The organism is Corynebacterium sp. LaCa_70, assembly GCF_058182015.1.
Genome location: NZ_CP190914.1, coordinates 2,014,261 through 2,071,931, shown reverse-complemented (window position 1 = coordinate 2,071,931; position 57,671 = coordinate 2,014,261). Strand labels below are relative to the sequence as shown.

General features: G+C 57.7%; 49 protein-coding genes and 4 tRNA genes (2 of these 53 only partly in view). 41 read left to right on the top strand and 12 right to left on the bottom strand.

Annotation, left to right across the window (positions count from 1 at the left end; all coding sequences use genetic code 11):
• Both ACP8MI_RS09480 and ACP8MI_RS09475 read right to left on the bottom strand, forming a co-directional pair.
• On the bottom strand, positions 1-408 hold the 5' end (the start) of the coding sequence (locus tag ACP8MI_RS09480) for an IS30 family transposase (RefSeq protein WP_049149747.1). The gene continues 996 nt to the left of window position 1, outside the view; the window shows 408 of its 1,404 coding nt (coding positions 1-408); it begins with the start codon at positions 406-408; the stop codon falls past the left edge of the window.
• A gap of 250 nt (positions 409-658) precedes the next feature.
• Positions 659-1,933, bottom strand: a complete 1,275-nt coding sequence (locus ACP8MI_RS09475; RefSeq protein ID WP_239212305.1) for an MFS transporter — start codon at positions 1,931-1,933, stop codon at positions 659-661.
• Between the two features lie 813 nt (positions 1,934-2,746).
• On the opposite strand from ACP8MI_RS09475, the gene mshA reads away from it, so the two are divergent.
• The 4 genes from mshA (at position 2,747) to ACP8MI_RS09455 (ending at position 7,346) form a co-directional block, all read left to right on the top strand.
• Positions 2,747-4,066, top strand: a complete 1,320-nt coding sequence (gene mshA / locus ACP8MI_RS09470; RefSeq protein ID WP_049150257.1) for a D-inositol-3-phosphate glycosyltransferase — start codon at positions 2,747-2,749, stop codon at positions 4,064-4,066.
• Between the two features lie 27 nt (positions 4,067-4,093).
• Entirely contained in the window at positions 4,094-4,930 is an 837-nt protein-coding gene (locus ACP8MI_RS09465) for a phosphoglyceromutase (RefSeq protein WP_049150259.1), read from the top strand.
• Between the two features lie 323 nt (positions 4,931-5,253).
• Positions 5,254-6,456, top strand: a complete 1,203-nt coding sequence (locus ACP8MI_RS09460; protein WP_375544320.1) for a sensor histidine kinase — start codon at positions 5,254-5,256, stop codon at positions 6,454-6,456.
• Positions 6,457-6,644: 188 nt separating this feature from the next.
• Positions 6,645-7,346 carry a response regulator transcription factor gene (locus tag ACP8MI_RS09455; RefSeq protein ID WP_049150261.1) on the top strand — a complete coding sequence of 234 codons (702 nt, stop codon included), beginning with the start codon at positions 6,645-6,647 and terminating at the stop codon, positions 7,344-7,346.
• Between the two features lie 68 nt (positions 7,347-7,414).
• Here the strand turns inward: ACP8MI_RS09455 and ACP8MI_RS09450 are convergent, their stop codons facing one another.
• On the bottom strand, positions 7,415-8,332 hold the full coding sequence (locus ACP8MI_RS09450) for a DUF3109 family protein (protein ID WP_049150262.1): 918 nt from the start codon (positions 8,330-8,332) through the stop codon (positions 7,415-7,417).
• 33 nt (positions 8,333-8,365) lie between these two features.
• Between ACP8MI_RS09450 and ACP8MI_RS09445 the strand changes: the two genes are divergently transcribed.
• The 5 genes from ACP8MI_RS09445 (at position 8,366) to ACP8MI_RS09425 (ending at position 12,651) form a co-directional block, all read left to right on the top strand.
• Entirely contained in the window at positions 8,366-9,295 is a 930-nt protein-coding gene (locus tag ACP8MI_RS09445; protein ID WP_082150594.1) for a Ppx/GppA family phosphatase, read from the top strand.
• Positions 9,296-9,306: 11 nt separating this feature from the next.
• On the top strand, positions 9,307-10,635 hold the full coding sequence (locus tag ACP8MI_RS09440) for an Rv0497 family membrane protein (protein WP_284572256.1): 1,329 nt from the start codon (positions 9,307-9,309) through the stop codon (positions 10,633-10,635).
• Positions 10,636-10,789: 154 nt separating this feature from the next.
• Entirely contained in the window at positions 10,790-11,596 is an 807-nt protein-coding gene (gene proC, locus ACP8MI_RS09435; protein WP_049150268.1) for a pyrroline-5-carboxylate reductase, read from the top strand.
• A 533-nt stretch (positions 11,597-12,129) separates the two neighbouring features.
• Positions 12,130-12,321: a helix-turn-helix domain-containing protein gene (locus ACP8MI_RS09430; RefSeq protein WP_018121373.1), complete on the top strand. Its 192-nt coding sequence runs from the start codon at positions 12,130-12,132 to the stop codon at positions 12,319-12,321.
• A 228-nt stretch (positions 12,322-12,549) separates the two neighbouring features.
• A complete protein-coding gene (locus ACP8MI_RS09425) occupies positions 12,550-12,651 on the top strand; it encodes a 30S ribosomal protein bS22 (RefSeq protein WP_003855542.1) in 102 nt (33 codons plus the stop codon).
• A 300-nt stretch (positions 12,652-12,951) separates the two neighbouring features.
• Here ACP8MI_RS09425 and ACP8MI_RS09420 read toward each other — a convergent pair whose 3' ends face one another.
• Both ACP8MI_RS09420 and ACP8MI_RS09415 read right to left on the bottom strand, forming a co-directional pair.
• Positions 12,952-14,658 carry an HNH endonuclease signature motif containing protein gene (locus ACP8MI_RS09420; protein ID WP_249606067.1) on the bottom strand — a complete coding sequence of 569 codons (1,707 nt, stop codon included), beginning with the start codon at positions 14,656-14,658 and terminating at the stop codon, positions 12,952-12,954.
• Positions 14,659-14,839: 181 nt separating this feature from the next.
• Positions 14,840-15,793, bottom strand: a complete 954-nt coding sequence (locus tag ACP8MI_RS09415) for an HAD-IB family hydrolase (RefSeq protein WP_018121371.1) — start codon at positions 15,791-15,793, stop codon at positions 14,840-14,842.
• A 426-nt stretch (positions 15,794-16,219) separates the two neighbouring features.
• Here ACP8MI_RS09415 and ACP8MI_RS09410 point away from each other — a divergent pair, with 426 nt between their 5' ends.
• The 14 genes from ACP8MI_RS09410 to ccsB all read left to right on the top strand — a co-directional run bounded on the left by ACP8MI_RS09410 (position 16,220) and on the right by ccsB (position 33,419).
• On the top strand, positions 16,220-16,438 hold the full coding sequence (locus tag ACP8MI_RS09410) for a glutaredoxin family protein (protein WP_039734244.1): 219 nt from the start codon (positions 16,220-16,222) through the stop codon (positions 16,436-16,438).
• A 377-nt stretch (positions 16,439-16,815) separates the two neighbouring features.
• A complete protein-coding gene (locus ACP8MI_RS09405) occupies positions 16,816-18,381 on the top strand; it encodes a glutamyl-tRNA reductase (protein ID WP_081604978.1) in 1,566 nt (521 codons plus the stop codon).
• A gap of 58 nt (positions 18,382-18,439) precedes the next feature.
• Positions 18,440-19,333 carry a hydroxymethylbilane synthase gene (hemC, locus tag ACP8MI_RS09400; RefSeq protein WP_049150273.1) on the top strand — a complete coding sequence of 298 codons (894 nt, stop codon included), beginning with the start codon at positions 18,440-18,442 and terminating at the stop codon, positions 19,331-19,333.
• A gap of 216 nt (positions 19,334-19,549) precedes the next feature.
• On the top strand, positions 19,550-21,238 hold the full coding sequence (locus ACP8MI_RS09395) for a uroporphyrinogen-III synthase (RefSeq protein ID WP_018121367.1): 1,689 nt from the start codon (positions 19,550-19,552) through the stop codon (positions 21,236-21,238).
• A 103-nt stretch (positions 21,239-21,341) separates the two neighbouring features.
• The gene (gene hemB, locus ACP8MI_RS09390; RefSeq protein ID WP_049150275.1) at positions 21,342-22,331 is read left to right on the top strand and encodes a porphobilinogen synthase; all 990 of its coding nucleotides are present in this window, start codon (positions 21,342-21,344) and stop codon (positions 22,329-22,331) included.
• Between the two features lie 190 nt (positions 22,332-22,521).
• On the top strand, positions 22,522-23,406 hold the full coding sequence (locus ACP8MI_RS09385; RefSeq protein ID WP_049150276.1) for a hypothetical protein: 885 nt from the start codon (positions 22,522-22,524) through the stop codon (positions 23,404-23,406).
• A gap of 160 nt (positions 23,407-23,566) precedes the next feature.
• Positions 23,567-24,664: a uroporphyrinogen decarboxylase gene (gene hemE, locus ACP8MI_RS09380; RefSeq protein ID WP_049150278.1), complete on the top strand. Its 1,098-nt coding sequence runs from the start codon at positions 23,567-23,569 to the stop codon at positions 24,662-24,664.
• 269 nt (positions 24,665-24,933) lie between these two features.
• The gene (locus ACP8MI_RS09375) at positions 24,934-26,409 is read left to right on the top strand and encodes a protoporphyrinogen oxidase (RefSeq protein WP_147579266.1); all 1,476 of its coding nucleotides are present in this window, start codon (positions 24,934-24,936) and stop codon (positions 26,407-26,409) included.
• Positions 26,410-26,595: 186 nt separating this feature from the next.
• On the top strand, positions 26,596-27,930 hold the full coding sequence (hemL, locus tag ACP8MI_RS09370) for a glutamate-1-semialdehyde 2,1-aminomutase (protein WP_284590024.1): 1,335 nt from the start codon (positions 26,596-26,598) through the stop codon (positions 27,928-27,930).
• Positions 27,931-28,129: 199 nt separating this feature from the next.
• Positions 28,130-28,738: a histidine phosphatase family protein gene (locus ACP8MI_RS09365; protein WP_049150317.1), complete on the top strand. Its 609-nt coding sequence runs from the start codon at positions 28,130-28,132 to the stop codon at positions 28,736-28,738.
• 81 nt (positions 28,739-28,819) lie between these two features.
• The gene (locus ACP8MI_RS09360; protein WP_147579264.1) at positions 28,820-29,446 is read left to right on the top strand and encodes a TlpA disulfide reductase family protein; all 627 of its coding nucleotides are present in this window, start codon (positions 28,820-28,822) and stop codon (positions 29,444-29,446) included.
• A gap of 24 nt (positions 29,447-29,470) precedes the next feature.
• Positions 29,471-30,403 carry a cytochrome c biogenesis CcdA family protein gene (locus tag ACP8MI_RS09355; protein WP_239211973.1) on the top strand — a complete coding sequence of 311 codons (933 nt, stop codon included), beginning with the start codon at positions 29,471-29,473 and terminating at the stop codon, positions 30,401-30,403.
• A 168-nt stretch (positions 30,404-30,571) separates the two neighbouring features.
• Entirely contained in the window at positions 30,572-32,164 is a 1,593-nt protein-coding gene (locus ACP8MI_RS09350) for a cytochrome c biogenesis protein ResB (protein ID WP_249606557.1), read from the top strand.
• A 262-nt stretch (positions 32,165-32,426) separates the two neighbouring features.
• Positions 32,427-33,419 (top strand): c-type cytochrome biogenesis protein CcsB, encoded by a 993-nt coding sequence (gene ccsB, locus ACP8MI_RS09345; protein WP_239211918.1) that lies wholly within the window; start codon positions 32,427-32,429, stop codon positions 33,417-33,419.
• Positions 33,420-33,553: 134 nt separating this feature from the next.
• Here ccsB and ACP8MI_RS09340 read toward each other — a convergent pair whose 3' ends face one another.
• A complete protein-coding gene (locus ACP8MI_RS09340; RefSeq protein WP_284590025.1) occupies positions 33,554-33,979 on the bottom strand; it encodes a hypothetical protein in 426 nt (141 codons plus the stop codon).
• A gap of 45 nt (positions 33,980-34,024) precedes the next feature.
• Between ACP8MI_RS09340 and ACP8MI_RS09335 the strand changes: the two genes are divergently transcribed.
• Positions 34,025-34,456: a DUF4229 domain-containing protein gene (locus ACP8MI_RS09335; RefSeq protein WP_018121354.1), complete on the top strand. Its 432-nt coding sequence runs from the start codon at positions 34,025-34,027 to the stop codon at positions 34,454-34,456.
• Positions 34,457-34,474: 18 nt separating this feature from the next.
• Here ACP8MI_RS09335 and ACP8MI_RS09330 read toward each other — a convergent pair whose 3' ends face one another.
• Positions 34,475-35,404 carry an AEC family transporter gene (locus ACP8MI_RS09330; protein ID WP_018121353.1) on the bottom strand — a complete coding sequence of 310 codons (930 nt, stop codon included), beginning with the start codon at positions 35,402-35,404 and terminating at the stop codon, positions 34,475-34,477.
• A 150-nt stretch (positions 35,405-35,554) separates the two neighbouring features.
• The gene (locus ACP8MI_RS09325; protein WP_147579263.1) at positions 35,555-36,445 is read right to left on the bottom strand and encodes a 1,4-dihydroxy-2-naphthoate polyprenyltransferase; all 891 of its coding nucleotides are present in this window, start codon (positions 36,443-36,445) and stop codon (positions 35,555-35,557) included.
• Positions 36,446-36,671: 226 nt separating this feature from the next.
• Here ACP8MI_RS09325 and ACP8MI_RS09320 point away from each other — a divergent pair, with 226 nt between their 5' ends.
• Complete coding sequence (locus tag ACP8MI_RS09320; protein ID WP_284590026.1) at positions 36,672-37,784, top strand: aldo/keto reductase; 1,113 nt, start codon at positions 36,672-36,674, stop codon at positions 37,782-37,784.
• Positions 37,785-37,801: 17 nt separating this feature from the next.
• Here ACP8MI_RS09320 and menE read toward each other — a convergent pair whose 3' ends face one another.
• Both menE and ACP8MI_RS09310 read right to left on the bottom strand, forming a co-directional pair.
• Positions 37,802-38,995 carry an o-succinylbenzoate--CoA ligase gene (gene menE, locus ACP8MI_RS09315; RefSeq protein WP_049167392.1) on the bottom strand — a complete coding sequence of 398 codons (1,194 nt, stop codon included), beginning with the start codon at positions 38,993-38,995 and terminating at the stop codon, positions 37,802-37,804.
• 85 nt (positions 38,996-39,080) lie between these two features.
• Positions 39,081-40,052: a 1,4-dihydroxy-2-naphthoyl-CoA synthase gene (locus tag ACP8MI_RS09310; RefSeq protein ID WP_239211924.1), complete on the bottom strand. Its 972-nt coding sequence runs from the start codon at positions 40,050-40,052 to the stop codon at positions 39,081-39,083.
• A 27-nt stretch (positions 40,053-40,079) separates the two neighbouring features.
• Between ACP8MI_RS09310 and ACP8MI_RS09305 the strand changes: the two genes are divergently transcribed.
• From ACP8MI_RS09305 to ACP8MI_RS09275, 7 genes are all read left to right on the top strand, one after another.
• Positions 40,080-41,210, top strand: a complete 1,131-nt coding sequence (locus tag ACP8MI_RS09305) for an o-succinylbenzoate synthase (RefSeq protein ID WP_284590027.1) — start codon at positions 40,080-40,082, stop codon at positions 41,208-41,210.
• 48 nt (positions 41,211-41,258) lie between these two features.
• Positions 41,259-43,871 (top strand): ATP-binding cassette domain-containing protein, encoded by a 2,613-nt coding sequence (locus tag ACP8MI_RS09300; protein ID WP_261792560.1) that lies wholly within the window; start codon positions 41,259-41,261, stop codon positions 43,869-43,871.
• A 60-nt stretch (positions 43,872-43,931) separates the two neighbouring features.
• Entirely contained in the window at positions 43,932-44,774 is an 843-nt protein-coding gene (locus ACP8MI_RS09295) for a hypothetical protein (RefSeq protein WP_249606060.1), read from the top strand.
• Positions 44,775-44,891: 117 nt separating this feature from the next.
• Positions 44,892-46,625 carry a 2-succinyl-5-enolpyruvyl-6-hydroxy-3-cyclohexene-1-carboxylic-acid synthase gene (menD, locus tag ACP8MI_RS09290; protein ID WP_249606059.1) on the top strand — a complete coding sequence of 578 codons (1,734 nt, stop codon included), beginning with the start codon at positions 44,892-44,894 and terminating at the stop codon, positions 46,623-46,625.
• 12 nt (positions 46,626-46,637) lie between these two features.
• Entirely contained in the window at positions 46,638-47,174 is a 537-nt protein-coding gene (locus ACP8MI_RS09285) for a DUF3592 domain-containing protein (RefSeq protein ID WP_249606058.1), read from the top strand.
• A gap of 36 nt (positions 47,175-47,210) precedes the next feature.
• Complete coding sequence (locus tag ACP8MI_RS09280) at positions 47,211-48,494, top strand: glycosyltransferase family 4 protein (RefSeq protein WP_249606555.1); 1,284 nt, start codon at positions 47,211-47,213, stop codon at positions 48,492-48,494.
• 117 nt (positions 48,495-48,611) lie between these two features.
• The gene (locus ACP8MI_RS09275) at positions 48,612-49,253 is read left to right on the top strand and encodes a demethylmenaquinone methyltransferase (RefSeq protein WP_049150326.1); all 642 of its coding nucleotides are present in this window, start codon (positions 48,612-48,614) and stop codon (positions 49,251-49,253) included.
• Between the two features lie 736 nt (positions 49,254-49,989).
• Here the strand turns inward: ACP8MI_RS09275 and ACP8MI_RS09270 are convergent.
• Positions 49,990-51,501, bottom strand: a complete 1,512-nt coding sequence (locus ACP8MI_RS09270) for a geranylgeranyl reductase family protein (RefSeq protein ID WP_239211931.1) — start codon at positions 51,499-51,501, stop codon at positions 49,990-49,992.
• Between the two features lie 115 nt (positions 51,502-51,616).
• Between ACP8MI_RS09270 and ACP8MI_RS09265 the strand changes: the two genes are divergently transcribed.
• Both ACP8MI_RS09265 and ACP8MI_RS09260 read left to right on the top strand, forming a co-directional pair.
• Positions 51,617-52,633, top strand: coding sequence for a polyprenyl synthetase family protein (locus ACP8MI_RS09265; protein ID WP_049150305.1), 1,017 nt, complete (start codon positions 51,617-51,619; stop codon positions 52,631-52,633).
• Positions 52,634-52,829: 196 nt separating this feature from the next.
• Positions 52,830-52,911: transfer RNA gene (locus tag ACP8MI_RS09260), tRNA-Tyr, on the top strand.
• A 191-nt stretch (positions 52,912-53,102) separates the two neighbouring features.
• Here ACP8MI_RS09260 and ACP8MI_RS09255 read toward each other — a convergent pair.
• A complete protein-coding gene (locus ACP8MI_RS09255) occupies positions 53,103-54,302 on the bottom strand; it encodes an IS1249 family transposase (protein ID WP_284573195.1) in 1,200 nt (399 codons plus the stop codon).
• Positions 54,303-54,607: 305 nt separating this feature from the next.
• On the opposite strand from ACP8MI_RS09255, the gene ACP8MI_RS09250 reads away from it, so the two are divergent.
• From ACP8MI_RS09250 to rplA, 7 genes are all read left to right on the top strand, one after another.
• Positions 54,608-54,680 (top strand) — tRNA-Thr (locus tag ACP8MI_RS09250).
• A 43-nt stretch (positions 54,681-54,723) separates the two neighbouring features.
• Positions 54,724-54,795, top strand: a tRNA-Met gene (locus ACP8MI_RS09245).
• A 123-nt stretch (positions 54,796-54,918) separates the two neighbouring features.
• Positions 54,919-54,994: transfer RNA gene (locus tag ACP8MI_RS09240), tRNA-Trp, on the top strand.
• A 57-nt stretch (positions 54,995-55,051) separates the two neighbouring features.
• Positions 55,052-55,384, top strand: a complete 333-nt coding sequence (gene secE, locus ACP8MI_RS09235) for a preprotein translocase subunit SecE (protein WP_049150306.1) — start codon at positions 55,052-55,054, stop codon at positions 55,382-55,384.
• Positions 55,385-55,504: 120 nt separating this feature from the next.
• Positions 55,505-56,467, top strand: a complete 963-nt coding sequence (gene nusG / locus ACP8MI_RS09230) for a transcription termination/antitermination protein NusG (RefSeq protein WP_284589928.1) — start codon at positions 55,505-55,507, stop codon at positions 56,465-56,467.
• A 208-nt stretch (positions 56,468-56,675) separates the two neighbouring features.
• Positions 56,676-57,125 (top strand): 50S ribosomal protein L11, encoded by a 450-nt coding sequence (rplK, locus tag ACP8MI_RS09225; RefSeq protein ID WP_018121334.1) that lies wholly within the window; start codon positions 56,676-56,678, stop codon positions 57,123-57,125.
• A 156-nt stretch (positions 57,126-57,281) separates the two neighbouring features.
• On the top strand, positions 57,282-57,671 hold the 5' portion of the coding sequence (gene rplA / locus ACP8MI_RS09220; RefSeq protein WP_049150310.1) for a 50S ribosomal protein L1. The gene runs 321 nt beyond the window's last position; the window shows 390 of its 711 coding nt (coding positions 1-390); it begins with the start codon at positions 57,282-57,284; its stop codon lies off the right edge, out of view.

The window sequence follows — 57,671 nt, the reverse complement described above, 5'->3', positions numbered from 1 at the left end:
GGCCACCCCTGCCCGATAAACCTGCTTGCCACCACGGGTGGCAGCATTACGCCGTAGCTCACGAGAAATCGTCGCCGGATTGCGGCCAATCCGTCGAGCGATCTCACGCACACCCGTCTGTTTCTCCCACAGGATCGCGATTTCCTCTCGTTCAGCAAACGATAGATACCGCCCCGAGGGCTCGTCCAAAGCTAACGGTCTCATTCCACCAGCATGACGGAACCACCTCGTTCCCACCGGTACGGACACCCCCACCTGAAGGGCGGCCTGCGCAGTGGTGATTCCCGTCGCGATCAGACCCCAGAACTGGCGTTGCACTGCCCGTGACGGAACCGGCCTATCCGGGGAACGCATCGCAGGCCGCAACGCCCGATCCGCACGCCACTGACGCCGCACCCCCACCGGCATATCACTGGTCTTCTTACTCCAGTCCTTGGTAGCCACCTTCTCATACCTCCATGCTCAGGGTGTTGCGACAACCAATTGAATCCACCTTGTGAGCCGTGGTCACAATGGTGAATCAAGCCCGTTGTTTCCTTGGCGCACACGATTGCCTGGTTCAACGCCTGCAGCAGCAAAGCCTCGGTCGCATCGAGTTCGGTAGTGCCTCCCCAGCGATCCATCGGGAAGACACGTCAGTGACAAAGGCCCTTGGGACTTACTCGCATACGGGGAGCAAATTGAAATCGGATGCTTTAGGCAGTGTGCGCAGGACTGAACTTGCCGCTATCAAACAGGAGATAACCGAGCACAGAGCGCATAGTGCCATGCTTGCCTGAAAACCAATTGCAGCGAGAAATATACCCGCGCTGGCGGAGGCGATGATTGGTAGCAATCCCATCATCAGACGCGCTCCTGCCGAGCATTTTCCTATTTTTTCGGGAGGCGCTGATAACGCAAGCAGTCCTCCGGAATATGAGTTGCAGGCAATGGAGGGAACTACGATGAAAAATGCTGCAACTGCGATAAACGGCCAATACTGAGAAAATACAAGGAGCAACAAATACCACAGTAGCTCCCAAAACATCGTTGCTCGGATGATGTTTCTTCCTGGCAATTGCTTGATGAGGCGGTCTTGAAGAAGCCCTCCAACAATCATTCCAAGGGCGAACATGGCTGAGGTGAGGCCGATTATCCAACCATCAACTTTGAGGTATGCCAGCCATAGGTCAATGGACGCGATGAGGAAAAAGTTGGCGAAGTTGGAGAAGATATCGATGCTGAAGATTGTTCGAAGCCTCGGATATTTCCAAATCCAAGCCAAAGAATATTTACTATCGGACCAGAACTGTCTAAACGAATACCGTTGCTCACTGTTTTTCTTCCCCAGGTCCGTACTGATGGTTCTTGAAGCATAAAGCGGACCCAACCCACACAACGTTTGTGCAATGAAGGGAATAACCGGGGCTAGGCCGTAGAGAAAGCCTCCTAAAGGGAGTCCGAGCATCCAGATAATGTTGTCTCGAGTTTGGTTACGGCCTTGCGCTTGAACAAGCAAATTCTCAGGAATGATGAATCTCAAAATGGCGTTGGTCAGGCCTCCGAACGTGCCTGTAATCATTCCTGCAAACAGGCTAAAGAAGAACAAAAGTGGGAAATTGAATTTGCCCAAGTAAAGCAGTAGCGAGAAGGTTGACCAGATACCAATTTGGCTCAGCCCGTAGAAGAGAAGTAACTTTTTCTTGTTAAAACGATCGATAATCATCCCGGCTGGGATCGTCATGATCATCGAGCCTGCCGAGCTTGCGGCTCCAATCACTCCCGCTTGACTTAGGCTTCCAGTGAGGTAGTAGCTCGCAAGTGAAATAGGGATAGCCACGAGGGATGCCCCCAAGGCGCTTGCTGTATCAGCGAAGAACCACCGTAGATAGTCAGGATGGTTCTTGCGTACGATGGTCCAAAATTTTTGATCAGAAGTCTTATAATCCTGCATCGTGTCTCTCAATGTTTGACAACCGCGACTGAAAGCCCACGCACGCAGCATGAACCCAGCGTCGGATTTCCGAAATGGGTAATTCTCACGGGTCAACCTCTTGACCCGCCGCAACTTGCGGTGTGTCAAATGAGATCTATTGATGCAGTAATGTGAACATGATGTGCTCCAGGTGCTATGCCATTAATTTTGGATCAGTGCCGATAGACTTCCGCGCAATAAGCTCGCTAATTCTCTTGGGGTAGGAGCTTGCTCTTGAAAGACTGGATGGAGACCATAATAGCTGGTCCCCCGTTCATCACTAATGATTTCGAAATCTATGGCTTTAATCTCTAGTTTGTTGTTGATGAGAATGTTTGAGGGAGATACGTCTATTCACTGTACGCCTGACTTTGCGATGGTGAAGTGTCCTGGGTTTTGTTCCGTTGGGGTAGATGGGAAAATCTGGGCTATCCCAAAAACAGGATGTGAAGGGCAGCGGCGTCCGTTTAGTTGAGGTTCGCATTCTGCGGGCAGCATGTCGATGCACTCAGCAAGCCAGACGGTAGCACCAGAATTGGGCGTCTCGTGAGAACGTGCCAAGTTGTTTGGGCGTGGGGTTGGGATTATAAGTATCTAACGAAACGATTCGGGTGTGGGTATCTACCTCGCGGTGGTCACGGGCATTACCTTGATCGCGGTGTTCTGCATGCGAGAAACCAGGGATATCGACATGCGTGAGGTTTAGCGGTCACGCTGGGATTATTGTTCTAGGTCGCGACCTATATAAGCTCCAGTTCTGCTGCAGCACGCCAGTATCTTTAGGATGCAAGTATGCGCATCGCCATGATCTCTATGCACACCTCACCCATCGAGCAGCCGGGAATCGGCGATGCCGGGGGCATGAACGTCTACGTCTTAAATATCGCCCGCCAGCTCGCGAAACAGGGTATTGGCGTCGATATCTTCACCCGCGCCACCCGATCCTCCCAGCCGGAGGTCATGCACCTTGCCGAAAACCTCCGCGTTATTAACATCATCGCGGGCCCTTATGTCGGGCTAGAAAAAGAATCGTTGCCGACGCAGCTCGTTGCTTTTACCGGGGGCATCGTGCAGTTCGTCAATAAAGAATCCCAGCCGGCGGCCAAGCAGGAGTCCCGTACTGGCTACGCTCCCTGCCACGCGCCGTATGATGCGATCCACTCCCACTATTGGCTCTCCGGCCAGGTTGGCTGGTTGCTGCGCGACCTGTGGGGCATCAGCCTCGTCCACACCGCCCACACGCTTGCGGCGGTGAAAAACGCCTATCGCTCGGCGGATGATACCGCTGAATCCGAGGCCCGCCGTATCTGCGAACAGCAACTCGTCGACAACGCCGACACTCTCGTCGTCAACACCGACGAAGAAGCCCGCGACCTCATTGGCCACTATGATGCCGAACCATCCAAGATCGTGGTGGTTCCGCCAGGTGCTGATCTAGAACTGTTTACCCCGGGCACAGACCGCAACACAGAGCGCTCCCGACGCGAACTCGGCATCCCACTACACACGAAGGTTGTCGCGTTTGTAGGCCGTTTACAGAAATTCAAAGGCCCCGAGGTGCTCATCCGCGCTACCGCCGAGCTGTTCCGCCGCGAGCCTGACCGGTGCCTACGAGTGGTGATCTGCGGCGGCCCGTCGGGAAGCGCAGCCAGCCCGGATTATTACCACAATCTTGCCCGTGAACTGGGCGTCGCCAAGTGTATCCGGTTCATTGATACCCGCCCGCCGGAAGAGCTGGTGGCGGTGTATCAAGCTGCCGACCTGATCGCGGTGCCGAGTTACAACGAATCATTCGGCCTCGTTCCCATGGAGGCGCAGGCGTGCGGCACCCCGGTGGTGGCCGCGCGGGTCGGTGGCCTGCCGATTGCCGTTGCCGATGGACAGACGGGCGTGCTTGTCGACGGGCACGACCCGGCCGATTGGGCCGATGTGCTGGCAGATTTGCTGGACGACGACGAACGCCGCGTCCAGATGGGGCAGGCCGCGGTGGGGCATGCCGCGCAGTTTTCGTGGGCGGCGGCTGCCGACCGGCTAGTGGGGGTATTCCAGGATGCGATTGCGAGTGCTGACGGTGCATCCGGGTTGCGAAACCGGCAAGCCAGCGGCAATTAGCGGGTTGTCCGTGGCATGCTAGAAGCTATGACTGGACCTAATTCTGAACCGAATTCTGCCAACGGCAAGCTCATCTTGCTGCGCCACGGCCAATCCACCTGGAACGAATCCAACCAGTTCACCGGCTGGGTGGATGTGGATCTGACTGCCCGCGGTGAAAACGAGGCGCGCCGGGCCGGTGAGTTGATTGCCACCGCCGGGTTGAAACCAGAAATTGTGTACACCTCGTTGCTGCGCCGCGCGATCCGTTCGGCAAACATCGCCCTGTCTGCGGCTAATCGCCACTGGATCCCGGTTGTGCGGAACTGGCGCATCAACGAGCGCCACTACGGTGCCTTGCAGGGGTTGAACAAGGCAGAAACCCGCGACAAGTACGGCGAGGACCAATTCATGTCCTGGCGTCGTTCCTACGACACCCCGCCACCGGAGCTTGCCGACGACTCCCAGTACTCCCAAGCTGGCGACCCGCGCTATGCGGATGTGGAAAACCCGCCCCGCACCGAGTGCTTGAAAGACGTCGTGGCTCGTGCAATCCCGTACTTCGAATCGGAGATCTTGCCACGCCTGCGGGACGGCCAGACCGTGTTGTTGGCTGCGCACGGAAATTCGCTGCGCGCGTTGGTCAAGCACTTGGATCAGATTTCTGATGAAGACATCGCTGGGCTCAACATCCCGACCGGCATGCCATTGGTGTACGAATTTGCTGCCGACGGCAGCATTGTGAACCCGGGTGGCGATTATCTGGATCCAGAGGCCGCCCAGGCGGGTGCTGCCGCTGTGGCTAACCAGGGACAATTGGGTCAGGGACAACCGGGCCAGGATCAGGCTGGCCAGAAACAGGCTGCCCAGGACCAGGCCAAGTAATCCCCGTGACTACTGCGCACATTGTCCTGCTTACCGTCGCTGTGACGGTGCTAGTTATCGCCGTGATCCTGGTGCTTGGGGTTGCGGCTTTCTGGCGTGCACGACAGTCCAGCTACGTTGGCGCTCGTCTCGTCGAACGCGCGCAGCAGAAGCGTCGCGGGCGCCAGGCGAAGAAGTCGAAATTACCCCGAGTGCACCGGTCTGAGCAGGCGCAGCAGCGTACGGGCGGGGCGCAGTTGTGGGGAGAGGATCAGTACCCGCAGCAGCAGTACCACCAGCAGTATCCGCACCAGCACAAGTACCAGCACCAGTCTTTCCAGGGGATGGACAACGTGGCTGCTACTGCTAGCACTGCTGCGGCGGCTAGTGCGCATGCGGAGACGACGTCGAATGCGGATGCAACACATGCGCCAATGCTGGAATCCAACCAGGTTGTGACCGTCGGCCAGATGCTGCATCTGGTGATCCAAAGTTCGCCGACTGGCATTGTTGTCCTTGACCGTGATGGGGATGTCATGTTGTCGAACGCGCGGGCGCACGACATGGCGTTGGTGCATGCTCGGACCGTCGACAAGCAGGTCTGGCAGGTGGCTGCGAGCGTTTTTGACGACGAGGAAAAAGAAAACCGGCTGCTCGAGCTCGCGATACCGAAGCGTCGTACCGGCAATCGGATTTCGAACGTGCGCGCATTGGTCAAGCCACTCACGCTTGTCGACGACAGGTTTGTGATCGTCTACGGCACAGATGAATCGGAAAACGTGCGTATGGAATCCGCGCGGCGAGATTTCGTCGCCAATGTCTCACATGAACTGAAAACTCCGGTCGGTGGCATGGCGTTGTTGGCGGAGGCGTTATTGGGATCGCCTGATGATCCAGAGCACGTGGAGCATTTTGGAAAGCAGCTGCAGCGCGAGGCCACGCGTATGGCCGATATGGTCAACGAGCTGATTTCTTTGTCCAAGCTGCAGGGGGCAGAAGCCCTGCCGGAGATCGAGCAGGTGTCTGTCGGTGACGTCATCAGTGCTGCGATCGTGCGTAACCAGATGGCCGCGGAGAATCACGGCATCGAATTGCGCACCCCGGAGGGGGAAACATCTGCGGCCGGGGTTTTCGTCGCCGGAAATCGGAACTTGTTGGTCACGGCGGTATCTAACTTGGTCTCGAATGCCATTAACTATTCCCCAGATGCCACCCCAGTCACCATCAGCTGGGAGGAGGCCTCCGCGGATGAAGTGTGTATCCACGTTTCTGACCAGGGGATTGGTATCGCTGCTGCGGATCAGGAACGCGTTTTTGAGCGATTTTTCCGTGTAGACAAGGCGCGTTCGCGGCAGACCGGCGGCACTGGGCTGGGGTTGGCGATCGTGAAACACGTTATTGCGAACCACGGCGGCAAAATTAGTCTGCGTTCTGAGCTGGGTGAAGGCACCACATTTACGTTGGCGTTGCCGAGGTATAAGGGTGAAACAATAGAGACCGACCAGGATTTGGAGACTGGCCGTTCCACAAGTTCAGGACTTGATTAAGCCGTGATATAGGATGAGCGATGTGACAGAAACCATCGTTTAAGTCACATCAGCCTGCGCGACCAGGCATGACCATGCTTGTGGCTGTGTGGCTGTATGGCAGTGTGGCTGCACAATTCAGAGTGGACCAGCAAGCGTAATCGACCGAAGCACATAATCGACCCGAAGTACAAAAAGGACAAGGCCCCATGGCTACTGTTTTGATCGTTGAAGATGAAGAGTCGTTAGCCGACCCCCTGGCATTCCTACTTCGCAAGGAAGGCTTTGACACTCTGACGGCAACCGATGGCCCGAGTGCCTTGTCGACGTTCCAATCCGAGCACGTCGACATCGTGTTGCTGGATCTGATGCTGCCGGGCATGTCGGGCACTGAGGTGTGCAAGAAGATCCGGACTACATCCCAGGTACCGATCATCATGGTGACCGCACGTGATTCCGAAATTGACAAGGTCTTGGGGCTGGAGCTTGGTGCCGACGACTACGTGACCAAACCGTATTCCGCCCGCGAATTAACCGCCCGCATCCGGGCCGTACTGCGCCGCGGGGCTGATGCTAGTACTAGCGAACCGGCAGCCGAGGGGGCGTCTGAAAACATCCTGGAAAGTGGACGCGTGCGCATGGACGTCGACCGCCACATTGTTTATGTCGACGGTGAAGCTGTGCCGATGCCCCTGAAAGAATTCCACCTGCTGGAGTACCTGCTGGAAAACGCGGGCCGTGTGTTGACCCGCGGGCAACTCATTGACCGCATCTGGGGCTCGGACTACATCGGCGACACCAAAACGATCGACGTGCATGTGAAACGTCTGCGCTCCAAGATTGAGCCGGAACCATCCCGCCCATCCCACCTGGTGACTGTGCGCGGGCTGGGCTACAAATTCGACGCCTAATTCTCCGGGCCTAGTTTCCGGGCCCCAATTGCCCCGGTCTCGCTGCCCGGGGTCTATTCGTTTGCCGCCTAATTTTCTGCGCCCCGGTTATTCGCCGCCTCCCGGGTAGCCGGGTGCTGCGGCAGGTCCACACCTGCAGCGCGAGCCTCGTCCCGCAACTGACAATGGCTGGCCAAGATTTCGTAATTGCGCTGGCCCATCACTGCGACCAATTCCTCCCGGTGGGTTTTCCACAACGGATCCGTCGTCGTATGGCACTGCGGCGCTGACGAACACCACCAATCAAACTCTTCGCCGCCATTGCCCCAGGCGCGCCGGTCGTATTCACTGATCACCGTGCGCAAAATTTCCACATCGTCGCTGCGGGTTTCATAATCCTCATGTCGACGAATCGGCACCTGCCAACACACCTCCGGCTTGACGACGGTCAACTCCTCACCTTCGGCCACCGCCCATTGGTGCAGCGCGCAACCTGCGCCAGTTCCCCAGCCGTGACGATTCGCGAAGATACAGCCGCCGTCGACAGTGCGCGTTTTTAACGAAGGCTCCATCTCTCCGTCGTCGTTTTCTTCCTCGTCCCACACCAGCCACGGCTCCAACTCGCCAGCTGGCGCTACTCCCGACAAGTGCTCCTCGGTATTGCTCGGGCGCAGCTGCCAATACTTCGCAGGCATCTCGCGGACGGCGTCGAAAAGCTGATCTTGGTCGGTTTCGTCGGCAAGAAACGCCCCATGGGTGCAACAGGCCACGTCGGTGATGCCTTCGCGGATGCCGAAACAATCCGAGGTGCCGAACTTACAGCTGTAATGGGACTCCACCCAGGTCAGATCGATGGAAAAGACGTGCTCCGGATCATCCGGGTTGGTGAATTCGAACCACTCCCGAGCGAAATCCGGGGCCACCTCCCGGCCAGCACGAATAGACTTGCCGGCCGGCGAGCTTGCAGGAAAACCAAGGAAAACAGAAGAAGACTGAGCGTGATTCACACTTAGACACCGTAGACCGTTTAGGCTAGACGTGTGCGATTAGGTGTAATTGACGTGGGCAGCAACACTGTCCACCTAGTAGCAGTAGATGTCCGCAACGGTGGCCGGCCCACTCCCATGAGTGATTGGAAGACCTCCCTGAAGCTGGTGGAGCAGCTCGATGCTGACGGCAATATCCACGAACGTGGGCTGAAAAAGCTCATCTCGGCTGTTGGGGAAGCCAAAGAACTCGCCAACAAACTCGGCTGCGACGAGTTCATGCCCTTTGCGACGTCTGCGATCCGTTCCGCCACCAATTCCGCTTATGTACTGGACGAGGTAGAAAAACACACCGGCGTGCGTCTGGAGATTTTGTCTGGTGAGGACGAAGGCAGGCTGACGTTCCTGGCGGTACGCCGGTGGTATGGCTGGTCAGCCGGGCGGATCACTAACATCGATATCGGTGGAGGCTCGCTGGAACTGTGTACGGGCACTGATGAGCACCCAGATGTTGCCAGCTCGTTGGACTTGGGTGCTGGCCGGTTGACCTACAACTGGTTTGACACCGACCCGCCGGGCAAGAAAAAGATCAACACCCTGCGTGATTACATCGATGCTGAACTCAAGGAAGTCACCGCAGAGATTCGGGCCTACGGTGATCCCGGGATTGCAGTGGGAACCTCGAAGACAATCCGGTCATTGGCTCGTCTGACAGGTGCCGCGCCTTCGTCGGCAGGACCATATGTACGGCGGAGCCTGACCGCACCGGGTCTGCGCCAGTTGATCGCGTTTATCTCCCGAATGACTGCTTCTGACCGTGCCGAACTCGAGGGCGTGAGCAGTGACCGTTCGCATCAAATTGTTGCCGGTGCTTTGGTTGCAGAGGCTAGTATGCGAGCATTAGGAATCGACGAACTCGAGATCTGCCCTTGGGCACTGCGCGAAGGCGTAATTCTGCGTCGCATTGATAAAGGACTGGAATAGGGAGAAACAGCATGTCTGACGACAAACAATTGACAGTCGCGGAATTGTTGGCTCGCGCCGGGAAAGAAGATAGCGATGCCGACGGCACAAGCGGTGGCCGGGCACGTTCTGGCAAAGAGGGCTCGGAAAAGCCACGTCGACGTCGTCGCCGCAGCATGGAAGACGGCGGTGGTGTCTCTGTTGCGGAGCTGACCGGGTCGTTCCCGAAGGTGAAAGCTAAGCCCAAGGAATCGAAGCATGGTTCGCCTATCGACGAGCCGGACGGGCAGGGTTCGCAGGGTTCGCGGGCCTCGCAGGGGTCGCGAGGCTCGCGGCAGGTTGAGAACGCGGAGAAGGTTGGAAACGCGACGAAGGCTGCGAAAGAAACTGCGTCGAAGGCTGAATCGAAGACTGTGTCGCCAGCTGAGTCGAAGGCTGAACCAAAAGCCCCGCAAAAAGCGGCGCCGAATGTTCAGCACAAAGCCGCGGCGAATGCTCCACAGAGCCCCTCGGGGCAAACCGTCGTTCGGAAGAAATCGAAGACCGTCACCGTTGGTCGGAAGGCAGACGATCAGGCTTCGGGCAACAAGGCCTCCAGCTCGGCCAACAAAGCCGCCGAACCAGCACAAACAAATGCCGGGCAACCGACCGCAAAGCCCGGCACGCCTGCGCCTGAATCGACATCGGTACAGGGCAAACCAGCAAACAAGGCGACCCAGCAAGAACCAAGCGTCGACAAGAGTGCTGCAACTAAATCTGCAACTAAGCGGGGTGCACAGACCAGTCCCGCTGCAGACGAGACCGCTGAGATTTCTCGTGTCACCGATAAGAGCGACTCGAACCAAGCGGCAAGCAGTAAACAGCAGGATGCCGAGTCGACCGGCGAGATTCCGAAAGTCACCGATTCACCATCGAATACGGCAAAACAGGGTGGAACGGCGTCGGCAAGCACACGTGAGCGTCGGCAAGCAGACGACGATACCTCGGAAATCCAGAGCGTTCCTGATAGCGCCGCACAAGATGCAGTAGCCAGGCGCCATGAGCACGCCCCAGTTTATGCAGGCGGTGCTGATCTCGACGACCAGGATGAATCCGTCTCCGAGGGCGAAGGTATGAACCCCGTTGCGGTGATTTTGCTGGCATTGGCAGGGATTGTCCTCGGTGTGGTCGTTTTCAAAGGCTTCGAGATGCTCTGGGATGCGCTCAACAATTACCTGGTTGCGGCGTTGGCGGTGGGGGTTACCGGTGTTATGGCGGGTATCGTTCATGCGCTTCGGACAGAACGAGATGGCTTGTCGATGACCCTGGCTGTCATCGTTGGCTTGTTGCTCACTTTTGGCCCGGCGGTGTTGGTGCTCTAGCGCTTTCGTTGGTTCCGGCAGGGGAGCTCGTGGAGAAGACGACCTCGAATAATCCGACCGACGCGTTCGTGACGATGACCTTGAATAATAGTGAAATCCCTAGTCTGCCCCAGTGCGGTGGCTAGGGGTTTTGCTTTCTGGCATCGTAGATTGCATGACTAACATTGCAGTTTTAGGCGGAGGTCAGATCGGCGAAGCGCTAGTTTCCGGTCTTATTGCCTCTGATTACGACCCAAAGTCCATTACCGTCACTAACCGTAGCGCGGATAAGTCCAAGTATTTCCAAGATAATTACGGTGTGAACACCACTTCGGACAATGACGCTGCTATCAAAGATGCAGATTATGCGTTCTTGTGCGTCAAGCCCTACCACATCATCGACCTTTTGGAAGATGTCTCTGAGACGTTGCAAGCCCGGGGGGATAAGACCGTAGCAGTTTCCATGGCCGCGGGACTGACCCTCGAGGCAATGGAGAAGGCTGCGGGCAACGGCGTGCCAGTGGTGCGAGTTATGCCAAATACCCCGATGCTGGTGGGTAAAGGCACCAACGCTGCAGCACCGGGAACAAGTGTTTCCGACGAGCAGATGTCGGGTGTTTCGGAATTGCTCGAGGCAGTGGGTGAGGTTGTCATCGTCGAAGAATCCAATATGGATGCGGTGACGGCGATGTCGGGATCGTCACCAGCGTATTATTTCTTGGTTACTGAGGCACTCATCGATGCTGGTGTGCAGCTGGGATTGAAGCGTGACGTTGCCGAGAAATTGGCTACCAATGCGGCGCACGGTGCAGGCAAGATGCTGACTGATTCAGGACGCGATCCAGCGACGCTTCGCCAGAACGTTTCATCCCCAGGTGGCACCACCGTGCATGCTCTCCGCGAACTAGAAGAATCCGGCTTGCGGGGGATGTTCTTCCGCGCTGCAGAAGCATGTGCAAACCGGTCGAAGGAACTTGGCTAATTTGGCTGAAAGTTTCACCCAATAAGGCCGCAGCCAATTAATCAGCGGTTGGTTGGCTGCTGGGTTGTTCGTTGCGGACACAACGCCGTCGTACTTACCGTGCACCATAGATAACGTCGTGGTGGCGGTGTAGTACGACGGCTTTCTAATTTCTGGAACGTAGGGCCGGGGGAGAGGGGCTGGGGAGAGAGGTAATAGGCAAAGGGTGAGGGCTAGGCCTGAACGCAGCGGCCGCGAACGGTGCTGGGAACACGCGCGGCGTTAGGATCTGAGCGAGATTCTCCCTTTCGTGCATCCTCGTAATCTGATGGAATCCGCAAGGACCGGCTTTCTGGTTTCAGCTGATAGTCGCAACCACTGAATCTCAGGTTTCAGCTGATATTTGGGGGAGGTTAAGCGAAAGGTGGGAATAATGTGTAGGGGTGAGTCGCAATAGTCACAAGTGACACGCTAGACTGGTTTGAGCACGTGCGTGTGAAGTCCTGCGGGAGGGGAAGCCTGCAGCGCACTACGAGCTGAAGGGTGAGATATATATGGCACATGAAGACAAGGGAACGTTTCTGACCATTGCCGAGGTCGCGGAGATGATGCGCGTCTCAAAGATGACTGTCTACCGCCTCGTGCACGCTGGTGATTTGCCGGCTGTTCGCGTGGGACGTTCTTTCCGCGTTCACGAAGAAGCCGTGAACGAATACCTGAACTCTTCTATCTACGAGGTTGGGTAAGTTTTACACGGCCTTAGCGCGGTAGCGATTGGCGCTTTTCGCAACTGAAAGATTGGCTTTCGCGTGGTCATTTCTGATGATCAAGCGGCTAGTATTCATTGGTTCGGAAAGTGCGTCGGATCTGTACGTCTGTACAGATTTGGGTAAGCTTCTTGACAATCGCTAAAGTGTTGAGCATTAGTGTCGGCAGTTTGTACACATATCAACTAAGAATTGAGGGTACTGACCATGGGTTCAGTCATTAAGAAGCGCCGTAAGCGCATGTCCAAGAAGAAGCACCGCAAGATGCTGCGTCGTACTCGCGTCCAGCGTCGTAAATTGGGTAAGTAAACTAGCCCGAATTATTCAGTTGGAGTCAGGTCGAAAAGCCCTGGCTACCAGCACGCACCCTGTGGAGCCGATGAGGATCCTGCATCTTTGTGAGATGGATGGATCCTAGTTGCCGGTTTGCCACAGGGATTTTGTGTACTCGTAAGTCTTCCTGGAGTCTAAGAACTGAGGGAAACCTCGGGGTAATAGAGGGGTAATAGACAAAACCTCGAGACAAGGACCCTCGAGACAAGGCACCTCTCGACCAAGCCTAGGCCTGACTACGAATTCCTCCGAATGCTTAGGTCTGTATCCGAATGCTTAGGCTGCTCTGTGAGAATGTGCGCTTTCCACAGGCCCATTGTCTTGTGCAATTAGACGTCGCGCCGGGGCTTTACCTGCGGCAATAGTGCGGTTGATTTCAATGCTGCCCGTTTCGGGGTTGTACTTGCCGACGACATGTGTGTCCTCTTGCCGCACCATGTGGCCCATATTTTTCTTGCCATCACGCTGGTCGTTGTTTGCTCGGTGATGATAAGAGCACAGAAGGGTCAGGTTTTCGAAGTCTGTTTTCCCACCCTGGGCATAGGCAGCGATATGGTGACCTTCACAATTCGCCGCGGGTTCTGAGCAATCTGGATGGCTACACACCAGTTGCATCGCAGTCAGAAAAGCTCGTTGGACCTGCGACATGTTTCGTACCGTCCCCGCATCGAGGAGCTGTGCCCGCCGGTTGTCGGTGATTCCGAGGTGACACTCAGAAATCCCCAGTTGCATTATTTCAGCGGGGGTCAGCGTAGCTCCTGTATCCGTCTGGAATTGCGTTTTCGGTCCCATATTTAGGTAATCGTTGATAGTGCCGACGAGTACCAATTGTGCAGAAACGCTTCCCGACGGCTGCGGCCGTGACGTGGTTACAGCCGCCCCGGTGGATACATCTGGTTGTGTATGTGGTTCTGAACTCGATGCACGAACCGGAATCCGGGAAGATGCGGTAGCGTGTGCTTCTGCAAGATTCGGAGTTGGACCAAAGATCGCGTCCATGAAGTAATCATGGATGAACTGCGACTGAGTCCGCGTTTCGGTGATCGTGGCATCTGCCTGTCGTGCTTTCCAGACACGGGTTGCTTTTGCACGAATTGCATCAAAGCGGGCCGAATATGCCGAATCGGTGGTAATCCCGAAGTTCATCATCCCGTTGGGCAGCTCACGGGGTTGCGAGATATAGCGTTTGGAGCGTGCCGACGCACGCGAAGCGCGTTTCTTGGCTGGGCTAGAGTGCGCATCTGGGTGATTGTTAGCATTTCGGATTCGTTCCCTGCACCACTGCGATAGGTCGGCGCAGTCGCGCCCGTTGAGAGCCTCCTGCATAGACTCCAGACGTACGCGATGTTTGCCAGGAACAGCCGTGTCATTCAGATGGCGCAGCTCCCGATCGATGGCATCGACTTTATCCGTCGAAATTTTGCGCGTAAGCCGACGGGCCTCGGACTGCGCGTGTTGTTCCTGACACAACTTATTTTTTGCCCGGCGCATGCGTTTCGAGCGTTGATTGCTCGTTTCTTCGTCGGCGACGTCGTCGTCCGGATCGTATTCTGCGATGTGGATATGCCCATAGGCGGTCTTTGCGCGGGTTCTCATGGTATTGGCGTGAGATGTGGAATATCCCAGCTGCTTGGTATAAAAACCGCGCGAGGTGGTCGTTCCAACCAGCCTGCCCACTTCGCTGCGTTCAGCACACCAGGCAAGCGAGATTTCGCTGGACCGACGCGCGGAGACAGCTTCTGCGAGGTATTCGAGTGCCCGGGCAATAGTGGATCGATGGTCCAAATGCTTGCTTCTGGACTGGGCTAGTTCGTCGGCAAGATCCGCCAGCTCTGAGTCTAACTTTGCGAGGATAGATGCAATATCGGCAATGCGTCGCCAAGCATCCTCTCGTTGTTGATTACGCAGATGTGCGGGGCGGTTGTGTGAGTTTTGTTTTTTCGGCTTTGTTGATGGTCCAAGTAATTTTTGAAGTGGTGACATGGGCATCACGCTAATGGGGTTAAAGCGGTGCCCACAGACAGAAGTGGTGAGAATCGGAAAAAGCTGTGGATAAAAGGAGTTATCCACAGCTTGGGGCAAAGCAGGGTTGCGCTAGCAGGGTTGCGCTAGCACGAATTGTTTGACAGGAGACAGGAGTTGGCCAGGAGGAATTGGTGTGGCGCTACTTCTTCGATGGGCCCCAGATTTTCCAACCGCCGTACGCACCATAAGAAAACAGTGCGGTGACCAAGGCAGGCAGGCCGAACGAGCGGACGGCTTTGCGTAGTGAGCGGTAGTCGTTGACTTGCCACCCACGGGATTCGGCTTCCTTGCGCAGATCGCGATCTGGATTAATAGCGACGGCTGTGCCCACCATCGTCAGCATGGGGATGTCATTAATCGAATCAGAATAGGCTGTGCAGCGCTCCAGGTCGAGTTTTTCCATCGCTGCCAAAGCCGCAACGGCATGTTTTTTACCCGGGCCGTGCAAAATATCGCCTACCAAGCGGCCGGTGAATTTGCCATCCTTCACCTCTGGAACAGTGCCCAGTGCACCCGTGAAACCGAAGCGTTGGGCCAGAATCTGCGCCAGCTGCACCGGGGTTGCTGTTACAAGCCATACCTGCTGACCAGCGGCGAGGTGCTTGTTCGCTAGCTCGCGAGTAGCCGGATAAGCCTTATCTGCTACTCGCGAATCGACGATTTCCTGGCAAATGTCATTGAGTTCTTCAACCGTGCGGCCTTTGATGAATTCCAGCGCCAATTCACGCCCGTCAGCAACATCCGAGATGTTTTCTGAGCCTGTAACGCGGTATTTAATTTGCTTCCAGGCGATGGGCGCGATGTCTCGCAGACGGAAAAAACGTTTCCGCGCCAACCCCATGGCTAAAACCACCAAAGAAGAGCCCTGGATCAGCGTGTTGTCAACATCAAAAAATGCTGCTGCGCCGGTGTCCTGTGGGATATCCGGATCCGGTTGTGTGAGCTTGAAGCTTCCTGCGGCTTCCACCGAACCCGAAACTGAAGCTACGCCCGAGTCGAAGTCGGGGAGTTCGATGCCGAAGGCTTCATTGATTGCATTAGCGGCGGCTGCTTCGCCAGCTTCTTGCTGATGTGCCTCGTCCAACGGCGGCATTACCGTGTTTTCCAAAAAACGTCGAAGGTTTCCGCGACTAGCAGACCATTCTGCGAGGAAATCTTCTGCCGAGTTCAGCCCGCCACCGTCAGGATCAGACAAGAAATTCACGGTTTAAAGACTACCCGTTTATGCAAACCGCCCTACAAGAACTGCCCTACAATACGAGAAAGCCGCCAAACGAGGCCACCATGCGAGGCCAGCATACGAGAAAATCATTGACCGAGGAAGGTGGGTTGAAACATGGAATATCCCGTACGACGTGCAGTGCCCGCAGATGCTAGTACGGATGTGGGGACAACGAATGCAGGGCCAAGGAATGCTGGGACCACTGAGCCTGTGCCAGATTCTTCGTCAAGTGTCGCCGAAGAAAGAACTTTCCGCCAGGTGCGTGATGAAGCCAATTCAGCGCATGCGGTAGAGCTTATGGTCCGCACGAATTGTGGGTCGTGTGTTCGCGTCCGTGATCAGATAGCACCAATTGTTGCTGCCGCTGGAGCGAGTTTCGTGGTCCGCAACGTTGATGATGATGCTGAGTTGGCTATGGAATTCGGCGATCGTGTTCCAGTCGTAGTTCTCGACGACGAGGAATTTTCGTGTTGGGAAGTTGATAATGAGGAATTACAGCAGGCCTTAGCTGAATAACCCTAAGGTCAGGGTTGGCCCAAAGGCTGCGGCTGACCAAAGAGGCTGATGGCTGTGGTTGATCACAGAGGCTGATCCAGAGACTGCGGACAGAGGCATAAAACGTCGATAAGCATCTGACGCAATTTTTAAGCTGCGATAGAAGTAGCGGACAAAAAGGATGGGGCCGGTAAAGCCGCAGTGACACACGATTCTGCTTTCGGTGGCCCCCGGGACTATCCTTTTGGTTGATACGATGGCAAGAATTGGTCGTGAAGTTCTTGAGTGCTTGAGTGCTTGAATGGAAGCCTAATGCTGAAACCTTCAGTCCAGCGTTACGCTAAGCCAAGGGTGCACGGAACTGTAATAGCTGAGTTAACGAGATAGCGGAGGAAAATGTGAGCGTGCTCGTCGTGGGAATGTCCCATCGTTCGGCTCCGGTCGCTTTATTGGAGCGACTGAGCGTGGATGGCATGCAACGCGAGGAGACAGCTGCCGCGCTTGTAGCCACCCCGTCGTTGACTGAGGCGATGATTATTTCGACCTGTAACCGCCTTGAGGTCTATTGCGTCACCAATTCATTCCACTCGGGCGTACAGGATGTGGTGGAGGTGCTGCATCGAGTTTCGGGGATCGATATCGATGAACTCCGCAGCTATCTCTATGTGCGGTATGCGGATGCTGCCGCTGAGCACATGATGGTTGTTGCCTCGGGTCTGGATTCGATGGTGGTTGGTGAGCAACAGATCATCGGCCAAGTGCGCCAGGCCTACCAGCGAGCAGTCGCCGCAAACACTGCCGGGAAAACTCTTCATGCCCTTGCCCAATCTGCGTTACGTGCAGGTAAAAGGGTGCACACTGAAACTGATATCGACGAAGCCGGTGCGTCCATGGTGACGGTGGCATTAAACGAAGCCCTGCAGTACATGGACCTTTCTCTGGAAAAGTCTGTAGGTACAGCTCACCAGTCCACTGCCAACCAATCCACTGACACTATGGCTGACAACACGGCTGACACTGTGGCCTCCCGGACGACATCGAACGTGAATCGTGCCGACGAGCCCCTGTTGATCGGCCGTACCGCTTTGGTATTAGGAGCCGGGGCCATGGCTTCGCTCGCTGCAACGCATTTGGGCCGACTGGGCGTCGACAAGATTATCGTTGCCAACCGGACGCGCGAGCGTGCCGACAACCTTGTAGACCACGCGCATCAGGCCGGAGTACGAGCAGAAGCCGTGGATTTTACAGACCGCTATAGGGCATACGGGGAGGTAGACATCATTGTCTCGGCAACCGGTGCCGATAACTACACTGTCGAGCGGGCATCTTTCCCTGAGGTACGACGCGACCACGTCGTTTTGATTGATCTGTCGTTGCCGCGGGATATCGCTGACGATACGGCAGATCTTCCAGGGGTAGACCTGGTAAATATTGAGCGGTTGCACCAGTCGTTGACGTCGCAAAGCGAAGAAGACACCACAATCGGACACCAGGACGCCAAGCGGATCGTGCGTGAGGAGCTCCAGTCCTTTGCCTCAGAACAGCGCGTGCGTGAGGTGGTGCCGGCAGTTTCGGCTCTGCGTAAACACGCCGCGGGGGTGGTGGAATGCGAAATGGCGCGGCTGCGGCAACGTCGCCCAAACATGTCAGATGATGACTTCGCGCAAGTGCAGGTCGCGATTAGGCGGGCCGTCGACAAGTTGTTGCACGAGCCTACAGTGCGAGCGAAAAAGTTGGCTGCGGAATCCGGCGCTGTCAGCCACGAAACCGCGCTACAAGAGATGTTTGGTTTGGAAATCGACGGTAGCCCGGTTTCGGTAGATGCAAATGAGTTGCCGTCGGTACAAGAAGTCATTGCGATGGGCAGCAATAACAGCAATAGCAGTAATTCAGGAGCTGAGACGTCGGCTGCAAACAAATTTTCCACGTCTACCGGTTTTCACCAGCCGCCTCATCAGAGCTAGCGGGCTAGACCTAGCAAACTATCACTAGAGAGTTCTTGACACATCTAAGGAGTAGAACATGTTGCAGATCGGTACTCGTGGCTCGAAACTGGCCACCACACAGGCTGGGCATGTCCGAGACTGGATTATTGCGGCCGGTGCGCAGGCGGAGCTGAAGATCGTCAAGACTGAAGGCGATGTGAATATGGCGCCAGTCGAGCGGATTGGGGTTGGCGTCTTCACCCAAAAGCTGCGCGAGGCGTTGGCTGCCGGACAGTGTGACGTGGCAGTACATTCGTTTAAGGACTTGCCGACGGCTGCCGACGAACGATTCCACCTGGTGATCCCGAAACGCGCAGACAACCGAGAAGCACTCATTGCGCGTGATGGTATGAACCTAGATCAATTGCCAGAAGGTGCGCGTGTTGGTACCTCGGCACCTCGGAGGATCTCGCAGCTGTTGGCATTGCGTCCGGATCTGGATATTCGGCCGTTGCGTGGCAATATCGAAACCCGCATGGGCAAGATCGATGATGGCGAACTCGATGCAGTGGTTTTGGCCTATGCAGGACTAATTCGCAACGGTTACCAGGACAAAGCAACGCAGGTTTTTGCCGCGGATGAAGTCATGCCGGCTCCGGCGCAGGGTGCCCTGGCTGTGGAAGTGCGCGCAGATGATGCAGAGGTAGTTGCGGTCGTCGACAAGCTCACCAGCGCGGTTGACCGGGATTGCGCATTGGCAGAGCGGGTGGTTCTTAACCGGTTGGAAGCCGGCTGTACCGCGCCGGTGGCTGCCTATTCCACGTTTGCCGCAGAAACCGGGATTATTACGGCACACGGTGGGGTGTTTGCATTGGATGGGAGCAAGCGGTTGCTTGCCACTGCCAGTGGCACCGATCCGATTGCAATCGGTGAAGAAATTTCCCAGACGTTGCTTGCCGACGGAGCTGCGGAGCTGTTGGGCGAATCCTAAACAGCATCTACTCGTGGCCTGGACCTAACTGGCGAGTGAACCCTGACTAATCCGTTTGTTTTTTAGTTTTACAGCGTCTACTTTAAGCTGGTACTACCACACGATATTGTGCTGTCATCGGTTTGGGTCCGGTTAAGGGCAAAAACCACAGGTGATGGCGCCTCGTCGTGATTTATTTTTGTTTTCTGTCCGTGACCGCGCGTAGAAAAGGTCTATATGAGTAACGCCCCCTCCGTCGCACACCAAGGCAAAGTGGTGTTCGTCGGCGCCGGACCCGGCAACCCGGACCTTCTGACAGTTCGCGCTAGGGAAGTGCTCGCGTACAACGCCATTGCGGTCGCCGACTCGCAAGTGCTTGCCGGAGTACGTGAAGTTGTTGGCTCGGCACTGCCCGTGCCGCAGGAGAAACTGGATGCCGCAGAGCAAGAATATGCTCGCCTGTGTGCTGAAGCGAAAGCCCAGGGTGCACGCAGGAAACCGCCGCGCCCAGCGGCTCCCACGGCTGCAGATATTCGGGAATTTGCCGGCTCTGAACAAGTTGTAGAGCAGTTGCGCTCTGCATTAACAGACGCCGAGGGCAGCGACGTCATCCGCTTGGTCGCCGGAAATCCATTGAACCGAGAAACGATTCTGGCAGAAATTTCTGCCGTTAGCGCTGCGGGCATGGAATTCCAAGTCGTGCCCGGTATGTCATTGCCATCCACCGTGCCGTCGTTCGCGGGGTTGGCATTGGGCTCAACCTACACCGAAGCCGACATGACTGACGGCGACGTCGACTGGGATCAACTATCTGTGGCAACCCAGCCCATCGTGCTGCAAACATTTGCCTCGGAACTCCCGACGATCGCCGAGGAACTCACAGCTCGTGGGATGAGCGTCGATACCCCCGCGTTCGTGACGGTTAACGGAACCACCCGGTTGCAGCGCACTTACGAGGCCACCCTGGAAACGTTGGGCAAGCTGAACGCTGAACTCGACGGGACCTTGGTGGTGACGTTGGGGCGCAGTTTCGATGATCGGTCCAAGTATTCGTGGTGGGAAAATCGTCCGCTGTATGGGTGGCGGGTACTTGTGCCACGCACGAAGGAACAAGCAGGCCCCATGTCAGCACAGCTGGCGTCCTATGGTGCCATTCCACAATTAGTGCCGACGATTTCTGTGGAGCCGCCGCGCAACCCAGCCCAGATGGATCGCGCGATCAAAGGCATCGTGGAGGGCCGTTATAAGTGGGTCGTGTTCACCAGTGTGAATGCGGTCAAGGTTGTGTGGGACAAAATTGCTGACTTGGGTTTGGATGCCCGCGATTTTGCAGGTGTGCACCTGGCTGCTGTGGGAGGAAAAACCGCAGAAGCGATCCGCGAGAAGGGCATGGTGCCCGAGGCCCTGCCGAAAGCCGATGCGCAAAATGCCCATGGTCTGGTGGAATCGTTCCCACCGTATGTGGAAGATATCGACGCCGTGGGCCGTGTGCTCCTACCACGTGCAGACATTGCTGGCGACGCCTTGGTGGAAGGCCTGGAGGCGCTGGGCTGGGAAGTCGATGACGTGGTGGCCTACCGGACTGTGCGCGCAGCCCCGCCGTCGGCGGAAACCCGCGACATGATCAAAACTGGTGGTTTCGATGCGGTGGCGTTCACGTCCGGATCGACCGTCCGCAACCTTGTAGGAATCGCTGGTAAACCACATCAGCGTACGATCATTGCGTGTATTGGGCCGATGGCGAAAGCGGCAGCGGAAGAGGTTGGGCTGCGTGTCGACGTCGTCCCTGAAGTTGCCGATGTTCCACATCTTATCGACGCTTTGGCGGACCACGTTGCGCACTTGCGCGCGACCGGTAACTTGCCGGCTCCGAGGAAAAAGCGTCGTACGCGTCGGAAGGCCGCTTCGTCGACAAGCCCGAGCTAAGACGCGGTACTACCTTTGCACTAGGGCCTGCCCTGTCCCCATGCCGATCGTGCCCTAGCGCTAATCCAGCATCCCAATATGGAAATTAAGGAAGGTCCCCGAAGTGGATTACCCTCTACCCCGACGGCCTCGTCGCCTACGCACCACCCCAGCACTGCGTGAGCTTACTGCGGAAACGCATCTGCGCCCTGCTGATTTCATTCTCCCGATGTTTATTGCCGATGGGTTGGAGGAACCGAACGCGATCTCGGCGATGCCTGGTGTCTACCAGCACACTTTTGATTCCCTGACCCGCGCGGCAGAACAAACCCTAGAGCAGGGTGTGCGCTGCGTTGACTTGTTTGGCGTGCCACTCGCTGCAGACAAAGACGAGAATGGTTCCCAGGCCTGGGCAGAAAACGGCATCCTCAACCGAGCTATTGCGCACCTGCGGAAAGAGTTCGGCGACGACCTATTAATCATGGCCGATACCTGCCTGGATGAATTCACCAGCCATGGCCATTGTGGTCTTCTCGACGCCGACGGAGGGGTGCTCAACGACGCGACGGTGGACTGCTATGTCGATATGGCGGTAAGCCAGGCATCTGCTGGTGCGCACCTGGTGTCGCCATCCGGAATGATGGATGGGCAGGTTGCGGCTATCCGCTCAGGTCTGGACGCTGCAGGCTTTAAAGACGTTGCGATTATGGCTTACTCTGCGAAATATGCCTCGGCGTATTTCGGACCGTTCCGTGAGGCGGTTGGTTCGTCCTTGCAGGGCGATCGTCGTACTTATCAGCAGGATCCTGCTAACCGCCGGGAGTCCTTGCTGGAGGCGCAGCTGGATATCGATGAAGGCGCGGACTTTGTCATGGTCAAACCTGCTTTGGCGTATCTGGATATTATCAGCGAGATTGCAGAGTTTTCGCCGGTTCCGGTCTCCGCCTACCAGGTTTCTGGTGAGTACTCGATGATCCAGGCCGCTGGCCTTAATGGCTGGGTTGATCGCGACGCTGCCATGATGGAATCGTTGTTGAGCATTAAGCGTGCAGGGGCTAATCAAATCCTGACGTATTTCGCCACCGATGCCGCGCGGATGTTGAACCAGCAGTAATCAGTAGTAACTGGCAGTAGCCAGCAGTAACTGGTAGTAGCCGGTAGCTGTCAGCAGTAGCTTGCCACCTGGTGGGTGAGCGCTGCCTGCGGTCGTGCACAAAAATCATGCAGTGTATAAGGTGCACCCTATGGTGAATATGCAGTCCCAATCTCCCGTGACCGGCCCAACGGCAAAGGATGCAGTGAGCATGCATAATGCTGCAAGCACAAAGTATGTAGCAAGTACGAATAATGCTGCGAACACAAAGAATGCAGCAAGTACCAACAATGCTGCAGACCCAAACCTTGACGCATCGGGAGCAGCGAGGCCGAAAGGGTACGGGCGCCAGGGGCAGGGGGCGAAAGAACACGACCCGAAGCGGGGGCTGAAGAAATCTGATCGCCCGGACCAGCCGGATTCCGTTCGGCTGTATGTCCGGCTGTGGGCTGGCATTTTGCTCGTGGAGCTTATCCATCAAATCCTGAACATCGCTTTGGCGTTGTGGGACCCATCTGAGCTGCAGGCGCAGGCTGCCAGCAGCATTGAAGAAAGCGGCCAAACCATCAGCGAGAATCTGCTGAACTTTGGTGTCTACGGCTCGATTGTCTTGATGGGGCTTATCTCTGTGCTGCTATTGGGGTTGCTGGCAGCGATGCTGTATTTGGTGAATACACAGCATAAACGGGCCGGATTGGCGCGGCGGATGCTGTTTTTCTTTGGCCTATATTTTACGTTCCGGCTGGTTTTGATTTTCGGATCCTCGGGTAATCCTTTGTCGGACATTCCGGAAGCGTTCTACATCGTTGACGGTAACTTGCAAGTGCTGGTTGGCGTCGCTGCTGTTCTCACACTCATCTTTGGCGGGCGTAATGAGACGCTTGATTACACAGGTGAATTAGAACGCATGCGGCAGATGGAACAAGAACTTCGTGCCGAACAGGAACGTCGCATGCAGAAGAAAAAAGAAAAGCAAGCGAAAAAGCAGTCGGAGAAGAAACTGAAAGGCGCCAATAAGGCGCCGGAGGCTAAGAAACCTGAGAAACCGGGGAGCACACACGACGCCCGGTCTAGTGAAATATCTCTGAGCCGCTGAACACCAGCATGTCTTTGAACGCCAGCACGCCTGAATCCCATCATTGCCGTACCTACCTCCATGGCCCCGAAGCCCATGAATGGCCCTGACCCCATGAATTGCCCTGATTCCCGTGAAGCCTCTGATTCCGGTTTCGTTCTAGGTCGCTACCTCGTGGATAATGGGGGCTATGACGCGTCGGAATCTGAATAATTCGTCTTTCCTTGCTGCTGCTCACGGCCGCACCCCGAGCCGTACCCCCGTGTGGTTTATGCGCCAGGCTGGCCGGAGCCTTCCGGAATATCGCGAGCTGCGCGAAGGAACCAGCATGCTGGATGCGTGTTTTAAGCCCGACATGCTTGCGGAAATTACCATGCAGCCAGTCCGACGCCACGATGTCGATGCCGCAATTTTGTTTTCTGACATCGTCATCCCCTTGAAAGCGGCGGGCATTGACGTCGAAATTGTTCCGGGGCGCGGTCCTGTGATGGCACATGCCGTGCGCACCCCACAGGATGTGCGCAACCTGCCGGTGCTTGACGACGACATCGCGGAGGTGGCAGAGGGAATTGGCATCATTCTGGATGAGCTCACGGATTCCCAGGCGCTCATTGGTTTCGTTGGAGCCCCGTTTACCTTGGCTAGCTACCTCGTGGAAGGTGGGCCGTCGAAAAACCATGAGCGCACGAAATCGCTGATGCATTCAGACCCGGATACGTGGCATTTGCTGATGGAAAAAATCACCCCGACGGTAACGCGCTTTTTGCAGACGCAGATTTCTGCGGGCATCGATGCCATGCAGTTGTTTGATTCCTGGGCTGGATATCTCACAGAGCGCGATTATCGAGAGTTCGTGCTGCCGTATTCGCAGCGCATCCTGGAGTCTGTGGAAGGTGAGATCCCGCGTATCCACTTTGGCGTCGGTACGGGAGAATTACTTGGCGCGATGAGCGAGGCGGGTTCGGAAGTTATGGGTGTGGATTGGCGTGTGCCGATGGACAGTGCGGCTGAGCGTATTCACAATGCTGTGGGGCCGCGGGTGTTGCAGGGTAATTTGGATCCTGCGATTTTGTTCAGCGGTGAGCAGGCAATGGCCCGAGAGATTACTCGCATTAAAGGCGAAGCTGCCGATGCGATTACTGCCGGTCACGCTACTGGCCACATTTTTAATCTCGGGCATGGTGTGTTGCCTAATACTGCACCGGAAGATATTACGAAGGCTGTCGAGCTCATTCATAGTGTTGATACCGGGGCGGTTGCTGTGCCGGAAAAGCGTTAAAAATAAAAAGCCTGAACACAAGCCTAAACAAAAGCCTGAACGCACCAGTAAAGCCCACCTTGACAATTGTGTCTTCAGGCATGATTGCGTTGCAACCTATGGTCTCCGGTAACCGCTGCGAACCGTCGCAGGATTCTTCCACCTATGATGTCCCTGCTCTGGCCAAACCATATTTTCGCCACACCCTGCTCTGACCAAACCATGTTCTGACTAAACCGAGATTTGCCCTATATCAGCCCTAGATTTGACCTATTCGGAGTGATTTTCCCATGACCCGTTGTGCCATTATTGGAGCCGGACTTGCCGGTCTGACTGCTGCTTATCAGTTGCGCCAGGAACTGCCCTCGGCTCAGATCGATGTTTGGGAAGGTTCGGAGCGTATTGGTGGAAAGCTGCACACCGTGCCTTTCGATGGTGGTCCTGTTGACATGGGGGCGGAGGCGTTTTTGGCTCGGCGGGATGACGCCCATGAGTTTTTCGCGGAATTGGGCCTTGCCGACGAGATTGTTTATCCCTCGGGGCTGCGTCCGGTGTTGTATGCCCAGGGTGCACACCATGTGTTGCCAGCCGGTGGTGTGATGGGAATTCCGGCGTGGGGGGAGTCTGTGGCCGGTGTGGTCAGCCCGGAAACAGTCGCGGCTATTGATGAGGAAGCTCAACGCGAGCCGATTAATTGGGAGGTTGGCGGAGATCAAAGCCTCGGCTTGATGGTGCGCGATCGTTATGGTGATGAGGTCGTGGATCGTTGCGTTTCGGCTTTGTTGGGTGGGGTGTATTCCTGTGGCGCGGATGATTTGGGCATTCGTGCCACCGTTCCTGCTTTGGCCAATGCCCTGGATGATTTGGCTCGTGCGGGTGAGCCGGTGACGCTGAGTGCCGCTGTCGCTCGGGTGGTTTCTTCGGCGAACAAGGCTGGTTCTTTGTCACATGATTCTTCGGCTAACCAGGAGCCGAAACCAGCCCCGGTTTTTGGCGCGTTCCGCAATGGCTATGCCACCTTGTATGAGCGTCTTGCGCAAGCCGCGGATGCCGAGATTTACCTGGAAACTTTTGTCACTGGCATCACCGAGGTTTCTGGGCCAACAGATGCGGCTCGCCCGCAATACCGGTTGGTGGGCATGGGCGTGGATGAGACTCTTTACGACGCCGTCCTCGTTGCCACTCCGGCTCCGATGGCGTCGCGCATCTTGAAATCTCTACCTGGCGCTACTGCGAAGGCAGCGGAGGCCATGAGTTCTATCAAATTGGCTAGTTCTGCTGTTGTCGGTCTGCGTTTTGCTTCGGATGTGGACCCTGATGGAAACGCGCTTCCAGAAAATTCTGGGATTCTCGTTGCTGCGGATCAACCTGGTGTGACTGCGAAAGCATTCACCTTGTCGTCGCGGAAGTGGCCGCATGTGGCGCAGCAGGGAACGATTGTGCGTGCTAGCTTCGGTCGATTCGGTGAGGATGCGATCACGCGGGCACAGGAAGATGAGCTCGTTGATCATGCTCTCGATGATCTCGCTGCGATTACCGGATTTGATGGTCGTGCCGCTGGCGTTGAAGAGATCTACACGCAGCGTTGGTTCGGCGGATTACCGCGCTACGATCACACGCACACAGAAACTGTGCGCCGTGCGGAAGCCGAGCTTGCCGACGCCGACCGCATCGCTGCTACTGGTGCGTGGGCCGGTGGGGTCGGTGTGCCAGCAGTGATTGCGCATGCGCGTAAGACCGCACGAGATCTGGCTCGACAGCTGTAGCAGGACACCACCTCCGGGAGGATCCACGTCCTGGCAAGACGCAAACTCCGGGAGGTCGCAAGCTTTGGTAGGTCGCCTGTTCTGACAGGTAGCAAATACTGGATGGGCACGAGTTCTTGCAGCTGGCAGAAAGATGTGCTGAGATTGCGAACCTCGTAAGTAGACGAACCCCGTAGACTAGGGTGCATGACTCAGAACTATTCAGATGCTGCTGGTACCGGATTGCCTTCTGCCCGTTCGGAGGAGTGGTTCCGCCGCGCGGTGGAGATAACCCCGGGTGGAGTAAACTCTCCAGCTCGCACATTCGACGCGGTTGGCGGTACCGCCCGGTTTATTGATCACGGCAAGGGCTCCCGCTTATTCGACGTGGATGGAAATGAATACGTCGATTTGCTGTGTTCTTACGGCCCAGGCATCCATGGCAATGCTCATCCAGAGATCGTTGAGGCTGTCACCCGAGCCGCCGAAAAAGGACTCGGCTTCGGCACCCCAACCACCGGTGAGGTGGAACTGGCAGAGTTGATTGCTCAGCGCACTGCCGTCGACAAGGTCCGCCTGGTTAATTCAGGTACCGAAGCGACGATGACCGCCGTGCGCTTGGCACGCGGATATACCGGCAAGAGCAAGATCATCAAGTTCCAGGGCTGCTACCACGGTCACGTTGATGCCCTGCTGGCTTCTGCTGGTTCGGGCGTGTTGACATCGTCAAACCCGGATTCTCCGGGCGTAACCAAAGCGCAGGCGTCGGAAACCATCGTCGTCCCCTACAACGACTTGGATGCTGTGCGCCAGGCATTTGCCGAAAACCCGGGGGAGATTGCAGCCGTGATCGCCGAGGCGGCAGCCGGAAACATGGGAACCGTCGCGCCTGATGACGGGTTTAACCAGGCGCTGAAGGAACTAGCCCACGACAATGATGCGCTGTTGATCCTCGATGAGGTTATGACTGGGTTCCGTACCTCGTACCAGGGGTGGTACGGCATTGATGGCGTGGCTGGTGACCTGGTGACGTTCGGCAAAGTCATTTCTGGTGGGCTGCCTGCAGCTGCTTTTGGTGGTCGCGCTGACATCATGGCGCACCTGGCGCCGGAAGGCCCCGTCTACCAAGCCGGAACCCTGTCGGGTAATCCGGTCGCCGTTGCGGCGGGAACGAAATCGCTCCAGCTTGCCGACGAATCCCTGTACCAGCGCATTGGTGGGCATGCGGACAAACTCGGTGCGATGATTTCGGACGCATTGCAGGCAGAAGGTGTGGCCCACAATATCCAGCGTGCCGGCACCATGTTGTCCGTGCGTTTCGCCGAAGGCCAGGGGCGCAACTTTGCTGATATGCAGGCTGCCGATACGTTCCGATTTGGGCCGTTCTTCCATGCCTTGCTGGATAACGGGGTGGTAGTGCCGCCTTCGGCCTTCGAGACCTGGTTCGTGCATGACGCGTTGGGTGATGCAGACTTCGAGATACTGGAAAAGGCACTGGCCCCGGCCGCGAAGGCTGCCGCTGCCGCACAGCCGAGTGCCTAATGGCCGCACAGCCGGGTGACTAATGTTAGCGGTGTACCGCGTGGTTGATGGTCTGACTGTCACACGGCCCGCAAAACCAGTGCCCAAATACCAGGCCCCATAAAACTAGGAACAGGAGAATTGCCCCATGTCGAATACCTCACCCAGCGAACACTCTGCCGCCCACCAGGCTCAGCAAACCAGTGACACGAGCTCGCAGATTCCAGTGACGATCGTCCACCTGGTGCGTCACGGGGAGGTCTTTAATCCCGGCAAGATTCTGTATGGGCGTATCCCGGGGTACCATCTGTCCTCGCGTGGTCACTCCATGGCGGCGCGTACCGCGAAATCTTTCGAAGGCCATGATGTGGCATATCTGGCCGCGTCGCCGTTGTTGCGTGCGCAGCAAACCGCCCAACCAATTTCTCAAGTCACCGGGCTTGATGTCGAGGAATGTCCCCAGGTGATTGAGTCCGGAAACGATTTTGAGGGCCTGCGCACGAAGGGCTGGCGTTCGCAGTTGTGGAACCCAAAGCGGTGGCCGCAGATGTATAACCCCCTGGAACCATCATGGGGCGAGCCGTTCGTGGACATCGCCGATCGCATGATGGCGGCGGTGCACGATATTCGAAATAAAGCCGAAGGCCACGAGGGGATTGTGGTATCTCACCAATTGCCGATTGTCATGGTGCAACGCACGGTGCGCGGTCAGGCGTTGGCGCATGCTCCGTGGAATCGAGAGTGCGCTCTGGCGTCGGTGACCAGCTTGGTATTTAGCGGAAAAGACATTATTGATATCCGCTATTCCACCCCGGCCCGGGAGATTTAACTCGAATAGCTCTGGTCTCAGATACTCGCCCCTAGTTCCCAACTTGGTTCAGCTGCCATGTTGGGCGATACTAGGGGTACTATGATTACGACTTTTGGACCATTCCGACGTTCCCGTGCCGCAGCGTCGCTTGTCGTGGCGGGGGCGTTGTCGTTGACTTTGGCTGCGTGTGCGTCGGAAGAAGCCAATAAGAATGCGGTTTCTGATGTGGGCGGAACGTTCGAGTTTCATACCCCAGGCGGGCAAACGGAAATTTTCTATGAGGAATCCGAGCGGCAGCCGATCGCTAATTTACGTGGCCCGTCGTTGCTGGATGAGGGCGAGACCGTGACGTTGGATGACTTCGCGGGCGAAGTCGTCGTCCTGAACTCGTGGGGCCAGTGGTGCGCGCCGTGCCGCGCGGAGGTCGACGACCTGCAGCGTGCCCACGAGAAGTTGAGTGAATCCGGCGGGACCGTCTTGGGCATCAACGTCCGGGATTATAACCAGACGATCGCGCAGGATTTTGTCAAGGACAATGGCGTGGAGTACCCGTCGATTTATGATCCACCATTCCGGTCGGCAGCTGCGCTAGGCGGCATTCCCACTTCTGTGGTGCCGACGACGATCATCCTGGATAAACAACATCGCCCGGCTGCGGTTTTCCTGCGGGAAGTTACCGACCAGGACATTCTTGATGCAGCATTGCCGCTTCTCGACGAAAGCTAGCCGACGGTTGTGTCTATAGCGTCTATGGAGTTTGTGAACCTGCTGAACCCAGAAAACCCGTATCCAGTGATTACCGAACAAGCCGTTAGCGCCAGCTTTCACGCCAGTGCCAGTGCGAGTTCTATCGTCAGCGACAGTTCTTTTGCCAGTGCCAGCTCGATTGCTGCTGCTTCTGCATCGACGTTTGCGGATGCCGCCGCCAGCGGTCCGCTGATTCTGGGTTTTCTCGCTGCCGCGCTGGCCGGGCTCGTGTCTTTCGCATCGCCATGCGTCGTCCCGCTAGTTCCCGGCTATATTTCCTATCTTGCGGGCGTCGCTGGCGGGTCGGTGGAGTTGGATGACCGTTATGGTGTTCGCGTCGCCAAGCGCCGCCAGTGGGCAGTGGTTGGTGCATCGCTGCTATTCATCGCTGGTTTTACCGTGGTCTTCCTGTTGGCGACGGTCTCTGTTTTCGGTGCCTTGAGTGCCATTAATGCCAATGCGGAAACCTTGCAGCGGGTCGGCGGCGTCGTCACGATCCTGATGGGGATCGTGTTTTTGGGTGGCGTGAAGTTCCTGCAGCGTGACACCCGTGCGGAACCGAAAAAATGGAGTACCTGGGCGGGCGCGCCGCTGCTGGGTGGAGTGTTCGCGTTGGGGTGGACGCCGTGTCTGGGGCCGACCCTGGCGGCGATCATTTCGATTTCCGCTGGCACCGAAGGCAGCACCGCAGCCCGCGGTGTGATCATGATCATTGGTTATTGCCTGGGTTTGGGGCTGCCGTTTGTGCTGTTCGCGCTGGGTTCTGCCAAAGCGATGCGTTCGATCGATTGGTTGCGCAAAAATTCCCGCACCATTCAGACCATCGGTGGCGTGCTGATGATCCTTGTCGGCCTCGCGCTGGCGACGGGCTTGTGGGCGGAATTCATCAATTACATTCGCCAATGGACCGTCGATTATGGCACCACCCTGATCTAACTGGCCGCCCCGGCTAGCCTGGCTACCCCGCTCACCCTGCCTATCCTGCCTCCTGCCCACCCTGCGATTTTCCCGAAGGAGCCCACAGTGGACACTACGGACACTACCGCGCGTAAATCCTGGTTGCCTTGGCGATTGTGGAAACGAGCCTGGAACTGGCTGACCAGCATGCGTACGGCGCTGGTGCTGTTGTTCCTGTTGGCTATCGCCGCGGTGCCGGGCGCGTTATTGCCGCAGCGTTCGTTGAATGAGGACAACGTCAACGAATATATCGCGAACAACGGCAAGCTCGCCGAGGTCTACGATTCGCTGCAGCTTTTCGACGTCTTCCAGTCCTCCTGGTTCATTGCGATTTTCACGTTGCTGGCGGCTTCGTTGGTCGGCTGTATTATCCCGCGTAGTTGGGATCACTATAAGGCCTGGCGCGCGCGCCCGACTCGAGCCCCGCGTTTTTTGCACCGGATGCCGCATCACCACACGGGCACCCTGGATAAGTCGCTTGTCGACGCCCGCACTGAGACGTTACGGCTGCTGCGCCGCTGGCGGATCTCGGAATTTAGCGCCGATCAGGACCGCGCCGGGAGACCGTCTATTTCTGCGGAGCGTGGTTACGGGCGCGAATTGGCGAACTTGTTATTCCACATCGCGTTGGTTGCCATTTTGGTGACGGTGGCTGCAGGCCGCATGGTCTATTACGAGGGTCAGATCATTATTGTTACTGCCTCTGGTAGTTATGACCACGCGGTGGAGCTGGATCAGTCCACGGAGTTCTGTAATACTTCCGTATCTAGTTTTGACTCTTTCCGCGCCGGGCCGCTTTTCGACGGCACGGGCCTGAACCCGTTCTGTTTCATTGCTCATAATTTCCAGGCTGATTATCTGCCTAATGGGCAGGCGGAGATGTTCAGTTCTGATATTTCTTATGCCCAGGGCGACGAGATTTTTTCTGACCCGGAAACGTGGGATGACTACCAGCTACGGGTGAATGATCCGCTGCGTATTGATGGCGATCGCGTGTATTTGCAAGGTCACGGTTTCGCGCCGACGTTTACCGTGAAGTGGCCCAATGGGGAAACCCGGACCCAGACTTGGCAGTTCCGGCCGGATGATTTGGTGAACTTCTTGTCTTCTGGTGCGATGCGTTTTGATCCTCCCGCCGGTATGTATCCAGATCTGTATGAGCGTCGGCAGAATCAGATTGCGCTGCAGGGTCTGTTCGCGCCGACGGCTGATTGGCAGGGTGAAAACGGTGAGCTGTTGACTTCAGCTTTCCCGGAGATGCGTGATCCTGCGGTGGCGATTGATGTTTACCGGGGTGATGCCGGATTGGATACGGGTATCGCGCAGTCAATTTTCGACCTGGACCAGACGCTGATCCATAGCGGCCAGTTGCAGAAGTTGGAGCGCGTGAACTTGGAAGTAGGCGAGTCCATCACCCTGGATGATGGCACTGAGCTGACTTTCGACGGTGCTTCGGAGTTTGCGAACTACCAGATCGCGCATGATCCGTTCCAGCGTTGGGTGTTGCTGTCGACGATCGTGATGCTGTTGTCGTTGGTGGGTTCGCTGGTGATTAAGCGCCGCCGTATTTGGGTGCGGTTTACCGATAACGGCGATGGCACCACGGATATCGAGATGGCTGGACTGGCTCGTACTGACCGCGCTGGCTGGGGTGAAGAACTGGACAAGATCTACCGGGAGTTGTTTGCGCTGCCGGATCCGGATGATGTGGAAGAAGACGATTTGTATACGCGGGACTAGCATTGTATACCCGGGATTAGCATGGTTCCTGTCGGCCTTTGTTGGGGCCAGTGGCCGGTGAATGAGCGTAGTGACCGGTGAATCGGCAGTTAGAGTTTGCTGTTTTGTGGCTTCGCGTTCATCATCCGAAAGGATTATGTCGAACCTATCGTTAGTTGAGGTTCACGGCAGATCTGCGGTAGCTTGAAGTGCAAATGTTTCCTGCAGCATCCGCGGATGTTGGTCCGGAAACGTCGTGATCACGATAGGAAAGTGTGGATTAATGCTTGCTGATCAAACGCTGTCCAACTTCTCGGACTTGATGTTCCGGACGACGTTCGTTATTTATGCGATTTCCCTGGTTGTGGCCCTGGTGTTTTACGTCAAGGTGAAAAGCGTGATCGACGCACACCGGCAACGCGAACGCGTTGGGGCCGACGGTCGCGCTGCCGACGATAACCGCGATGCTGATGCAGGGGCCGGTGGTAAATCAGTCGACGAACTGGAAGCTGGTGCCCGCAAGTGGTCCGGTATGGCGCAGACTCTGATCTGGCTGGGAATTATTGTTCAGGCTGGTGCCGTGCTTACTCGTGGCTTGGCGACCAGCAGGTTCCCGTTCGGCAACATGTATGAGTATTCGCTCATGCTGACTTTGCTCACCATGGTTGTGTCGGCTGTGGTTATTGGTCAGCGCCAAGAATGGCGTGTGTTGTGGCCCTGGCTGCTGCTTCCCGTTCTCATCTTGATGTTCGTCGGTGGTTCACACCTCTATGCAGAATCTGCCCCATTGGTTCCAGCGCTGCGTTCGTTCTGGCTGCCGATCCACGTGGGCATTGCCGTGTTAGGCGGTTCCATCGGCATGCTGTCGGGTGTCGCTTCGCTGCTGTACTTGTTGCGGCGTTGGCAGCCGAAAGGCGAGGAGAGCGACGGCATTGCCGGTGCGATCGTGAAACCACTGCCGAGCGCGAAAAAGCTCGACGGGCTAGCTTACAAGTCTGCGATTGTGGCTCTTCCGGTCCTTGGCCTGGGGATCTTGTTGGGTGCGATTTGGGCAGAAGCCGCGTGGGGTAGGCCGTGGAACTGGGATCCGAAAGAAACCGTTTCTTTAATCTCCTGGATCTTGTACGCGGCGTATCTGCATGCCCGTGCTACCGCCGGATGGCGCGCCATGCGTGCGGCGTGGATCAACATTGTTGCCCTGGCCACCACGATCTTTAACTTCTTCTTTATCAATATGGTGGTGTCGGGTCTGCATTCCTACTCCGGGCTGAACTAGGCCTCTGGGCTGAATTAGGCCGCAGCCTAACTGGCTCACAGAGGTGCGCGCAACCGCTAATTTCGTTTCGGCGGAATTGGACTGGAATGGACTGAGGCGGGATGAATTGGACTGAAGTGGCCTAAAACGGCCTGCTACTGATCGTCGGTTTTCTCGTTGTCGCGTGGGGTGTTCGAATTCTTCGACTGTTCCGGATCTGGTGAGCCGTCCTGGGAGTTTGTATTGCGGGAATCCTCCGCGCCGTGTGTGTTCGGATCCGTCTGATCACCCACGTCGGATCGTCGGTCTGACGTGCCCCGGTCTCGGCCTTGGTGCTGTTGATTCTCTTCCCGCTGTTGCTCGTCGTGGCGCTGTTGTCGCTCTTGTTCTTGCCGACGACGTTCTTTAAACCGATTCTTTTCAATATTCCACAGGAACTCTTCATCATCGTCCGGCCCCTTGATTGCTGGACGATTAACAGAATTCGCCTGGCGGTTTTGATTCCAGGATGCTGGACCAAAAGCCTTCCATACCAAGACTGCAGCCAAGACTATTAGCGCTAACAAGATCAGCTTTCCCATACTGATCATTTTACGGCACGATCAGTGCGACTTAGGATGAATCTCGTGACTAATCAACCAGATAGCAATGGTGGGCAAACCGGTATCCCGGCTCGGTCAGGTGCACCAGGTGCACCAGGTGCACAAGGCGTACAAGGTGCAGAAGGCTCGGGCCTGTCCAGCAATAGCCCGCATGCCGAGGAACCTCAACTCGACCCACAAACCCGCAAGCAAGCAACCCGTGCGATGCTGAAATACGGGGCTGCGCGCTTGGGGCTTTTCTTAGGCCTGACCATCGTGATTCAGGCGCTAGCAGTACTCATCGGAGCCCAAGTGCCACTGGTGGTATCGGCGCTTTTGGCATTGTTGGTGGCGCTGCCGCTGTCGATGCTGATCTTCAAAAAACTCCGCATCGAAACCACAGAAGCCGTCGCCAAGTTGGCGCAGCAGCGCAGGGCCCGCAAAGAGTGGGTCAACCGGGAACTCGCTGGCCGCTAGCCAGCACATCGAGCTCTTTTAACTACCGAAAATCCCGGCCACCACGGCCATGACTGGCAGGGAAGCAAACGTCGTCAAGAAGACGGTATCGCGGGTAACAGCGAGGCCTTTTTGGTAGGTCGCGGCGTAGTTGTACACGTTTTGCGCCGTCGGCAAGCAGGCCAAGATCACCGCGACATAGAGGTGGTCGCTGCTTAGCCCCAGTGCGAGGCCGGCCAGCCACGCGAATACCGGCATGAGCACGAGTTTCATGACAGTGGAGGTGATGACGGCGGGGCGATCCGCCGGGTCGTCGAGGATATGGATTGAGGTCAGTGAAGCCCCAAAGCTGATCAAAATCATCGGGATGGATGCGCCACCAATAATCGACATCGGCTCCATCACAACCTCCGGGATTTCCCACCCAGCGACCGCAACAACCATGCCCGCAATTCCCGCGAGCACCAGCGGAGACAAAAACCCGGAACGGATACCATCAACAATTTTCGCCCCACGGGTACGCCCATGTCCGTCGTTGAGCGCAGCCAGAATAAATGGCGTGAAAAACACCATCTGCAGCATCAGGATGGAAATTACCCAAGTGGCCTCGCCGACCACATAGATACTCACCGGCAACCCAATATTGACGGAGTTGAAATAAAACGACGAGGCCGCGCCCATGGTGGTCGTCGGCAAGTCTTTCGGGAAAAACAGGCGGGAGGCGACGATATAGCTTGCGCCCGTGAGCAGGCTGGACGCGACGACGGCGGCAAGTACCGGGGAAAAGAGCGTGCCCGGATCGGATTTCGCGAGCGAAGTAAACAGCAGGCAGGGCGTGGCTGCGTAAAAGGCGGTTTTATTCAGGACCAGCCGTTGGGAATCGCTGCCGATGACACCGAATCGGGATAACGCATAGCCCACGGCGATGATCGACAAGATGATGGTAAAAGCAGTGATCACACCTGCCATATACGCCCTCCTATGGGCTTCTTGGGCTTTGTTGAATCTTGACGACGACTGACGGCTGACAACGACTTACGGCGGCAGACGACGGCTGGCTCCGGTGTCGGCCAAGACCAGAACTAATCCTGGCTTAGACTCAACCTAGGCCAACGCAATCTAGGCCAATGCCAGGGCGATAAACATGAGCCCGGACCACAACGCCATCGCACGCCCAGTCAGCGCCAACACGGTGACCAGCTGCCTACCGCGTGCCCCCGAATTTACTCGGTGCAGGGCCTTCAGCGTCCAGTAACCGGAAATAAACGCGATCCATGTGGCCGGGAATGCCAGGATGCCGACCACGAACGTCACGATATACGGGATGATCAGCAGCACGGTATACAGCTTGCGGGAGGCGGAATCACCCAGGATCACTGCCAGGGTGCGTTTGCCTGCTGGCTTGTCGGTGGCGATATCGCGGATGTTGTTGGTCAGGTTCACCGCGGAGGACATGGCGCCGACGGAAATAGCTAAACCGATGCCCACCTCAGAGATGGCACCTGCTTGGGTGAACTCGGTGCCCAGTACAGCGATCAGGCCAAAGAAAATGAAGATCGCTACCTCGCCCAGGCCTTTATAGCCATAAGGGTTTTTCCCTCCGGTATAAAACCACGCCCCGGCCAAGCACACCGCGCCCATCAGGATCAACCACCAAGCGGACAACAGCGCCAGGATGAGACCTGCCACGCCTGCGACGCCGAAAGAAATGAACGCTGCCTTTTTCACGTCTGCAGGGTGGGCGAGTTTGCTGGCGGTGAGCCGGGTGGGGCCGGTGCGTTCGTCGTCGGTGCCTCGTATGCCGTCCGAATAATCGTTTGCGTAATTGACCCCGATGACCAAAGCCCAGGAGACGATGAGGGCTAAGAAGAATGGGACAAATTTCCCGGAATTTTGATACAGCGCAGCGCCTGTTCCGGCTAGAACCGGAGCGAATGCATTCGGCCACGTATGCGGCCGTGCCGCCTGGATCCAATCGCGGGTAGTGGCCGAATACGTTGTAGCGCTCATGCATTCATTGTGCGCTATATTTCACGGCTTAACAAACAGTGAATGACATCGGCGGGATTCGACGATGGGGCGGCAGCGGCGGACACGTTGCGGCCACTAATTGGGAGATCGGCGTGCTCATCAGCTGGGGAATTGCCGCGGGTCTGGTGCGCGCACATTCCCGATGTTTAGGTGGAAATGTTTCCGTGGAACAGACTAGTGCTAGGTCGCGACCTAGAGTGGAAGCATGAGCGATAAAACCAACAAACCCAACCATCACACCGACGCCACAACGAGTCAGACTGAAACACAGTCCGGGACCCTTGATGTTTTCCCGATCGGATTGGGATGTACCGGCATGACCCCGCATTCTTATCCGGATTCACCGCGCCGCGAAGAAATGATCCAGGTGTTGCGCACCGCCGTCGAGCTGGGCGTGGAGTTTTTCGATACCTCTGAGATCCAGGGGCCATACACCGGCGAGGAGCTGCTTGGCGACGCCTTCGCCCGCGCTCAATCCGAGGCTGCGGGCCAGGAGGGCCCCGCGGGGGCTTCGTCAGCGGCGCCGGGCAATTCTTCGTGCAACTCTCCGGAACGGGCCCCGACGATTGCCACCAAGTTTGGTTGGAATATCGACAACGGCCAACCCACTGGCGAGCTGAATTCCCGCCCGGACAACATCCGTCGTGTCGCTCAGGAATCCGCCCGCCGCCTGGGTGTCGAGCGCCTGGATCTTTTTATGCAGCACCGTGTCGACCCGGAGGTCCCCATCGAAGAGGTCGCAGGCACCGTTGGTGAGCTTGTCGACGAAGGCCTAGTCGCCCACTTTGGTTTGTGTGAGGCATCTGCCACCACCATTGCCCGCGCGCACCGCGAATTCCCGGTTGCAGCCGTCGAAAGCGAATACTCACTGTGGTCGCGAGGAGTAGAAGAATCCGTGCTGCCGACCTGCGCCCGGCTTGGAATCGGTTTTATTGCCTACAGCCCATTGTCAAAGGGAATGCTTACTGGTCAGCTCACCGAGCCGAATGCGGATTCCAACAGCCCCCGCCTGCACCCGGAAAATTTCGCGCAAAACCAGCGCAATGCGGCCCGGGTCGCGGAGATCGCGCAGCGTTACGACGCCACCGCCGCCCAGATTGCTTTGGCGTGGTTGCTGGATCGCGGTGCGCAGCACCCGGGCGGCATGCTGGTGTTGCCGGGCAGTATCAATCCGGCGCGCATTAAGGAGAATGTGGCAGCAGCTAACGTGACGCTTGCCGACGATGACCGCGCCGCGCTCGACAATCTTGTGCTCACGCACCCGGTGGCGGGGGAGCGCTACGTCGACAAGCACCTGCGGTTTATCGACCGCGACTAGCTAAACCTCGAGACCGACTAACCCCGAGGCTGGAATAGCTCGGCCACACCAGCCCGGTGGATTTTGCCCAGCGACGTCCGCGGCAGTTCGTCGACACGCAGCAGCTCTTTCGGCAGCTGCCAGCGGGGCAAGTCGTACAGGGCGTCGAAAATCTCGCAGGCTTGTGCGGTCCCTTCGTAGGCCGCCATGATGGCCTGCCCGAAACGGCGATCATCCACGCCGACGACGCAGGCACCGGTGACTCCGGGAACGCCCAAGAGCTCGTTTTCGATGATTTCCGGGTGTACCTTCAAACCACCGGTGGTGATCACCGCGTCGAGGCGCCCGCTGACCTCCAACCGGCCGTCGACAATGCGCCCGCCGTCGGAGGTGGCGAACCAGCCCGGCCAGTCCGGGTGGGTGAAGGCTTCGTGGTCCGGCATATTGCGGTAGCCGGCGGCGATGGTGGCGCCACCGAGCATGATGCGGCCGGATTCCACGGCGACGGAGCTGCAGGGCAAGGGGCGTCCGTCGTAGATGCAGCCCCCGGCGGTTTCGGCGCTGCCGTAGGTGGTCACGAGGTGGATGCCCAGCTTGTGTGCCGATTCCGCCAATTGTGGGTTCAGTGCCGCACCGCCGATTAAGATGGCGTCGAAGCGTCGTAAAGCGGTAATGCCTTCTAAGGTTTCTATGGCTTTGTCCAGCTGCATCGGGGTTAATGCGGTGTACATGGGCTCGCGCGCAGCAGGCGTTTTCCCGTCCCGGGCGTGATCTAAATATTCCGCGGCGGCGGCGAATGCGGGAATGCGGAAACCACGGGAAAGGTCCAGGCAAACTGGATCTACCCCGGCGATCAGGCTGCGCACCAACACCTGGATTCCTGCGATGTGATACGCCGGCAGGGCCAATAGCCAGTGTCCGGGCCCGCCGAGAACCTCGTGGGTTGCATCGGCCGACGCCACCAAGTTGGCTGCGGTGAGCTGTGAGCCTTTGGGGGTGCCGGTAGAACCAGAGGTCGGCACCACCAGGGCAATATCATCGTCGATGGCTTGGCCGACGCGTTGCGAGGAATACAGCAGCTCAGTACGTGCCCGGTCGCCGGCGGGCACCGGAAGATAATGCGCTTGGCCTGCGATGGCTGCTTCCAAGTCGTCGAGAATTGCTGCGGGGTCATCGAGCCGGACCGGAAGCGCGGTCAGCACCGGGCCGTGGGCGGGGAGAGGAGCGGGCATTGGGCTCGGTTGTCCTGCTGCCTCGCCCGCGCGTGAGTCCCGATCGTCGCGGCCCCACCCACTGGAACCGCTACCGCTGAGATCCTTAGTAGTAATAAGGAAACTCCTCCCAATTCGGGTCGCGCTTTTCCAAAAACGCTTCCTTACCTTCCACAGCCTCATCGGTCATGTACGCCAAGCGCGTGGCCTCGCCGGCGAAGACTTGCTGGCCGGCCAGCCCGTCGTCGGCAAGATTGAAGGCGAACTTCAACATGCGTTGCGCCGTCGGCGACTTGGAATTGATCTCGCGGGCAGCCTGGATGGCTTCGGCCTCAAGCTCGGCGTGATCGGCCACGATATTGACCGCCCCCATCTTCATCATGTGGGTGGCATCATAAGACCGGCCCAAGAAAAAGATCTCGCGCGCGTTTTTCTGCCCCACCATCTGCGCCAGGTAGGCCGAACCATAACCGGCATCGAAACTTCCCACGTCGGCGTCGGTCTGTTTAAAACGGGCGTGTTGGCGCGAGGCGATCGTCAGGTCGCACACCACATGCAGCGAGTGCCCACCACCAGCGGCCCAACCATTGACCACCGCGATGACCACTTTCGGCATCGTGCGGATCAGCCGCTGCACTTCCAAGATGTGCAAACGCCCACCCTCGACTTTCTCGCGGGCGGTATCCACACCGGATTCGTCGGCACCGGCGACATCCGAATCGTGGCTCGTGGCATAACGGTACCCGGAACGACCACGAATGCGCTGGTCACCGCCGGAACAAAACGCCCATCCGCCATCTTTCGGCGATGGCCCATTGCCGGTCAACAACACGGTGCCCACGTCGGGGGTGCGTCGGGCGTGGTCGAGTACCCGGTAGAGCTCGTCGACGGTGTGCGGGCGGAAAGCGTTGCGCACCTCCGGCCGGTCGAAGGCGATGCGCACGATCCCGTCGCGCCGGGTGGTACCTACGTGGCGGTGGTAGGTGATATCGGTCAAGTCTTCGAAGCCTGGGACGGTGCGCCATTGGGTGGGATCGAAGGGGCTGGCGTCGGGTTTGTGCTCAGGAGTGCTAGTCATGGCCTTCAGTCTAGCTAGGCTTGGGGCATGAATTTTCCAAATCACGACGCTCGGCTACCACAGCCGCCGCGCTCGCCGAGTTCATCGCGTCCACCGCGTCCGCCGCAGGCGCCTGCACCACCCCTGCCCCCTCTCGCAGACATCCTCGAGCGCACCCACGTCGTTTCTTTGCCCATGGCGGTGAAATTCCGCGGCCTGCGCCACCGGGAAGTTGTGCTTATCGACGGCCCGGCTGGCTGGGGAGAATTCGCCCCGTTCGCTGATTACTCCGCCCGCGAGACCGCGCCCTGGCTGCGTTCTGGGATAGAAGCTGCCTACCAGGGGTTTCCTTCCCCACACCGCGACTATATCGAGGTCAATGCCACGGTCCCGGCGGTAGAACCAACCCAGGTTCCGGAGGTGCTTTCCCGCATGCCGGGCGCCCGTTGCGTCAAGGTGAAGGTGGCCGAGCCGGGCAAGGATTTCCGGGATGCGCTTGCCGACGACATCGCCCGGGTGTCCGCGGTGCGTGAGGAGCTTTCCGGGATTCCGGGCACCCGCATCCGCGTGGACGCTAACGGCGCGTGGACGGTCGAGCAGGCCGTGGAGGCGGTGTCTGCGTTGGCCCCGCTGGATTATGTGGAGCAGCCGTGCGCCACGCCAGAGGAGCTGGCGGAGGTTCGCACCCAGCTGATGCGCCGCGGGATCTTTGTTCGCGTTGCCGCCGATGAGAGCATCCGTCGGGTGGAAGATCCGTATCGGGTGGCGGATTTGCAGGCGGCGGATGTGGCCGTCGTCAAGGTGGCCCCGTTGGGTGGGGTGCGCCGGGTGTTGCAGCTGAGTGCGGATCTGCGTGCGCGCCATATGGATGTGACGATTGCCTCGGCTTTGGACAGCGCGGTTGGTATTAATGCTGGGCTGGCGGCGGTGGCGAGTTTGCCGAAGTTGAACGACGACGAGGACATCGATGTGGCCCCGGCACCGGCGGGCTTGGCGACGGGCTCGTTGTTTGTGGAAGATGTGGCCGCGCCGCGTTCGCTTGTCGACGGCATGCTGGCGACTGCCCCGGTGGCACCTGATGCTGACCGGCTGGCCGCTTTGGCCGCGGACGGTGCGACGCGCGATTGGTGGTTGGACCGGTTGCGTGCGGCTTATGCGCAATTGGAAGCGCAGGCGTAGTCCAAATCCCACTACGTACAGGTCCCACCACCGCCTAGACTGGAGGTTATGCCTTCTTCGGATCCTTCGAACCTGCCACACACCACAGCCTCTGACCAGGGACAATCCATACAGGTCCCGACCTACGTGAGCATCCATGATGCCAATCTGCACAATTTGCGCCACATTGACGTGACCATCCCGCACGGCAAGCTGGTGGCGTTCACCGGTATTAGTGGCTCGGGTAAATCCTCGTTGGCCTTCGGCACGATCCACGGGGAAGGCCAGCGTAGTTACCTGGAATCGGTGGCCCCGTTTGCGCGCCGCTTGATCAGCCAGGCGACCGATCCACAGGTCGGATCCATTGAGGGGCTATCGCCGACGGTTGCGCTCCAGCAGCAGACCACGGCGCCGGGGGCTCGCTCGACGGTGGGCACGATTAGCTCCACCTCGAATATTGTTCGTCTGTTGTATTCCCGGTGTGGCGATTACAGCGCACTGTCTGGCGATGCGAAGTCCGAAACCCCAATCACTCGCCTGGCTTCTGACGCCTTCAGCCCCAACACGGCCGATGGCATGTGCCCAGAGTGCCGTGGAACGGGCACGAAGTTTGTCGCTACGGAAGCGTCGATGGTGCACGAACCGGGGTTGTCGATCCGCGACGGCGCGATTACTGCGTGGCCGGGCGCCTGGGCGGGCAAGAACTTCCGCGACATCTTGGAGGCCTTGGGCTATGACCTCGACCGCCCGTGGCAGGAACTTTCCGACGCCGACCGCAACTGGATCCTGTTCACCCGCGAACGCCCCGTCGTCGAGATTGTTCCGCACCGCGGCGCTGACCAGGTTCAGCGCACTTACCAGGGGACCTGGCGTAGCGTGGCCGAGTATTTGTATAAAACGCTTCGCGAAACGGAATCGGATTCGCTGCGCCGTCGCACGGAATCTTTCCTGGAATCGCATACCTGCAGCAATTGCGGTGGCGCGGGTTTGCGGCCGCAGGCGCTACAGGTGCGCTATCTCGGGGTGCCGATTAATGAGTTGAATGCGTGGTCTTTGGATTCTTTGCATCAGGCGTTGGTGGACCGCCAGCAGGAGCTTGGCCAGCGTGCCGGCAGCAGCAATAGCAACGCCGTCCGTGATGACCAGCCCGACACTGCTGCGGCCTCGGCGACCCGTACTGCGCAGGATGATGCAGAGGCCTTGTTGCTGACCCAGATTGTCCCTCCGCTGGCTGCCGCCTTGGAACTTGGGCTCGGCCATTTGAGCCTGGACCGGGTCGCCACCACCCTGTCGGCCGGTGAGCTGCAGCGCCTGCGCCTGGCTTCCCAGTTGCACAGTTCCTTGTTCGGTGTGACCTATATTCTCGACGAACCTACCGCGGGTCTGCATCCGCAGGAGCGCACGGCCGTGCTGACGGTCATCCGTCGCCTGCTGGCCGCGGGTAATAACGTGTTCGTCGTTGAGCATGACATGGATTTCGTTGCTCAGGCCGATTACCTCATCGACATTGGACCCTATGCCGGTGATGGGGGAGGCACCGTCGTGTTCGCGGGCAAGCCCGGCGAGCTTGTCGACGCCCGTATCGACGCCAACGGGCAGCTAGCCGAATACCCCACAGCCCGCGCCCTGGCGAACCGTCACTTGCAGCTTGCCGACGCCCCGCGCGACGCCAGCGGCCAGCTGGTACTGCAGGGAATCAACCACCGGAACCTGCGCGAGCTCGATCTGGAGCTCGGCTTGGGCCAGTTCACCGCGGTGGCTGGCGTGTCTGGTTCGGGTAAGTCGACGTTGGTGACAGATGTCGTCGGCAAGCGCGCAACTGAGCACCCGGATATTAGTCGCGTCGTCACGATTACGCAGAAACCCATCGGGCGCACTCCGCGTTCCACCCTGGCGACGTATACGGGAATGTTTGACCGCGTCCGCAGCATTTTCGCTGCCCAGGCGCGCCGGGATGGCAAGGATGCGAAGAAGTGGAATGCCTCGAAGTTTTCCTATAACACGAAAAAGGGCCAGTGCCCGGAGTGCTCGGGGGCTGGCCACATTGAGGTCGAGTTGGTGTTTTTGCCCGGGACCTATACGTTGTGCCCGCGGTGCCAGGGCGGCCGGTTTAACGACGAGGCGCTGGAAGTGCGTTGGTATGGGCGTACGGTCGCTGATGTTTTGCGGTTGCGGGTTTCGGAAGCGTTGGAGGTTTTCCGGGACCTTGCCGACGGCGGCGCTGGCAGTGACTGCGGCAGTAAAGATCCCGACCATTCCCAGATCACCCAGGTGGTGCGGGCTTTAGAGGTCTTGGATGAACTCGGCTTGGGCTACCTCCGTTTAGGGCAGGGCGCACCGGAGTTGTCTGGTGGCGAGGCCCAGCGCATCAAGTTGGCGACGGAGCTGCAGCGGGCGCAGAAGAAATCCAGTGTGTATCTGCTCGATGAGCCAACCATGGGTCTGCACCCGCACGATAGCGCGAAGTTGTTGGATAAATTGGAAGCTCTTGCCGACGCCGGCGCCACCGTCGTCATGGTTGAGCACAACTTGGAGGCGCTGGCGCGGGTGGATCGTGTGATTGAGCTTGGCCCTGGGGCGGGAGCTGCTGGAGGTCGCATCCTGGCGCAGGCGAGCCCGAAGAAGTTGGCGGAAGAAGATACTGCTACGGGTCGGGAATTGGCCCGGCGCGTGGCGGGCTGATCGTCTCGTGTGCTCATCCGTAAGATGTCTAGACTGGGTCTAACCCTTTGAGGAGGATTGATGACACCGAATTCTGGTAATTCCGGCCGTTCTGGAGCGAACCACGGTGGGCAGAACCACGGTGGCTCGAACCATAGTGGCCGCCCGGGCCGTGATGATCGCACCGAGTTTTTCCGCGGCGATGACCGCACGGAGTATCTTGGCTCGAATGAGCGCACGCAGTATTTTGGTTCCAACGAGCAGACTCAGTATTTCGGCTCCAATGAGCAGACGCAGCACATAAATCGTCCGAATCAGGGCTCGGGTACAAGTTATGACGCAGGCCAGGGTGGGCGCCAGTCGGATCGTCCGCAGCAGTATTTCCCGGATCAGGATCAGTACCAGAACCAGCCTTACTCGCACACCCAGCAGTATCAAGGCCAGCAGGGCCAGTACGGCCAACAGTATGGGCAGAATCAATATGGTCAAGGCCAGTACGGTCAGCAATACGGCCAACCGTATAACGCTGGTTATGGTCCTGTCGCGCAGCAGGCCTCGGTGCATAATGCGCACCAGCCGCAGCAAGCAGCGCAGGCTTCGGGTGGCTCGAGTTCCTGGCAGATGCTGCTCGGAATCATCTCTGGCCTGGCGCTGTTGCTGGCGGTGGTGTTTTTCTTCCTGTGGCGTTCCGCTGATAATGAGCAGGCTACGTCGCCGACACCAACTACTGTGACCTCCACACAGACAGAAGAGGTTAATGTCACGGTGACAGAACCAACCACCGTTATCGAAGAACCCGTTGTACCTGGCGGCGACGGCGGAAGTTGGCGCGACCAGATCCCAACTGAGGTGCCAGAGGAACTGCTGCCGCCGGAAGGTGAAGAGTTCGATCTGCGCAGCTGGTTGAGTAATATTTTCGGCTAGTTCCTAACCTGAATAGGCACCTGATCAGGACTGATTAACTCTGACCAGGCCCGACCTGGCTCGACCAACGCTCACCTGATCGTAAATATTGAGATTGTAAATCCTGAGTAGGAGACCATGCCCGAATCCCCACAGCCCGAATCCCAACCCCAACCGGAGTCCGTCCACCTGGCCCAACAGGTCGCTGCCCGGCTCGCAGAATTCGCCACCGATGTCGTGCTGTGTCCGGGCTCGCGTAACGCCCCGCTGTCGTTGGCACTGATTGCGCATCCCGGGCTGCGGGTTCACGTGCGTCTCGACGAGCGCAGCGCTGCTTTCCTCGCCCTCGGTTTGGCGCGCGTGCAGCAGCGACATGTTGCGGTGGTGATGACTTCGGGTTCGGCGGTGTCGAATTGTTTGCCAGCCGTCGTCGAGGCCTCCCATTCGCATACGCCGCTGGTTGTGTTGAGCGCGGATCGCCCGCAGCGGCTCGTCGGCACGGGGGCTTCGCAGACGATCCAGCAGCAGGGCATTTTCTCCACGTTTACGGACACCACCCAGATCAATACTGCGGCGGATCTCCCAGCTTTTTCTGATCGTTTAAATTCTGACCGTCTGGCGCACATCAATGTGGCTTTCGACGTGCCGTTGGTGGGAAGCGAGCTGGCCGAACCTTCTACCGATGTGCTTGCCGACGCCCACCCTGCCGACGCCCAGGTTGCCGACGCCCCCGCAATTTCACCGGCGGATCCCGCACACCCTGCCCGTCGTAGGCTGCCTTCCTGGTCTGATCACGGAGAGGTTGCCGTCGACCTGAGTAAACCAACCCTGGTGATCGCCGGCGATGAGGCCTGGCGTGTCGACGGACTCGAGGATGTTCCCACGATTGCGGAGCCGAGCGCTCCCGCCCCGTATGTTCCGGTGCACCCGGGGGCGGCCGCGATTTTCGCCAAAGACGATGCCCACGTTGGCGACTATTATGTGCGCACCAAACCTGCCCAGGTGATTGTGGTCGGCCACCCGACGTTGCATCGCCGGGTGCTCGCGCTGATCACGGATCCGGATATCGAGGTTATCGTGCTGTCCCGCACCGATGATTTCTTGAGTCTGCGCACCCACAGCGCCCAAGAAACCCGCGGCACCCGCGTAAAAACCACTGGTGAACCTACCCGGGAGTGGCTGAAAGTATGCCAGGCCGCGTCCGATCTGGCCGCCGGGGCAGTCCGCGACGCGCTGGAAGACGAATCACACGGATTTACTGGCCTCCACGTTGCTGCCGCTGTCACGGACACGTTGGCTGTCGGAGACACCGTGTTCGTCGGCCCGTCGAACCCAGTCCGGGATGTCGCTCTGACTGGCCTGCCGTTTGATGGCGTCGATACGTATTCCCCGCGGGGAGCGGCCGGGATCGACGGCAATATTTCCCAGGCCATGGGGGTGGCTATCGCTGCGCAGTCTTTGCGTGCCGACGAGGTTCGCGCCCCGCGCACCGTCGCCCTGCTCGGCGACATCACGTTTTTGCACGATGTCGGTGGACTGCTGCGTGGGGTGGATCAGCCGGAGCCGGAAAACCTCACGATCGTGGTAGCCAACGACGACGGCGGTGGAATTTTCGAATCCCTCGAAGTGGGCCAGCCCGGCTTGCGGCGTGATTTCGAGCAGGCCTTCGGAACCCCGCATGGGGTCGACATTGCCGCGATCTGTGAGGGCTACGGCCTGTCCTACCAGCGAGCGGAAAGCCCGCAGGAGCTTCTCGACGCCTTGGCCGCCCAAACCGAATTTCCGGAACCGATCCTGGTCATTGAGGCGGCGACCACTCGGACGACGCGTCGGCAATTGCACCAGGCGATCGATACCGTCCTCGGGGGATAAGTCTGGTTGGCCATGACAGATCTCATAGATCCGCACCGGCAGCGTCGGCAGTGGCGGCGCCGTTTGCACCAGTTGGTCGCGGCCTTGTGTATAGCCGGACTACTTGGCTCGGTTGCCATGATTGGTGGGGCAGCGGCGAATGATCACAGGATTGAATCTGATCCAGGTCGCGCCCTAGCGACGGTCACGGGTACTTCCTTGTTGCGCACCACCGTGGAATTCCGGGACGATGAAGGTTTGTATCGGGCGCCGTCGACAGGCGTGTTGTATCCCACCGGGCTTGCCGAGGGCCAGCAGGTTTGGGTGCAGTATTCGCGCGCGGATCCGGACCTGGTGAAAGTCGCTGGCCGTGGTTGGACATTGGCGATTATCCCGGGGCTGAGTGTCGCGGTGCTGGTTGTCGTCGTCACGTTGGTGTTGTGGCAGTTGATCAGCTTTACGACGCGTCCCAAGAAACAGGGCGAAGGAAGTTCGAAGAAGACCAGCGCTCCAGGTAGTTCCAAGAAGAGCGGGGGCCAAGGAAGCTTCATGAAGCGTAACCGTGAGTGATGCCAGCTGATGCCCGAGCCTAAAAATCTCTCGCGGCTGCGCGTGGCCATCGTCGCCGAGTCTTTTTTGCCGCATGTGAACGGGGTCAGCAATTCCGTCCTTCGCATTCTGGAGTATCTGCGCGCGCAAGGCCATGACGCTATCGTCATCGCGCCCGGCCCGCACGGCAAGCACCCCCAGAGCAAGCATCCCCAGAGCAAGAGCCCCCACTGCAGGGCCCCGGACCACCCGGAAATCTCGCATTATGCGGGGTTTCGGGTCGTGCGTGTGCCGACGATCCGCCTGCCATTCGTCGATTCTCTGCCCATAGGCGTGCCGACACCCACGGTCCGGCGAACGCTCGCTGAATTCCGCCCGGATATCGTGCACCTCGCAAGCCCCTTCGCGTTGGGGCGCGGCGGCGGTTGGGCTGCTCGGCGGTTAGGTGTTCCTCGGGTAGCGGTGTTTCAGACTGATATCGCAGGTTTTGCCGGCTTGTACCAGCTGGGGGTGTTGCAGCACGCTACCTGGCGTTGGATCAAGCGGATGCATAACCATTGCCAGCTGACGTTGGCGCCGTCGAGCGAGACGATTCGTCAGTTGGAATCCCACGGGGTGCGCAATCTCGCGCTGTGGGGGCGCGGGGTGGATACGCAGTTGTTTCATCCGCAGAAGCGTTCGGATGCGCTGCGTCGGCAGTGGCGCGCAGGGCGGCCCAAACAACCAGAGCCAACCATCGTCGGTTACGTGGGACGCCTGGCCAACGAGAAGGGTGTGCACCGGCTGGCAGTATTATCCGCTCGGCCCGATGTGCAGCTCGTCATCGTCGGCGATGGCCCGTGTCGTTCTGAGCTGGAAGCCGCCATGCCGGATGCGGTGTTTTGCGGTGCGCTCAGCGGCAGCGACCTGGCGGCTGCCTATGCCAGTTTCGATGTTTTCGTCCACCCCGGTGAGCTGGAAACTTTTTGCCAGACCATCCAAGAAGCCCACGCAAGCGGCGTGCCGACGATCGCCCCACGGGCAGGCGGTCCAATCGACCTGATCCGGGACGGTAGCAACGGGAACCTTTGCGACGGCAGCGGGAACCTTGGTGACAGCAACGCGAACCCTGATGGCTGCACTGGGCTGCTACTAGATCCCGATAATTTCGAAGCCAAGCTTGCCGACGCGGTCAGCTGGTTGGCAGCCCCGAGCCGTCGGCAAGAAATATCCGCTGCAGCTCGCGAGCGCGTGGAGGGCAAGACTTGGCCTAGGATCTGTGCTCAGTTGGTGGACTATTATCGGCAGGTGCTGGCGGAGGTGAACCCAGCTGCGTGGGAATCTCCGGTAGCCAACCATTAAGCTGGTGGGGTGGATTCTTCGAATAAGGCTGAGCCGAACAAGCAGAACAAGCTGGACAAGCAGGCACCGAAACTCACTCGTGCGACGCTGGATAAGGCGCCGGTGGATGTGGCGTCGATGTTCGATACGGTCAGCAAGAATTACGACCTGACCAATACCGTGCTCTCGCTCGGGATCGATAATTATTGGCGCAAACGCACTCGCGAGCGGCTAGATCTGCAGGCTGGGGATAAAGTGCTGGACTTAGCGGCCGGAACCGCCGTGTCTACGGTGCAGTTGGCACGCTCTGGAGCCTGGTGCGTGGCCTGTGATTTTTCGACCGGCATGCTGGCAGCCGGCGCCCACCGCGATGTGCCCAAGGTTGCCGGTGACGGAATGCACCTGCCGTTTGCGGACGAGAGTTTCGACGCCGTCACGATCTCGTATGGCCTGCGTAATATCCACGATTTCCGCGCCGGGCTGCGGGAAATGGCGCGGGTGACCAAACCGGGCGGCAAGCTCACCGTTGCCGAGTTTTCTACCCCGGTGATTCCGGTGTTTAGCACGGTATACAAGGAGTATCTGATGCGTGCTTTGCCTGCGATTGCGCGGGTGATTTCTTCGAATGCGCAAGCGTATGAGTACTTGGCGGAATCGATCCGTATGTGGCCGGATCAGGAGACCTTGGCTGCTGAGATCAACGCTAATGGATGGACTGAGTGCGGCTGGCAAAACCTGACTGGCGGAATCGTGGCTCTGCATTCAGCGCACAAAGCCTAGACCTGCCTAAACGCTTCTAGGTCGCGACCTAGAAGAAGTCTCCTGGGCTTTGGTCCGTCTGAATACGTTTGAGTTGACGAGAAACTCGTCGATTACGTCCAAGGGACTTTAAGCGTAGAAGAAATCGGAGAAATAGCGAGTCCGATCCAAAAACTCTTGACAACGAGTGCACGTGTGCCGAGAATCATACGATGATAATTCTGTCTATTTTGATAATCGCTATAGCCGTAGCGAGCTTATCTGCTCTCTATGAAGTTAAACATGGGAATCGGCCACGGGCCAGGATAGTGGGCTGGGCTGGAGTTCTATTAGCATTACCCACTGCATGGATTCTTTATCGCGCTACTGCCGGAGGCCTCCAGGAAATGCCTCTACTTGAAATCATCGCGACTGCTGTTTATATTTTCGTGCTTCTGGTGCTTGTAGAAACAAAACTCGTGCTGTCGGAGCGTAAGAACACAAGAGTCACGAGTGACGAAAACACTAAAAAGCCCAGATGAACCAGATGAACTGGACAGATTCATCAAAATCGGTGGTGGCTTTGTTTACTTATGCCTTGCCATTGGCTTTGGCATCGCAGGTTCCCCATTGTTTGGCTGGTTTTTGAAACCCTACAGTATTCCCAAACAGCAATGTTTATTGGAGCCAGTAATATCGAAGGCAAGTATCGTGCACCCTTGTGTAGTGCGCACATGCTTCTAGGTCGCGACCTAGAACAGTCCATTCCCCATATTCCCTAAACCGTTGAATCCCATAATGGCGTGTCGGCCCGCGCTGTCGCTGCATATTTCCCAGCCTTTTTCCACAGCCGGGAAATCAGGTCCAGGTCTTCCTCGGTAACCAAGTTGCCCATCAGTCGCGCCGCCGCCGGCATCAAATACCGTGCTGCTGGACCCCGCAGCCCCAACGGGCCGAAGACCGGCAAAAACTGCGGGTAGGTCAAAAGCCTTGCTGCGGTACGCGCCCACATGAAGGCTTCCCCGAAATGAGCGCGCAGCACCTCCGGCCACACCAAGGTCAGGTCAACAGCGGGGCTTAGAGGAAAGTGGCCGCAGGATCCTAATCTTGGGACACTGGCAGAATTCCTTGAGGCCACATCACCGCCGCCCAACAACCCGACCGCCAGCTCTGCAGTTTCCAACCCGTAGTCGATGCCCTCACCGTTTAATGGGTTCACACAAGCAGCGGCGTCGCCGATCAGCATCCAGTTCGCCCCGGCTACGTTCGACACAGCCCCACCCATCGGCAGCAGCGCCGACGCCACCTCGCGCGGTTCCCCCAAACCCCACGCTTCCCGTTGCTGCCCGGCATAAAATTCCAGCAGTTTCTTGGTGTTGATCGCTGCCGGACGTTTATCCGTCGACAATGCCCCGCATCCCAGGTTCACCGTGCCGTCGCCAAGCGGGAAAATCCACCCGTATCCAGGCTGCACGGCGCGGTTTTCGTCGGTGAGTTCCACGTGCGAGTGCATCCAGGGCTCAGCGGAGTATGGCGAGCTGCAATATGACCGCGCGGCGATCCCATAGACTTCGCTGCGATGCCATTCGCGCCCCAATTTCTTGCCAAACGTCGAGCGCACTCCATCGGCCACGATCGTCCAGCGCGGCCGCAGGGTAATTTCGCTTGCCGACGGCTGCTGGTCGCCTAGCCCGGCGTCGGCTTGGTCGTGGGGACCGTGTTGGCCAGACGAGCCGCCCCTGCCACCAACCCGCCGCACCGTGATCGTTTCAATCGCATTGTTCTTGACGACGACATCAGCACCCGAATACCCCGTCCATACCCGCGCCCCGGCTGCTGCGGCGTGCTGCAGCAGGTAGTTGTCCAAATCGCGGCGCGGCCACGCGGTGCCTGCAGCCCCGAAATGCCCGTCTGGCCAGGCGGCAGTCACTGATCCGCCGAAGCCGTGCAGTTTTAATCCCCGGTTGCGATAGCCCGGGTTCACCCCGTCTAGGATGCCCAGCTCACGCAGCTTCGCCATCGCGCGTGGAGTTAGCCCGTCGCCGCAGGTTTTGTCTCGCGGAAATTCTGCTTGATCCACCAGCACGACGTCCCAGCCAGCCCGCGCGGCATAAATTGCGGCTGCGGCTCCAGCTGGGCCACCGCCGATGACAGCAATATCGCAGGACACCGTGCCGGAGGTGTCGGCGAGATCGTCCACACGGCCGTCGGCAAGAAAATCGTGGTTCGCTGTGCTGTGGGACTCAGGATCGCGGCCAGTAGGGGAGTCGTCGGCAAGGCTCATGGGCATTATTGTCGCATATTGTTGCATGACTATGACCCCGGAAGTGTTTTTGCCCTGTTCCGTCGACTACTGTTAGGACGGGAATTATGGGAACGAATAAGCGCAAGGATAAACCTCGGATATGACCACTGGCCAAAACCAGGTTTCTGGTTACACCCCCGCTGTGGATTTGGGGGATGAACAGCTCAATTCGCGCATTGCTGCCGGGATGGAAACGGTCGAAGACCTGCTGCGTTCGGAGCTTTCGCAGGGCGCAGAGTTCATCACGGATAAGGTTTTGCACCTGACTACCGCTGGTGGCAAGCGCTTCCGCCCGATGATGGCGTTGCTTGCGGCGGAATATGGCCCGCATGCAGAGACGGACAACGTTTATAAAGCAGCAAGTGTGGTGGAGATTGTGCACTTGGCGACGCTTTATCACGACGATGTGATGGATGAGGCCGATCAGCGGCGTGGGGTGGAATCGGCGAATTCGCGGTGGAGTAACTCGGTGGCGATTTTGTCTGGCGACGTGTTGCTCGCGCATGCTTCTCGCATTATGTCCAGCATGGATAGTTTGACGGTCCGCCACTTTGGTGAGACGTTCCAGGAATTGGTCACCGGCCAGATGCGGGAGACGCTCGGCGCGGGTGAGTCGAACCCGGTGGAGCATTATCAGAAGGTGATTGAGGAAAAGACTGCCGTGTTGATTGCTTCGGCGGGCTACTTGGGTGCCTACCACGCTGGGGCTGATGAGCCGACGCAGCGTTCCTTGCAGATTATCGGCGGCGCGATTGGCATGATTTTCCAGATCGTCGACGACATTATCGACTTGTTTTCTGATCCGAAGGATTCCGGCAAGATTCCGGGTACGGACTTGCGCGAGGGCGTGTTTACGTTGCCGGTGCTCTATGCGTTGGAAGATGACAGCGCTGCTGGTAGTGATTTGCGCGCGTTGTTGACGGGCCCGCTGGAGGCTGAGGACGACGTGCAGCGCGCGATCGCCTTGATCCGGGAGACTGACGGGCGTGCGAAAGCTCTTGCCGACGTCCAGGCCCACTTGGACGTGGTGGATCGTGAGCTGGACAAGTTGCCGGATATTGCCGCGACGCGCGCGCTGCGGTTGCTCGCGGAATACACCATGCGTCGGGTGGGCTAGTCCGGCTCTTGGTGGCATTAGCAGCATCGGCTTCCGGCTGTTGACAGCTGGCCCCGGTGGTTTTCCGGGGGCACTCCAGGCGAGGGTGGATCCATAGAAAGTCACACATTCGACCCCTGAAACCCCGCCTGTAGTGCCGATTTGTAAATTCATTGGGTGTCTATAGTAGGGTAAATAACCGCACCAAATGGTGCACGCCAGGTTGCCCGAGCGGCCAAAGGGAGCGGACTGTAAATCCGCCGGCATTGCCTTCAGAAGTTCGAATCTTCTACCTGGCACAACATACGAACCCCGCGCGAAGTATCGCGCGGGGTTCGTCGCATGCGGGGGGATTTGCGTGTGGGGCTGGCTTTGGCGTTTAACCCGTTTCTGTTCACTAATCGTGGGTTAGTAAGGGCCTAAACGACTAAATGTGTTGTTTTACGGCGTGTCGAGTTAAACGACAGATTGCGTTGGTGGAGTTGGGGTTTTAGCGTAGGTGGCCTTTGCGTATTCCGATAGAGTGGTTGTAGGCAGTGTCAATGGCGCTGTCGTAGGTTGCTGGTCGGCCGTCCTCATGGCCGCTGGTAGCTTGTGTTTCCTGGCTGGCTAAGGTTTGTGCTTTGGTGAGTGCGTTTTGGCCCCAGTTTTGCTGCCTGGCGATCTCTACAGGGTCGTCAGGCAGCTGCGTGTGTAGGTACAGCCACCAGTCGCAGGCGATGCGTTGGTGCTCGTCGCGCAGTCCGCGGTGGGCGTGCATTAATTGCTTGATCTGCGAGTTCACCCCGCCTTCCAGGCTGTTGGTTGTGCGTTCTAAACGTTGGCCTTCTTTAGCTTGGGTGAGGTAGGCAAAGAGGTGTCCTTGTTGGCTCATTTTCTTTAGTTGTAGGTAGATTCCGCGGTGAACATCGTGGGTGTACCACCATTTTTTGTTGCCGCGTTTGGATTTCGGAATCTGCTCGAAGGGCACGTCTTTGACGTAAGTCCTGGCTTTGAGCTGGGAGCTAAATACGGTGCCGAATTGGTGTAGCTTGACTGTCCATTTAGCTGCTTTATCCAGATTGTCAGCGGCGAGCAGTTCAAAGGAAAGCCGTTGTAGTGCTTTGCCCATCGGCGAGGTGGGGTGAAGGCCTGTGGCGCGTTGGATATTGCGTTTTACGTGGACAATGCAACGTTGCACCGGGGTATTAGGCCATAAGCGGTGTAGTGCTTTAAGCCCTCCGGAATCCCCATCACAGGTCACCAGTTGTGGTGGGGCTAGTTCGTCCAGCAGGCGCATGTAGGACCAGGAAGATTCCTTCGTGCACCAGAACCAATTGATGACATGGCTGGAGTCAGCAGCCACGACAAGGCACTTGGTGTTGAAATAGGTGCCGTCGATGAAGATTTGATCGTAGATTCGCTGCTTATCAACATTTCGGGGAGGTTGGATAAACCAGAACGTTTTAAAGCGGCGTTGCAGAGTTCGTGGTGAAACTCCACAACTTTTAGCTGTCTGTGCCAGGCTGCGGCCAGAGATAAGCCACAAGATGAAAAGGCGAAACCATTTAGCTTGTACTGCGTCGTCATTAGCGCGGGTGAAGGTGGCCTTGCAGGTGCGGCATCGCCATCGTTGGCGACCGGTACTCGTTGTTCCGTATTTGGTACACGCCCCGCTACAGACGGGACATCGAGGATGATTCTTACTCATCCTCCCATCGTGAATCTAGGCAACTAGCACACCAGCACGCCCCTGGCGGTATTTCCGGCCCGAGGCCGGTTTATCCCTCCAGATAAGTGAAATAATCCTAATAACAACCCGCCAGAGCGGTTAACCATACAACCTCACCAACACATCCTGTCGTTTAGGCCCAAGTAAGTGCGCAAATGGCACCTCAAAAATGAACGCTCACCTGGCGATTTGTGTACTTGTATGCAATTGGGTTAGGCTGTGTGAGGCTTCAACGGAGCGCAACAAAGTAGATCGAAAGACTGCAAAGTTGGTTTCGAGGCTGCGCCCCCTTAGCTCAGTCGGTAGAGCGTTTCCATGGTAAGGAAAAGGTCGACGGTTCGATTCCGTCAGGGGGCTCTGTTGCTGTTTAGGGTCGAACACCTTAGATGTGGCAACACCAGGCGGTGTAGCTCAGTGGTAGAGCATACGACTCATAATCGTTGTGTCGCGGGTTCAATTCCCGCCATCGCTACTGGGAATTTTTCCCATAACCTCAAGCCTTGCGCCGACCGGTTTCCGGTCTGCTAAGGTGAAGGCTGCTGTAAGTTCGGGCTTCTGCAAGTTGGATGCCTGGTCTGTTACCCAGCACCCTTCTAGGGGCGTGGCGCAATTGGTAGCGCAACGGTCTCCAAAACCGTAGGTTGCAGGTTCGAGTCCTGTCGCCCCTGCCATTATTTTTTATGAGGTCATTCACCGAGGCCACTGTAGGTCATTGAGGAGTTTTTGACGTGAGCGAAGAGAACAACGCTACCGGCGGAGCAGCTCGCCCAGTCGGTAAACGTCAACGCTCCGGTGCCTCCACCACCTCGAGCGCTTCTTACGAGGCAAAGCGCGTCGTTAACGTGGATGATTCCTCTGTCCGCGATGATAAGCCAGGCGGCGGTCCTGCTCGTTTCGTTCCTGAGGTTGTCTCGGAAATGGGCAAAGTTGTCTGGCCTACCGCTAAACAAATGGTGCAGTACACCATCGTCGTATTTGCCTTCCTTTTCGTACTTACTGCACTGGTGTGGAGCATCGACACCGTTGCTACCATGGGAGTTGAAGCAGTTCTGACTCCTTAGGTATAATCGCTATATATCAGGTTGTAATCCCGCTTGTCCCTTGTGGATAAGCGGGATAATTTTTGAGCACAACCATTCCGAATCATCCGACGACCCTAGACCCAAGGGAGTAACGCTACCGTGAGCGAAGAAACCCAGAACGACAATAACTACACCGATGATCAACACAACGAGAACGACGTTTTTGAAGAAGTAACTCCTGAGGTCGCAAAGGCCAGCGAAGCAGCAGAGTTGGCAGCCGAAGAAGATCGTGAGTCTCTTGGCGACGACTATGACGCGGATTCTGATGATTTTGCGAAAGACCATGAGGAAGCAGTCAAAGCTACCGAGGCCGCCGCGAAATCTGCAGAAAGCGACAGTAGCGACAGCGCTGCCGATTCGGAGTCCACGAATGATTCCGCCGAATCTGCTGCCTCTACTTCTGCGCAGGACGCCGATGACGATGCTGCTTACCGAATGCGCTTGCGGGAGTTCACGAAAGAACTCAAGAAACAGCCAGGGCAGTGGTACATCATCCAGTGCTACTCGGGTTACGAAAACAAGGTAAAAACCAACCTTGATATGCGTATCCAGACTCTCGAGGTGGAGGATTCGATCTTCGACGTCGTCGTCCCGATTGAGAACGTCGTGGAGAAAAAGGACGGCAAGAAGAAGATCGTCAAGAAGAAGCTTCTGCCGGGCTATGTTCTGGTGCGCATGGAAATTAACGACCGTGCGTGGTCTGTTGTTCGCGACACCCCGGGTGTGACGTCGTTCGTGGGTAACGAAGGCAACGCCACCGTCGTCAAGACCCGTGAGGTTGCTAAATTCCTGCTGCCGAAGACCACCGAGGCGCGTGACGAGACCCCAGCACATGCAGATGAAGAGCATACCGTTGCTCCGCAAAAACCTGCAGCATCCGGCATCAACCACGACTACCAGGTTGGCGAAGCTGTCACGATCCTGTCCGGTGCGCTGGCCTCGGTTTCGGCGACGATTTCCGAGATCGATCCAGAAACCGGCAAGATGCAGGCACTGGTGTCTATCTTTGGCCGCGAGACTCCTGTTGAGCTCACCGCGGATCAGGTCGAACGCATTATGTAGTTTGGGAACACCCCACATCGTGCAGTAGGCTAGTCCCTCGTGTGTGCCTGATTGGCGTGCCGGCGGTGAGATACCAGACGGCACGCGGAAAATCCCTGTGCGCACATTGAAAAATACACATCCCCGGTTGCCGGCGAAGGCCGGAATCCGGACAGTCCCCGTTATTCATCGTGGCGGGGTGCTGGTACCACGGAATTGAGGTAAAACGATGGCTCCAAAGAAGAAAAAGAAGCAAGCAGGCTTCATTAAGCTGCAGATCCAGGCTGGTCAGGCAAACCCTGCTCCTCCAGTCGGTCCTGCCCTGGGTGCCCACCAGGTCAACATCATGGAATTCTGCAAGGCTTACAACGCCGCTACCGAAGACAAGCGCGGCGAAGTTATCCCTGTAGAAATCACTGTCTACGAGGATCGCTCCTTCGACTTCAAGCTGAAGACCCCACCTGCTGCCAAGTTGCTTCTGAAGGCTGCTGGCGTGCAGAAGGGCTCCGGCGTTCCGCACACCCAGAAGGTCGGCACCGTGACCTGGGAACAGTGCAAGGAAATCGGCAAGACCAAGTTCGAAGACCTGAACGCTCGTGACGAGGAAAACGCTGCCCGCATCATCGCTGGTACCGCTCGCTCCATGGGCCTGAACGTCGACGGACACCCAGACGCTTAAATCTGGCACCAGTCTGTCACCCGGCAAGCGTTAAGGCCGGTCGTACCGCAGCCTTGATGTTTGCCATGGCCGCAGTCCGATGCGGCCGCATCCACCGTGGCAGAGCCAGCTCCGGCTCGCTGACCACGACAATCCCACAACAGAAGGAATTGAGAAATGAGCACTAAGTCCAAAGCTTTCAAAGAAGCCGCGACCAAGATCTCCCGCGACCACCTGTACCGCCCACTAGAGGCAGTAAAGCTGGCTAAGGACACATCTTCGAAGAACTTCGACGCCACCATCGACGTTGCTATGCGTCTGGGCGTTGACCCGCGTAAGGCTGACCAGTTGGTTCGCGGCACCGTGTCCCTGCCAAATGGCACCGGTAAAGATGTTCGCGTCGCTGTTTTCGCAGCTGGCGAGAAGGCCACCGAAGCTGAGCAGGCTGGCGCCGACATCGTCGGTGTTGATGAGCTGATCTCCCAGGTCACCGAAGGCAAGATCGACTTCGACGTCGCAATTGCTACCCCTGACCAGATGGCCAAGATCGGTCGTATCGCTCGCGTG

Coding starts and splice junctions, on each gene's coding strand:
- ACP8MI_RS09475 (WP_239212305.1), bottom strand. CDS start 1,933: ATGCAGGATTATAAGACTTCTGATCAAAAATTTTGGACCATCGTACGC.
- mshA (WP_049150257.1), top strand. CDS start 2,747: ATGCGCATCGCCATGATCTCTATGCACACCTCACCCATCGAGCAGCCG.
- ACP8MI_RS09465 (WP_049150259.1), top strand. CDS start 4,094: ATGACTGGACCTAATTCTGAACCGAATTCTGCCAACGGCAAGCTCATC.
- ACP8MI_RS09460 (WP_375544320.1), top strand. CDS start 5,254: ATGGACAACGTGGCTGCTACTGCTAGCACTGCTGCGGCGGCTAGTGCG.
- ACP8MI_RS09455 (WP_049150261.1), top strand. CDS start 6,645: ATGGCTACTGTTTTGATCGTTGAAGATGAAGAGTCGTTAGCCGACCCC.
- ACP8MI_RS09440 (WP_284572256.1), top strand. CDS start 9,307: ATGTCTGACGACAAACAATTGACAGTCGCGGAATTGTTGGCTCGCGCC.
- proC (WP_049150268.1), top strand. CDS start 10,790: ATGACTAACATTGCAGTTTTAGGCGGAGGTCAGATCGGCGAAGCGCTA.
- ACP8MI_RS09430 (WP_018121373.1), top strand. CDS start 12,130: ATGGCACATGAAGACAAGGGAACGTTTCTGACCATTGCCGAGGTCGCG.
- ACP8MI_RS09425 (WP_003855542.1), top strand. CDS start 12,550: ATGGGTTCAGTCATTAAGAAGCGCCGTAAGCGCATGTCCAAGAAGAAG.
- ACP8MI_RS09420 (WP_249606067.1), bottom strand. CDS start 14,658: ATGTCACCACTTCAAAAATTACTTGGACCATCAACAAAGCCGAAAAAA.
- ACP8MI_RS09415 (WP_018121371.1), bottom strand. CDS start 15,793: ATGCCGCCGTTGGACGAGGCACATCAGCAAGAAGCTGGCGAAGCAGCC.
- ACP8MI_RS09410 (WP_039734244.1), top strand. CDS start 16,220: ATGGTCCGCACGAATTGTGGGTCGTGTGTTCGCGTCCGTGATCAGATA.
- hemC (WP_049150273.1), top strand. CDS start 18,440: ATGTTGCAGATCGGTACTCGTGGCTCGAAACTGGCCACCACACAGGCT.
- ACP8MI_RS09395 (WP_018121367.1), top strand. CDS start 19,550: ATGAGTAACGCCCCCTCCGTCGCACACCAAGGCAAAGTGGTGTTCGTC.
- ACP8MI_RS09385 (WP_049150276.1), top strand. CDS start 22,522: ATGCATAATGCTGCAAGCACAAAGTATGTAGCAAGTACGAATAATGCT.
- hemE (WP_049150278.1), top strand. CDS start 23,567: ATGGGGGCTATGACGCGTCGGAATCTGAATAATTCGTCTTTCCTTGCT.
- ACP8MI_RS09375 (WP_147579266.1), top strand. CDS start 24,934: ATGACCCGTTGTGCCATTATTGGAGCCGGACTTGCCGGTCTGACTGCT.
- hemL (WP_284590024.1), top strand. CDS start 26,596: ATGACTCAGAACTATTCAGATGCTGCTGGTACCGGATTGCCTTCTGCC.
- ACP8MI_RS09360 (WP_147579264.1), top strand. CDS start 28,820: ATGATTACGACTTTTGGACCATTCCGACGTTCCCGTGCCGCAGCGTCG.
- ACP8MI_RS09355 (WP_239211973.1), top strand. CDS start 29,471: ATGGAGTTTGTGAACCTGCTGAACCCAGAAAACCCGTATCCAGTGATT.
- ACP8MI_RS09350 (WP_249606557.1), top strand. CDS start 30,572: ATGCGTACGGCGCTGGTGCTGTTGTTCCTGTTGGCTATCGCCGCGGTG.
- ccsB (WP_239211918.1), top strand. CDS start 32,427: ATGCTTGCTGATCAAACGCTGTCCAACTTCTCGGACTTGATGTTCCGG.
- ACP8MI_RS09340 (WP_284590025.1), bottom strand. CDS start 33,979: ATGGGAAAGCTGATCTTGTTAGCGCTAATAGTCTTGGCTGCAGTCTTG.
- ACP8MI_RS09330 (WP_018121353.1), bottom strand. CDS start 35,404: ATGGCAGGTGTGATCACTGCTTTTACCATCATCTTGTCGATCATCGCC.
- ACP8MI_RS09325 (WP_147579263.1), bottom strand. CDS start 36,445: ATGAGCGCTACAACGTATTCGGCCACTACCCGCGATTGGATCCAGGCG.
- ACP8MI_RS09320 (WP_284590026.1), top strand. CDS start 36,672: ATGAGCGATAAAACCAACAAACCCAACCATCACACCGACGCCACAACG.
- menE (WP_049167392.1), bottom strand. CDS start 38,995: ATGCCCGCTCCTCTCCCCGCCCACGGCCCGGTGCTGACCGCGCTTCCG.
- ACP8MI_RS09310 (WP_239211924.1), bottom strand. CDS start 40,052: ATGACTAGCACTCCTGAGCACAAACCCGACGCCAGCCCCTTCGATCCC.
- ACP8MI_RS09305 (WP_284590027.1), top strand. CDS start 40,080: ATGAATTTTCCAAATCACGACGCTCGGCTACCACAGCCGCCGCGCTCG.
- ACP8MI_RS09300 (WP_261792560.1), top strand. CDS start 41,259: ATGCCTTCTTCGGATCCTTCGAACCTGCCACACACCACAGCCTCTGAC.
- ACP8MI_RS09295 (WP_249606060.1), top strand. CDS start 43,932: ATGACACCGAATTCTGGTAATTCCGGCCGTTCTGGAGCGAACCACGGT.
- menD (WP_249606059.1), top strand. CDS start 44,892: ATGCCCGAATCCCCACAGCCCGAATCCCAACCCCAACCGGAGTCCGTC.
- ACP8MI_RS09285 (WP_249606058.1), top strand. CDS start 46,638: ATGACAGATCTCATAGATCCGCACCGGCAGCGTCGGCAGTGGCGGCGC.
- ACP8MI_RS09275 (WP_049150326.1), top strand. CDS start 48,612: ATGTTCGATACGGTCAGCAAGAATTACGACCTGACCAATACCGTGCTC.
- ACP8MI_RS09270 (WP_239211931.1), bottom strand. CDS start 51,501: ATGCCCATGAGCCTTGCCGACGACTCCCCTACTGGCCGCGATCCTGAG.
- ACP8MI_RS09265 (WP_049150305.1), top strand. CDS start 51,617: ATGACCACTGGCCAAAACCAGGTTTCTGGTTACACCCCCGCTGTGGAT.
- ACP8MI_RS09255 (WP_284573195.1), bottom strand. CDS start 54,302: ATGAGTAAGAATCATCCTCGATGTCCCGTCTGTAGCGGGGCGTGTACC.
- rplK (WP_018121334.1), top strand. CDS start 56,676: ATGGCTCCAAAGAAGAAAAAGAAGCAAGCAGGCTTCATTAAGCTGCAG.